The organism is Yoonia vestfoldensis DSM 16212 (assembly GCF_000382265.1).
GTDB classification, from domain to species: Bacteria; Pseudomonadota; Alphaproteobacteria; order Rhodobacterales; family Rhodobacteraceae; genus Yoonia; species Yoonia vestfoldensis.
This window is the reverse complement of record NZ_KB907974.1, coordinates 223,099-277,663: the sequence shown is the minus strand read 5'-3', so window position 1 is coordinate 277,663 and position 54,565 is coordinate 223,099. Positions and strand designations below refer to the sequence as shown.

Sequence of the window (54,565 nt, the reverse complement as noted above, 5' to 3'; positions counted from 1 at the left end):
CCCCACGGCAAGGATCAGGCCGAACATCACGATATTGGAAATCGTGATGTTCATGACCGCCAGCAGCGCGAAGCATAGGAGGAACGACGTCGGGATCGCGAAACCCACCAGCAGCGCGGACCGTGTGCCAAGCGCCGCCAGCACGACGATCATCACCAGCGCGATGGCGGTCAGGACCGACCCTTCCAGCTGGCTGACCATCGAGGCCACGTTGCGCGACTGGTCGTTCGACGTGCCGACATTGATCGCGGCCCGCAATTCGGGTGACCATGTGGCGCGTTCGGCCTCGACCGCATCGCGGACAAGGGCGGCGGTGTCGATCAGGTTGAACCCTTTGCGTTTGACCACCTGCAAGGCCACGGTATTGACCCCGTTGAACCGCGCGGTGCCGACGCGATCCTCGAACGTCAGGCGGATCGAGGCCAGATCACCCAAGGTCACGATCCGGTCGCCGTTGGTCTTGACCGGCAGGTTGTAGACATCCTGCGGGCTGTCAAAGGACGACGGGATTTTGACCGCGAATGTGCCTTGCGGCGTGTCCACTTCACCCGCGGCGATCAGCAGGTTGTTGTTGGTCACAACCCCGATCAACTCGCCCGCGGTCACGTTGTAGGTTTCCAGCCGCAGCGGGTCGATCAGCACTTCGAGCATTTCGTCGCGCTGGCCTGCAAGGCCTGCCTCGAGCACGGCGTCGATGCCTTCGATGCGGTCTTGCAGGCTTTTTGCGACGCGCAGCAGCGTGCGTTCGGGGACATCGCCTGTCAGGTTGACGATGATGATGGGGAATTCGGAAAAGTTGATCTCGGTGATGGAATACTGGTCGGCACCGGCGGGAAAGCTGGCCTCGGCGTTGTTCATGGCCGAGCGGATATCGGCGATGATCTTGGTCTTGTCCCAGCCGAATTCGAATTCGAGCGCCATGCCCGCGAACCCTTCGGCGGCGGTGGCGGTCATGGTTTTCAGGCCATCGAGATCAGAGAGTTCGGTTTCCATCGGGCGCACCAGCAGCGTTTCGCTGTCGGCGGCGGAAATGCCGGGGAAGGGGACAGAGACGAAAATCGCGGGGATTTCGATGTCAGGCTCGCCTTCCTTGGGCAGGCTGACATAGGCAGCCCCGCCCGCGATCAGCGACAGCGCGATGAAGGCCAGCACCATGCGGGCGCGCGAGGCGGCCCAATCGACGAGTCCGGTCATTCTGCCACCTCTTGATACGTTGGCACGATCGGCACGCCATCGACCACGAATTCCTGCCCCACGGTGATGATGTCCACCATATCAGGCAGCCCGGACACCCAGACACCTTCGGCTGTGTCACGCAGCAGGGTGACCGGCATGAATTGCGCGGTCATGTCAGGGGCCACGGTGCGCACGCCCAGCATGCCTTCGTCGTTGAGCGTCAGGGCGGATTGCGCGACCAGATGGGCGGACTGGCCGTCGGCTGCCACGATGATTTCGGCTGTCTGCCCGTCACTGATGATCAGATCCGGGTTGGGCACGGTCACTTCGACGCGGAAGGTGCGGGTGACGGGGTCGGCGCTGCGTGACAGGAACGTGACCTCGCCCACGACCTCTTGCCGCCCGGACAGCCGCCCGCCAGCCATGGCGCCGACCGTGACACGGCCCACATCCGCCTCGGGGACGAAACCGACCAGACGGATCGGGTCAAGCTGAATGATCGTCGCGCAAGGCGCGCCGGGCTGCATCAGTGACCCGATTTCGGCTGTATCGGTTTCCAGCAACCCTTCGAACGGGGCGGTGATGACCAGACGCGAAATCTCGCGCTCGGCGCTGGCGACGGCGGCTTGCGCCGATTCGATGCCCGCAAGCGCGGATGACACCGCCGTGCGTGCCCGCTGCACACCAGCGCTGGCCGATTCCATCGCGGCCTGCGCGCTGACGACGCGGGTTTCTGATGCGAACCCGTCCTGCGACAGCGCCCGTGCGGCGTTGAGGTTGATTTCCGCCTCGCGCACCCGCGCTTCGGCTTCGATGACGCCCGCCTCGGCCTCTGGCACGCGGCCCTGTGCCTCTGACAGGCGGGCGCGCGCCTCGGCAAGGGTGGCCTGTCGCGTGCCGGGGTCGAGCGTGCAAAGCGTATCGCCCGCGTTCACGAAACTGCCCTTGGGCAAGGGTTCAGAGACGACAAGGCCCGATGTTTCGGCCGCGACTGTCACCTCGCGCGCGGCGGCTGTCTGTCCGCGCAGCAACACCGCGCTGTCGATCGCCTGCGCCGCGGACCGCATTGCCACGACGCCCACACCCAGCGGGACCGGTGGCGGCGCATCAACCACCACAGCCGATGCTCCAACCGGCGCGTCAGACGTCGCGCCCGCGAAGGCCAGCAGCCGATCACGTTCGAAAACAACCGCGTAGAGAGAGGCGGACACGACCAAGGCCGCAAGCAGGGGAATCAATCGCATTTTTCGGCCTATCAGGGGGCAATCACGGATATCGCATCACGGTCTTATCAAGATACGCGCCATCGTCACCGCTGGATCACGTTATTAAACTAAACCACTCAGTTCAGATTATGCCGAAGCTGACCCCTGGGCAAGTGGGAAATTGGCGGTGATCTGCGGCAATCTGCGCTCTGCTCTTGTCCACGAGGCGGGCTTCACGATATGAACCCCGCAATGAGGATGCCGCATGCGGCGCGAAACGGGAGTCCGGGGTGAGCAATCCAGACAGCTTTATCGACGAAGTCACCGAGGAAATGCGCCGCGAAAAGCTGTTCGGCTACCTGCGCCGCTATGGCTGGATTGCGGTTCTGATCGTGTTGGGGATTGTCGGCGGCACGGCGTGGAATGAATACCGCCAGGCCCAGGACCGCGCGGCCGCAGAGGCGGCGGGCGATGCGCTGCTGGCGGCCCTTGCCGAAAATGACGAGGCTGCACGCGCGACTGCGATGTCGGGTGTCGCCGCAGAAGGCAACGCCGCGGTGATCGCCGCCTTGCTGACTGCATCGACGCAAGAAGAAGCGGGCGACATCGACGCCGCCGCCGCGACATTGGGTGCTGTAGCAAGCGATGCGGCGGCACCAGCGATCTACCGCGATCTGGCGGCGATCAAGGCCGCGATGCTGCCCGTCGGTGAAACGCCCGCGCGGCTTGCCGCACTGGAGGCGCTGGCCCAGCCCGGACAGCCGTTCCGGCTGCTGGCGCTGGAACAGATGGCCTATCTGACGCTGGAAACCGGCGACCAGCCGGGCGCTGTTGCGATCCTGCGCCAGATTGCCGAAGATGCCGCCGTGACCCGTGGCCTGTCAGAGCGCGTGCAGACCTTGCTGATTGCCTTGGGCGAAGATGCGACCGACGCCGCGCAAACCCAATAACCGGATTGGACCGACCATGACCTTGAGACCCTTGATCGGTGCCGCGCTTGTCCTGTCGGTTCTGGCGGCCTGTGGTGAAGAGCAGGTGATCCTGCCGGGCGAGCGTTTCGATATCCGCAACGAGGTGGCGATGGTCAACCAGACCCTGCCGATCGCGCTGCCGCAGGCACAGGTCAATGCTGACTGGACGCACCGCACGGCGAGTCCCGCGCATGCCGCCCTTGGCGCGGCCTTGCAGCCTGCGTTCGTCGCCGACATCGGCGAGGGTGACAGCCGCCGCGCGCGCATCACGGGCGAACCCGTGGTGGCGGGCGGCATTATCTACACGGTCGACGCTCGCGCCATGGTGACGGCGACATCTACGTCAGGCGCACGTCTGTGGTCCCGCAATCTGACACCTGCACGGTTCAACCCGGCAGCTGCCTCTGGCGGGGCTGTGTCGTTCGGGGGCGGACGTCTTTACGTCACGACGGGTTTTGGTGAAATTACCGCGCTGAACGCCGCGACAGGCGAGGTGATCTGGGACAAGAACCTGAACGCGCCGGTCAATGCCGCAGCGACGTTCAACGGCGATCTTGTCTATGTCGTGGCCCGCGACAGCACCGCTTGGGCACTCGATGCCGCGACCGGTCTGACGCGCTGGCAGCAGATCGGTACACCATCGCTGACGGCATTCTCGGGCAGCGCGCCTGTCGCTGTCAGCGGTGAAACCGTGGTGATCCCGTTTCCGTCGGGTGAAATTCTGGCGACCTTCCCGCAAGGTGGATTGCCGCGCTGGACCAATGTCGTGTCCGGCGATCGACTTGGTCGGGCGGTGAACCTTGTGAGCGATATCGCGGGCGCCCCCGTGATCGACGGCAACCGCGTCTATGCCGCGAGCGTTGGCGGACGCAGCGTTGCTTTCGACATCCGCGATGGCAGCCGTATCTGGACAGCCGGCGAAGGTGCCGTGGGTCCGATCTGGCCCGTGGGCGGGTCGGTGTTCATGGTCAACGACATCAGCGAACTGGTCCGGCTTGATGCTGCGAATGGCACGCCCATCTGGCGCGTGAAACTGCCCGATTTCGACGGCGAGAGCACGCGCCGGCAGCGCAGCGTGGTCGCGCATTTCGGCCCGGTGCTGGCAGGCGGGCGGTTGATCGTCGCCTCCTCGGACGGGCTGATCCGGCAGTTCGATCCCGCATCCGGCGCGCTGATCGGCACGGTGGCTTTGCCCGGCGGGGCGGCCTCGGCACCCGTCGTGGCGGGCCAGACTCTTTACGTCATCAGCAAAACAGGGCAACTGCACGCTTTCCGTTAGGCCCTGAATGGTGTAGCGGACGCATCTAGCGCGTCAGGAGCCGTAGACATGACCTTTACCCTTGCCATCGTGGGCCGCCCCAATGTGGGCAAATCCACCTTGTTTAACCGACTTGTCGGCAAGAAGTTGGCGTTGGTCGATGACCAGCCCGGCGTCACCCGCGACCTGCGCGAAGGCGAAGGGCGGCTGGCCGACCTGCGGTTCACCGTCATCGACAGCGCCGGTCTGGAAGAGGCGACCGATGACAGCCTGCAAGGCCGGATGCGCCGTTTGACCGAACGCGCGGTGGAAATGGCCGATGTCTGCCTGTTCATGATCGACGCGCGGGCAGGGGTTTTGCCCGCCGATCAGGTCTTTGCCGAAATCCTGCGCAAGAAGAACGCCAACGTCATCCTTGCCGCCAACAAGGGCGAAGGCCGCGCGGCTGATGCCACGATTCTTGAAGCCTATGCGCTGGGTCTGGGCGAGCCGATCCGCATTTCCGCCGAACATGGCGAAGGCATGGGCGAACTGATGGACGTCCTGCGCCCCATCGCCGAGCGGTTCGAGGAACGCGCCGCCCTCGACGCCCCCGAAATCGACGTCGACGTTGGCGAGGATGACGAGGATGCACCCCGCGTGCCGACCGCCGCGAAGCCTCTGCAGATCGCCGTCGTAGGTCGCCCCAACGCAGGTAAATCCACGCTCATCAACAAGATCATCGGTGAAGAACGGTTGCTGACCGGACCGGAGGCGGGGATCACCCGCGATGCCATTTCGGTGAAACAGGTCTGGGACGGCGTGCCGATGCGGATCTTCGACACCGCCGGGATGCGCCGCAAGGCGAAGATCCATGAAAAGCTGGAAAAACTGTCCGTCTCGGACGGCCTGCGCGCGGTGAAATTCGCGGAAGTCGTTGTGGTTCTGCTCGACGTGGAAATCCCGTTCGAACAGCAGGACCTGCGCATCGCCGATCTGGCCGAGCGTGAAGGCCGCGCCGTGGTGATCGCCGTCAACAAATGGGACACCGAGGACGACAAGCAGGACAAGCTGCGCGAATTGCGCGAAAGTTTCGAACGTCTGCTGCCGCAGCTGCGCGGCGCGCCTTTGGTCACGGTCTCGGCCAAGACGGGCAAGGGGCTGGATAAACTGCAACAGGCGATCATGCGCGCGCATGACGTCTGGAACCGCCGTGTCACGACCGCGCAACTGAACCGCTGGCTGACGGGGATGCTGGAACAGCACCCGCCGCCCGCGCCGGGTGGCAAGCGGATCAAGATGCGCTATGCCACGCAGGTCAAGACACGCCCGCCTGCATTCGTGGTGATGACATCGCATCCCGACCTGATGCCAGAAAGCTATAAACGCTATCTTGTCAACGGGTTGCGGGCTGACTTTGATATGCCGGGCACGCCGATCCGGCTTTACCTGCGCGATCAGGGCGACAAGAACCCCTACAAGGACAAGAAATCCTCGCAGCCGTCGCGCCTGTCAAAGCATCTCAAGAAATAGGGCGGCCCGTGGTGGTGATGGTCAGGATCGTCATCACCGCGATGCCAGCCCCCGCCAGCAAGCTGACGCCCAATTGATCGGTGCCATTGGCGATGATGATCGCGAAAAGCGCCCAGATCAGCGTCAACCCATAGCCCGGCGCGCCGCTGCGCAACTGTGTGAAGGCCGCGACGCCAAGGGCCGCGATGATGCCGACATAGGCCCATCCCAGCGCCCCCATCAGCACGCCATAGCCCGCCATCGTGCTGCCCAGCGACACGAACGCCGCCGCCGTCAGCCAGCCCGCATAGATCGAGACCGGCGCGCGCAGCCAGTAACGGTCGGCCTTGGGGGCCACCAGCACAGCGACGATCGCAGGCACCGCCATCGCAAAGATCAGCACCGTCGCCCAGATCGGGCTGGCGTTGGCGACCGCCAGCCACGGCGTACCCAGCGCAAGGCTGATCAGCAACGGCAGGCGCACGCGGTTCCACGCGGAGGCTCCGGGCCGTTTCCAGACACCGTAAATGGCGGAAACCAGCAGCCAGCCATAGATCAGCCCCCAGATCGAGAACGCATAGCCCGCAGGCTGGATCGGCGGGTCGATCTGCGGGATCGGCAGCTGATCCTCGCTGAACCCGCTGAACGGGCTGGTGAACAAGGGCGACGCAACGAAGGTCACGGTGAACAGAAGGGTCAGGTAGGCGCGGATGTGTTTCATGGCCGCAGTTTAGCAGGTCGGGATGGAATGGACAGATGTCTTGACTGCGGCGGGATCGCCTGACTTGCCGTTTTGCGATTTCCCGCGCAGATTAGGGCTGACGTAAGAAAGCAACTGATGGGTGTTTCAGGACGGCAACCTGCGATTGCACCCCATCGTCACGCGGTTGGTGGATGCGGAGACGCTAGAGAAGATGGGGGCTTCAACGCTCCAGAGATTTGAGGGAGACAGACATGGCTTGGGGAATGCATGAGCCGGGAAACTTCGGAGATTTTTTTCCTGATGGGGATTATGTTGGCATAAGAGAAACGTTGAAGCAATACTATGAAAGCTACATGCCTGATGATGAAAAGGCTGCAATGGGCATGCAGAATCGCCTATTGCTGTCCAAATTCTCTGCGAAGTACACGCGGGATCTGGGTCCAATGTCCGATATGGAATGCCCCAAAGAATTTCTGACTGAGAAGACCTATAAGTCACTAGGGTCGCTGATTATTACAACAAATAGGCTCTTGGCAGTTGATAAGTACTTCAAACAATTAATTGATGAACTTGAACCTGGAATCCACCAATTCTGGCCTATCAAAATCAGCATGCCGCGCAGCAAAGTCTACCCGGGGCAATACTACGGCCTGCGAATCGGCCAATTTCTTGATGCGTTTAACCCCGATCACAGCGACCCAAGCTGCTACACTGTCAGCGGCTATGAAAACTATCGTGGCATCGCACCTATCAAGAAAGCGATCACGGGGCTCGCGCTCTCAAAAGAAACAATTGGCGGTGCCCATCTCTGGCGCGAAAAAAAACTGACACAGCCAGACATTTTTCTCTCCGACACGCTTCAGTCGCGGGCGATGGATGCAGGCTTGCGGCTGCCCAAGCATTTCCAGATGAAGGAAGTTTGAAATGGCACAGGGGATCCAAGGACACGACATACTTCCCCTGTTTCTGAGTGACAGGATCGTCCAGGCGTTGAAGTCAGCGAAGCTCACGCGGCGATTGGGCCTGCGAAAGTGCCGCACCATCTAACGTAACTCATATCTTCTTGATCTCTGGGGGCAGCATGACGATTTTCAGTTCCACTACCAGGTTTGATATTCACCATATATTCCCCACTGAAATCTTTGACCTTCCGACTAAACAGGCGCTCGCGAGTATTTTTGCTGGTCAGGACACTAGGATTTTCCGAGAAGCGAGCAGTTAGTTGAACCAGAAAACTCTATGGCGAGTCTTGATTGTGACTTACTCGCTATAAGTGAATTGGTTTAACCTCTAAGCAATGATTTGTCCATTTACTTCTTTCGTTGAGGCAACGTTAGGCAGAGTGGGTTGGTAGAGAGAAAGGTGCAAATGCCCACTTGGATAGAACAAGCGCTATCGATTGGCAGCATTGGCCAAATCAGTCACATAAAGTTGCTGTGTCGGCTAGGGCTAGTTTTTGGGGCCCTTTCTCTTGCGGGTCCCGCAGCCGCCTATGACGGCGAAGGTGAAACACCTCCGCCGGACTACTATTGCCACAAAGAAGAACGCTATCTGACGGACGATGAGTTCCTTGAGCAGGCGTTTCAGTTTGAAGTCAGGACACGCCAGCTGCCGGACCCTTTTCGTTCAATGGGCATTGAAGGACTGCGTGCTTTGAATCCAGATTGCTGCTTCGTAGAGCGTGAAGATTATGAGCTTAATCAAGATCACCAAACCTTTTGGCGAAGACTACTCTGGCGAGAAATTGTATCGGTTGGAATTTCTTGGTCCTCAGAGGCAGATACACCTTGGCTAGAGCGGCCAAGAACATACTACCACATGAGCACCTGTGGTGTCGTTGAGAGTTATACCGGGACATTCATTGAGAGGTGACCTTAAACATGCTGTTTCAAATAGTATCCGTAGGATGGGTGCTCGCACCCATGCCTGTCCCTCACCGTAAGCCGGAAAGGACGTCATTCGGATTTTCGATCTCCATAAGATGTTATCTCAGCAGTCTTAGCGCCAAAACCACCACTGTCGGCACAAAGATAAAGCTCAGTAGCATTACAGCTGCATGAACCAATCCAATTTTCGCAATCTTTATGTGAGCTTCGCGAAGTGGATCGGATTTCTTTCTCAAATATGCAGGCAAAAGGGTAGCGAGGTTCAAGTTCAACTTTTGACCTGACTTGACCAACTCTCTATACTCGAGTTTCCTTTTATACCTCGAAAAAGAAAATATGACACTTACGACAGCTAAGATTATGCCAATTATCGCAAGTGCACCTCTCGTTTCATCAAGATTCATACCATTAAGCCATCCATTGCTAGGCGAACGTTACCGACCAATCGAAACAAAGAAAAATCAAAATAAACCATAACAAAACTTGTTCGATAATTGCCTGAGGTACCTGTATCAACAGGTCACCCATCATGCGAACAGTCGTTAATGCGTTATGTTTCTATCAGCAAACGTAGGATGGGTGCGCGCACCCACCCCATAAAATCACCCCAGCACCCCCTCCGCCGTGATCCGCGTCTTGCCGCCCAGATAGGGGTGCAGTGCTGCGGGCAGGTCGACGGAGCCGTCCTCTTGCTGGCCGTTTTCCACCACCGCGATCAGGGTGCGGCCCACGGCCAACCCCGATCCGTTCAGCGTGTGGACGAATTCGGGCTTGCCGCCGCCTGTGGGGCGGAACCGCGCATTCATGCGCCGCGCCTGATAATCGCCGCAGACAGACACCGAACTGATCTCGCGGTAGGTATTCTGGCCGGGCAGCCAGACCTCGATATCGTGGGTCTTGGTGGCACCGGCACCCATGTCGCCCGCGCAGAGCACGACGGTGCGATAGGGCAGGCCCAGCCGTTCCAGCACGGTCTGCGCACAGCGCGTCATGCGCTCGTGTTCGGCGGCACTTTGATCGGGCGTCGTGATGCTGACCATCTCGACCTTTTCGAACTGGTGCTGGCGCAGCATCCCCGATGTGTCGCGGCCCGCTGATCCGGCCTCGGACCGGAAACACAGCGTGTGGGCGACATGGCGGCGGGGCAGGGTGGATTCCTCCACCGTCTCGCCGTTGACGATATTGGTCAGCGTCACCTCGGCGGTGGGGATCAGCCACCAGCCATTGGTGGTCTGATAGCTGTCCTCGCCGAATTTGGGCAGCTGGCCGGTGCCATACATCATGTCCTCGCGGACCATGACGGGGGTGATCGTCTCGGTCAGGCCGTGTTCGTCGACATGCAGGTCGAGCATGAACTGCGCAAGTGCGCGGTGCAGGCGGGCGACAGCGCCCGAGAGCAGTACAAAGCGGCTGCCCGAGAGTTTGGCCGCAGTCTCGAAATCCATGCCGGGCTTGATGCCAGCGATCTCGTAATGCTCGACAGGGGCAAAGCTGAAATTGCGCGGCGCACCGTGGCGGCGGATTTCGACATTGTCGGCCTCGTCCTTGCCATCGGGGACGGACGGGTCGGGCAGGTTTGGCAGGGTGGCCAGCAGGTCGGTGAGCGCCTGATCTTTCGCTTTCGCCTCGTCGTTCATCGCGGCGATGCGGGCCTTGCTGTCGGCAATCAGGCCGCGCAGGCGGTCGAATTCCGCATCATCGCCACGCGCCTTGGCGGCACCCACGTCCTTGGAGGCCTTGTTCGCCTCGGCCTGTGCCGTCTCGGCAGCGAGGATAAGTTTGCGCCGCGCCTCGTCCAGCGCAAGGATATCGGCCGCGACAGGGGCCAGCCCGCGCCGGGACAAGGCCGCATCGAACGCATCGGGGGTGTCGCGGATGAGACGGATATCATGCATGGATCTGGTCCTCGGGTTGGTCGCTGGGACGCTCTATGCCGCAGAATGAGGGCGGGGGAAAGTGGGGAGCGGTGGCGAGGCGAGGGGCGAGATATCCGTTCGGAGTCCATAGCCGACCTTTGATGATGTATGCTACGAGACTGAATATGAAGAAATATGGCCGGACCTATCATCTGCCGATCTCACCCGGTGCCACCAGCGACGACAAAATCATGTCGTCGTTGGAAGCGCTGATGGTGCAAGACATTGTTGTCACTGAAAAGATGGACGGTGAGAACACGACCATTCATGCAGGCGGGACTCACGCGCGTAGCCCGGACAGTCGCTACCATCCTTCGCGAGACTGGCTCAAAGCGTTTGCGGCAGGTATTTCACCATCTCTGACAGAGGGCGAACGTATTGTCGGTGAGAACCTCTATGCTCGCCATTCGGTGGCCTATGATGCCTTGCCGTCCTATTTCCTTGGCTTTGCATGGATCGTCGGTGACGAAGTCCAGTCGTGGGATTTGACGCAGGCGCGTTTCAAGGACCTTGGCGTCCAACCTGTTCCGACGCTCTATCGAGGCCCTTACCGACCCAGTCTGTTTGACGACCTGACAGCGGCACTTGATCTGACTAGGCAAGAAGGGTTTGTCGCGCGAGACGCTAGTTCATTTGCAGAAGCCGACATGTCGATACGGATGGGAAAATATGTCAGGGAAGGGCATGTTGTATCAGAAACCCACTGGATGAAGTCTGCGCTAGTCCCAAATCGCCTCGCCCAATGATCACGAAAGCTGCGTCCCGCTTAGCTAATATCCAACGTTCAAAAGCCTCCGACATCCTTTCGTGGCCGTATGCCCGACCCAGCCGCCGGCGCGGCCGACGCGCGTCGCACCGCCCACAACATTTCCCGCAAAGCACTGGCCCCGACAGGCGTATGGATTGCATCCGCGCCCCCCTTGCCCCATATGCCACTCAACACCGGACCTGTGTTGCAAATCACCCTTGCAGCTTTTAGGTTCTGGCGACCGTCGGGCAGCTTGGCCCGCACCAACACAAGGGATGGAAAATGCGCGCTGCCGATCTGATTATGTTGCTGTTGATCTTCGGGATCATGTATTTCCTGCTGATCCGGCCTCAGCAAAAGCGGCTCAAGGAACATCAGGCGATGCTGGCCGCTTTGCGTCGGGGCGATCAGGTCGTCACGCAGGGCGGTGTCGTGGGCAAGATCGTCAAGGTCAAGGACGAGGTGGGCGAGATCGAAGTCGAGATCGCGTCCGGCGTCATCATCCGTGTCATGAAGCCGACTATCGTGTCGGTGCTCAACAAGACCGAGCCGACCAAAAGCTAACGTCGCCGAAAAGGCCGGAACATGCTGTCCATCTCCTATCCCAAGCAGATCATGATCTGGCTGACCGTCGTGGTTGGCCTGATGCTGGCGCTGCCCAACGGGTTTTATAACCGCGTCGAGACATCGAACGACGCGCGCGCGCTGATCGAGGCGGGCCAGACAAGTGCGACGCTGGAACAAGAGGCCGCCCTCTGGCCGTCGTTCCTGCCGTCCAGTCTGGTCAATCTGGGGCTGGATTTGCGCGGCGGTGCGCATCTGCTCGTCGAGGTCGCGGTGCAGGATGTGCATGCTTCCTTTCTTGAAGGGTTCTGGCCGCAGGTGCGTGACGTGCTTGCCGCCGAACGCGAGACTGTGGGTTTCGTCACCCGCGAGGAAGGGCCTGTCACCGAATTGCGCGTGCGGATTTCCGAACCGGCGGGCGCGAACCGTGCCTTTGAACTGGTGCGGGGCCTGGGCCGTCCGGTGACGTCCTTCACCGGAGCGGCGTCGTCCAATATCGACGTGCGCATCAACGGCACGCTGTTGACCGTGACGCTGAGCGAGGCGGAAATGTCCGCCATGAACGAGCGCACGATGCTGCAAACGCTTGAAATCATCCGCCGGCGGATCGACGAGGTCGGCACACGTGAACCCACGATCCAGCGCCAGGGTGCGGAACGTGTGCTTGTGCAGGTGCCCGGCGTCGGGTCTGCGCAGGAAATCAAGGACCTGCTTGGCACGACGGCGCAGCTGACCTTCAACCCGGTCATCGCGCGCACGAGCAACGCCAACGAATCCCCCGGTACCGGCAATTTCCTTGTGCCGTCGCTGGATGAGCCGGGTCTGTTCTATATTCTTGAACGCCGCCCCGTCGTGACAGGCGAGCAACTGGAGAACGCGCAGCTCGACTTTGACCAGAACAACCGCCCGGCGGTCGCGTTCCGGTTCAACACCGCGGCGGCGCGGATTTTCGGCGATTACACGCTGGCCAATGTCGGGTCGCCTTTTGCCATCGTGCTCGACAACGAAGTGATTTCCGCGCCCACGATCCAAAGCCACATTCCCGGTGGGTCCGGCATCATCACCGGCAATTTCACCGTGGAAGAGGCGACCAATCTGGCCGTCCTGCTGCGCGCGGGGGCTTTGCCTGCCGAACTGACCTTTCTTGAAGAACGCACCATCGGGCCCGAATTGGGGCAGGATTCCATCGATGCGGGCCGTCTGGCCGCGCTTGTCGGCGGTCTTTTGGTCGTGCTTTTCATGGGATTCACCTATGGTCTGTTCGGATGGTTCGCCAATCTGGCACTGGTCATCAACCTTGGACTGATCTTCGGCGCGCTGTCGCTGGTCGGGGCCACGCTGACCTTGCCCGGGATCGCGGGGATCGTCCTGACGGTGGGGATGGCGGTCGATGCCAATGTGCTGGTGTTCGAGCGTATCCGCGAAGAAATGAAAACTGCCAAAGGCCCCGCCCGCGCCATCGAGCTTGGTTATGAACGCGCCCTGTCGGCGATCACCGACAGTAACTTTACCACCTTCATGGTGGCGCTGATCCTGTTCACGCTGGGGTCGGGTCCGGTGCGCGGTTTCGCGATCACGCTGGGGCTGGGGATCATTACATCGGTCTTTACCGCCATCTTCGTCACACGATCGCTGATTTCCATCTGGTTCGCATATCGCCGACCCAAGACAATCGAGGTTTGATTACATGCGCCTGCGGCTGATCCCTGACGATACGAACATCAACTTTTTCCGCTATGCTTGGGTGACTTTCGGGGCGTCCGCGCTGCTGATGGTGATGTCGCTGGTGGTGTTCTTGGTTTATGGCCTGAACTTCGGGATCGATTTCCGGGGCGGCACGTCGATCCGCACCGAATCGACCCAGGTGGTCGATGTCGCTGCCTACCGCGAGGCGCTGACACCGCTTGCGCTGGGCGATGTCAGCATCACCGAAGTCTTTGATCCGACCTTTGCCGACGATCAGAATGTCGCCATGATCCGGATTCAGGCGCAAGAAGGCGATGAAAGCATCTCTCCGCAGACGATTGCGCAAATCCAGGACGCTTTGCGCGGTGTCGCCCCCGACATCACCTTTCCGTCGGTCGAAAGCGTCGGGCCGAAAGTGTCCGGCGAATTGATCCGCACGGCTGTTCTTGCCGTTCTTGGTGCGCTGACCGCCATCGTGATCTACATCTGGTTGCGGTTTGAATGGCAATTCGCGGTGGGGGCCGTTGCCGCGCTGATCCACGATGTCGTGCTGACGATCGGGATTTTCGCGCTGTTCCAGATACGCTTTGACCTTGCGATCATCGCGGCGCTGCTGACCATCGTCGGCTATTCGATCAACGATACCGTGGTCGTGTTCGACCGCGCGCGTGAGAACTTGCGCAAATACAAGGCCAAGCCTCTGATCGACGTGCTGAACATCTCGGCCAATGAAACGCTCAGCCGGACCATGATGACCTCGGGCACGACCCTGCTTGCTCTGATAGCGCTTCTGGTGCTGGGCGGCGACGTGATCCGGGGCTTTGTCTTTGCCATTGCCTGGGGCATCATCGTCGGGACCTATTCATCGCTTTATGTCGCCAAGAACATCGTGCTGATGCTGGGTGTCAAACGCGACTGGTCCAAGAAAGACCCCGCAGCGGGCACCAAATACGGCCATATCGACACCTGAGGTGGACAATAGATGCGCCTGAACGAGATCAGATATACCGATTCCGTCCCGATTGACGGCTATGGCCCCGGCTTTTTCCGCATCGGCGGCAAGGTGGTGATGGGGCCGGTGCTCGTGTTCCCGACAGGCGTGTCGCCTTGGGGCGGGTTCGCCGATACGGGCGCGATCATCGACCGCATGGCCGATGTCGACGTGGTTTTTGTCGGCACGGGGGCCGAGATCGCGCATCTGCCTGCGGATTTCCGCACGACCCTGGAAGAAGCGGGCATCGGCGTCGAAAGCATGGCGTCGCCTGCCGCTTGCCGGACCTACAACGTCTTGTTGTCCGAAGGGCGGCGCGTTGCGGTTGCCCTGATCCCTGTCTGAATGTTGCATGTCGCCGATTTGGGCTGTGCGCGCGGCGGTGTCGCGGTCCTGAGCGGGGTCAGTTTCGATCTGGCCGCAGGGCAGGCGCTTGTTCTGCGCGGGCCGAACGGGATCGGCAAGACGACCCTGCTGCGCACGCTGGCGGGGTTGCAACCGGCGATCACCGGCGAAGTGGAGATGCCAGAGGAGGCGGCGGCCTATGCCAGCCACGCCGACGGGATCAAAACGGCGCTGACCGTGACCGAAAACCTGGCTTTCTGGGCCGAGGTGTACGGTCTGCCGCTGGACACGGGCGTTCTGGACCGTTTCGACCTTGCCCAATTCCGCAACCGGCAGGGCGGCACGCTGTCGGCGGGGCAAAAGCGGCGGCTGGGGCTGGCGCGGTTGGCGGTGATCGGGCGCAAGATCCTGTTTTTGGATGAACCGACCGTGTCGCTCGACACCGGATCGGTTGCGATGTTCGCCCGCTGGCTGCAGGATGACCACCTGGCGCAGGGCGGGATCGCGGTGATCGCCACGCATATCGACCTTGGGCTTGATGCGCCCGTGCTGGACCTGACCCCGTTCAAATCCGCCCCCGGCACTGGCGGCGGTACGGACGAGGCGTTTTTATGATCGCGCTGCTCAAACGCGACCTGCGGCTGGCGCTGCGGGCGGGCGGCGGGTTCGGCCTTGGCCTTGCGTTTTTCCTGATCGTCGTGGTGCTGGTGCCTTTCGGCGTGGGGCCCGAGCGCGAAGTTTTGCGTCCGATTGCCCCCGGTATCCTGTGGGTTGGCGCGCTCTTGGCGGCGCTTTTGTCGCTCGACCGGATTTTCGCACTGGATTTCGAGGATGGCTCTCTGGCCTTGCTCGCGACATCGCCCTTGCCGCTGGAGGCTGCGGGGCTGGTCAAGGCCAGTGCCCATTGGATCACGACCGGCCTGCCGCTGACGCTGGCCGCACCGTTTTTCGGCTTCCTTTTGCTGATGCAACCCGAGGCTTACGGCTATTTGCTGGTGTCCTTGCTGATCGGGACGCCGGCCCTGTCGATGATCGGCACGTTTGGCGCGGCGCTGACGGTCGGCTTGCGCCGCGGCGGGCTTTTGTTGTCGTTGCTGGTGCTGCCGCTTTACGTGCCGACGCTGATCTTCGGGGCAGAGGCGGTGCGGCGCGGGGCGGCGGGGCTGGACGCAAGTGGCGCGCTGATCCTGCAGGCGGGGATCACGGCGGGCTGTTTCGCGATCCTGCCATTCGCCACTGCGGCCGTGTTACGCATCAATCTGCGGTGATCGGGGATTGAGACAGATGTTTCAGAAGGATAGATAATCGCCATGTCGATGTGGGAATATGCCAATCCAAGGCTCTTCATGAGCTGGACAAGATCCGTGCTGCCCTGGACCTTTGGTCTGGCGGGGGTCTGTCTTGTCGTGGGTCTGGTCTGGGGGTTCTTCTTCACCCCCGACGATTTCCGGCAGGGATCGACGGTCAAGATCATCTATCTGCATGTGCCATCCGCGCTGATGGCCATCAACGCCTGGATCATGATGCTGGTCGCGTCGCTGATCTGGGTCGTGCGGCGGCATCACGTCAGCGCGCTTGCCGCGCGTGCTGCGGCCCCTGTGGGCGTGGTGATGACGCTGATCGCGCTTTGGACCGGGGCGGTCTGGGGGCAGCCGATGTGGGGGACATGGTGGGCCTGGGATCCGCGCCTGACATCGTTCCTGATCCTGTTTTTGTTCTATCTCGGCTATATCGCGCTCTGGGAGGCGATCGAGGATCCCGACACGGCCGCCGACCTCACCGCGATCCTGTGCATCGTGGGGTCGATCTTTGCGATCCTGTCGCGTTATGCGGTGTTTTTCTGGAATCAGGGGCTACATCAGGGGGCGTCATTGTCGCTCGATGCGGAAAAGAACGTGGCGGATGTTTTCTATTACCCGCTGCTGGTTTGCATCGCGGGGTTCGTGCTGTTGTTCGTCGCACTTGTGCTGATGCGCACCCGCACCGAAATTCGCGCGCGCCGGATCAAGGCGCTGCAGGCAAGGGGGCAACATGCCTGATCTGGGAAGCTACGCAGCCGAGGTGACGGCGGCCTATATCGGCAGCATCGTGCTGTTGCTGGCCATCGTGGGATTAAGCTGGCGGCGGTATGCCCGCGTGCGCGCCGCCTTGGACGAGGTCGAGAAGAATGGCTAAGGTGTCGCCCCTGATGATCCTGCCGCCGGTGGTTTTTGCCGCTTTCGCGGGGTTGTTCCTTGCGGGCATCCTGCGCGACAATCCCGACGAATTGCCGTCCACCTTCGTGGGCCAGCCCGCGCCGCCCGTGCCGGTCGAGGCGGTCGATGGCACCACCCAACTGACCGACGCCGACCTGCGCAGCGGCGAGGTGACGATCGTCAATTTCTGGGCCAGCTGGTGCCCGCCCTGCCGGGCCGAGCATCCGATCCTGCTGGAGCTGGAGGAACAGGGTTACCGCGTTGCCGGAATCAACTTTCGTGATCAGCAGGCGCAGGCGTCAGAATATCTTGACCGATACGAAGACCCGTTCTTTGCCACCGGGTTCGACCTGCGCGGCAGGTCCGCGATTGATTGGGGGGTCACCGCACCGCCCGAGACCTTCATCGTGGGCGGCGACGGCACGGTGCTTTTCCGGTTCATCGGCCCGCTGATCGGGTCTGATCTGGAACAAAGGTTCCTGCCTGAACTGGCCCGCGCAACAGGCGGGTAAGATGGGTGCGCAAAATGTGCACCCTACCTGCGCCAAACCGTAGGGTGCGCATGTTGCGCACCTGTTGAAAAGCCCCGGTGTGTCCACCGGGGTTTTGTGTTCTAGGCCGCTTTGGCGAGGTTACGCAGCACGTAATGCAGCACGCCGCCGTTTTCGATATATTCGATCTCGACCGCCGTATCGATCCGGCATTTCACGGTGATTTCCTTCACCGACCCGTCCGCCATCGTGATTTTGGCGGTCATGTCCTGCAAGGGTTTCACCGCATCCAGACCTTCGATGGTCACGGTTTCCTCGCCGGTCAGGCCGAGCGTCTTGCGCGTATCGCCGCCGGTGAATTCGAACGGCACCACGCCCATGCCCACCAGGTTGGAGCGGTGGATACGTTCAAAGCTTTCGGCGATGACGGCCTTGACGCCCAACAGCGCTGTGCCTTTCGCGGCCCAGTCACGGCTGGACCCGGCACCATATTGTTCACCCGCAAAGATGACCAGCGGCGTGCCGTTTTCCTGATGCGCCATCGCCGCGTCAAAGATCGAGGTCTGCGCGCCATCGGGGCCCTTGGTGTAACCGCCTTCGACGCCGTCCAGCATCTCGTTCTTGATGCGGATATTGGCGAAGGTGCCGCGCATCATGACCTCGTGGTTGCCGCGGCGCGATCCGTAGCTGTTGAATTCGCGCACCGGCACCTGCCGCGCGATCAGATATTGACCGGCGGGGGTGGTGTCCTTGAACGAACCGGCAGGCGAAATGTGATCGGTCGTGACCATGTCACCCAGAACCGCCAGCACCTTTGCATCGACGACGTTCTGGATCGTGCCTGCGTCCTTGGACATGCCTTTGAAATAGGGCGGGTTCTGGACATAGGTGGACGAGGCTGGCCAGTCATAGGTTTCACTGTCGGTGGTTTCCACCGCCTGCCATTTTTCGTCGCCCTTGAACACGTCGGCATATTTCGAGATGAACGCCTCGCGCGTGACGGTGCGTTCGACCAGCGCGTTGATCTCGGCCGAGGTTGGCCAGATGTCGCGCAGATAGACGTCGTTGCCGTCCCTGTCCTGTCCGATCACGTCGGTGGCGATATTGACGTTCATGTCGCCGACCAGCGCATAGGCCACGACCAGCGGCGGCGATGCCAGATAGTTCGCGCGCACGTCAGGCGAAATCCGGCCTTCAAAGTTGCGGTTGCCCGACAGGACCGAGGTTGCGATCAGGTCATAGTCGTTGATCGCCTTGCTGATTGCGGGCTCCAGCGGGCCGGAATTGCCGATACAGGTCGTGCAGCCATAGCCCACAAGGTTGAACCCGATGGCGTCGAGGTCTTCCTGCAGACCCGCAGCCTCCAGATATTCGGACACGACCTGTGATCCGGGGGCGAGCGATGTTTTCACCCAAGGTTTGCGGTTCAGACCCAGCGCACGGGCCTTGCGTGCGACCAGACCTGCGCCGATCATCACGTAAGGGTTCGACGTGTTGGTGCAGGATGTGATCGAGGCGATCACGATGGACCCGTCGTGCAACTGATAGCTGCCGTCGTCGGTTTTCACATAGCCGCGGCTGTGGAAGCCTTCGTCGCCGGGAATCGTGGTTGGTTCGGGCTGGCCGCCTTCACCTTCCCAGCGCATTTCTTCTTTCACGGTCGCATCGACACCGCCGCGCACGCCTTTGACATAATCGCCGAATGCTTTGCCCGCGACATCAAGGTTGATGTGGTCCTGCGGGCGTTTCGGGCCAGAGATCGCAGGGACAACCGTGCTCATGTCGAGCGACAGGGTTTCGGTATAGACGGGGGCGTAATCCGCGCCGCGCCAGAACCCGTTTTCCTTGGCATAGGCTTCGACCAGCGCGATGCGGTCTTCGTCACGGCCGGTATTGCGCAGGTACCGCAGGGTTTCGTTGTCGATCGGGAAGAACCCGCAGGTGGCACCATATTCGGGCGCCATGTTCGCGATCGTGGCGCGGTCGGCCAGAGGCAGGTTATCAAGGCCCGATCCGTAGAATTCGACGAATTTGCCGACCACACCCAGTTTGCGCAGCATTTCCACGACTTTCAGCACCAGATCGGTGCCGGTCGTGCCTTCGGTCATTTCGCCGGTCAGCTCGAAGCCCACGACTTCGGGGATCAGCATGGACACGGGCTGGCCGAGCATCGCGGCCTCGGCCTCGATCCCGCCGACGCCCCAGCCGAGCACGGCCAGGCCGTTCACCATGGTGGTGTGGCTGTCGGTGCCGACCAGCGTGTCGGGGTAAGCCACCAGTTCGCCGTTCTGGTCGGTATCGGTCCAGACGGTTTGCGCCAGATATTCAAGGTTTACCTGATGGCAGATGCCGGTGCCCGGTGGGACGACGCGGAAGTTTTTAAACGCCTTCTGGCCCCATTTCAGGAACTGGTAGCGTTCCATGTTCCGCTCGTATTCGCGGTCCACGTTCATCTGGAAGGCGCGCGGATTGCCGAATTCGTCGATCATCACCGAATGGTCGATGACCAGATCGACAGGGTTCAGCGGGTTGATCTGCTGGGCGTCACCACCCAGCGCCTTGATCCCGTCGCGCATCGCGGCAAGGTCGACCACGGCGGGCACGCCGGTGAAATCCTGCATCAACACGCGGGCAGGGCGATAGGCGATTTCGCGGGGGTTCTTGCCGCCCATCGTGGCCCAGTCGGAAAACGCCTTGATGTCATCGACGCTGACCGAAAAGCCGCCATCCTCGAAGCGCAGCAGGTTTTCCAGCACCACCTTGAGGGCTGCGGGCAGTTTGGAGAAATCGCCAAGACCGGCCGCTTCGGCTGCGGGGATCGAATAATAGGCGACCGACTGGTCCCCGACTTTCAGCGTTTTGCGGGTTTTGGCGGTGTCTTTGCCGACGGTGACGGTCATGGCTATCCCTTTCATGGCTTATGCAAAGCAAGGCTGTTGCTGCGCTTTTGCCCCATGCGCGATTGCCGATCAAGGGGGTCAGGTGAAAAATTGTATACCATTGCACACAATCGTCAAAGATTTGTCGGAATCAGAGTGAAACATTGCGACCAAGACAGTCGCAATTGGTTGATTGGCATTTCGGCCTGATTTTGCCTAAACCGCTTGGGCAGCCTCAGTCGGGATGGAACATGCGCCTTTTACTTGCAGCAATCGGATTGGCCGGTCTTTTTCACGCCTCGCAGGTGGTTGCACAGGACAATCCGGTGGTGGTGGAACTATACACATCGCAGGGCTGTTCGTCCTGCCCGCCCGCCGACGACATCCTGCGCGAACTGGCCAAACGTGACGACGTGATCGCGCTCGCGCTGCATGTCGATTACTGGGATTATCTGGGATGGGTCGATGTGTTCGGCAAGCCTGAACACACGGCGCGCCAACAGGCCTATGCCCGCGCGGCACAAGCGACCATGATCTATACACCGCAGATGATCGTTGGCGGGATCGACCATATGGTCGGGTCGCGCCCGATGCAGGTGATGGATTCCTTGCAGGCGCATGCGAACCAGCCAAGCGTCTTTGACGTCAACCTCGTGCGGTCGGGTGACATGGTGACGATCACTGCTGATCCGGGCGCCGTTGGCGAATATGACGTGCAACTGGTGCGGTATCTCCCGCTGGAAACGGTCGATATCAGGCGTGGGGAAAACGCCGGCAACGAGATCGACTACGCCAATGTCGTGACCTCATGGATCGTTCTGGCGCAGTGGGACGGACAAATGTCGCTTGACATAACTGTCCCTGCCGAAGGGCCCGATGCTGTCGTTGCGATCATTCAGCAGGCGGGACATGGCGCGATTGTCGGGGCGGCGCGGCTGCGTTAATTCTACCGCGATTTCCACCGGCGATGCACCCAGAACCATTGCGCGGGATTGCGTGAAATCTGTTTTTCCAAGGCTTGCGTCAGCGCAACCATCATCTCGACCGGGGTGGCGGGCGTCACGGGCGCGTCCAGCACAATGTCGAATGACATGCCATCGGGCTGGCGCACCCCGAAATAGGGAATAACCAGCGCGTCGGTCCGCAGGGCGATATCCGCGATCGAGGTCGCGGTATGCGCGGGATGGCCCAGAAACGGGATCGCAGGACCATTGGCTGCCACATCGAACAGCAACGTCCCCATGCCGCCGCCGCGCAGATGGCGCACAAAACCCATCGTGCCCTGGCGGCCCTGTTCGAACACCGGTCCGCCCCAGCTGGTCATTGTCCGGGAATAATGCGCGTTGAAAAAGGCGTTTTGCATCGGCCGGTACAATCCGCCGATATCGTAGCCCAGCCGGGTCAGTACCTGACGCGGCGCTTCGTGGTTGCCGAAATGGCCTGTGGCAAAGATCACCGGGCGCTTGTCGGCGGCGGCCTGTGCAAGCGCGGTCATGCCGGGGCCGATCGGCTGGGTGCCCGACAGATGTGCGGCGAAGTCGCGTGACGAATAATTCTCGATCAGGGTCCGACCGAAGTTGTCGCAACAGGCGCGCGCAAGCCGGCGCCGCTCTGGCACAGGCATGTCGGGATAGATCAGCGCCAGATGAGTCTCGGCCCGTTTGCGGTACCCAGCAAGCGGGGCAATGCCATGCGCCAGCGCTGCCCCCATCAGGCGGACGCGGGCCGGATAGGGCAGCGCCTTGGCGCCGCCGATCAGACCGCGCAGCGCGACATCGGCGGCACGGTCGCCCATGCTGCCGGTGATCTGGGCGTCGTCTTTCACAGGACCGGCGGTGCCTTGGCCTGCGCCGTGCCGATCATGCTGTCGCGGGTGACAAGTGCCGCAAGATCCTTGGCGGACCAACCGTCTGTGCCAGCGGGGCGTTGCGGGATCACGATATAGCGCATGTCGGCGGTGCTGTCGTGGACACGGACCTGCACATCCTCGGGCAGGTGCAATCCGAATTCGGACAGGACCTTGCGGGGCTCCTTGACCGTGCGCGACCTGTAGGCACGGGATTTGTACCAATCGGGCGGCAGGCCCAGCAGGTTGCGCGGATAGCAGGAACAGAGCGTGCAGACGATGACGTTATGCACCTCTGCCGTATTCTCGACCGCGATCAGGCGCAGCGGGCCAAGGTCGAAACCCATGGCGCGGCTGGCTTCGGCGGCGTCCTCGAGCAAGGCCGCCCGAAAGTCACGGTCCGTCCAGGCGCGGGCGACAACGGCAGCCCCATTTGCGGGGCTGCGCGCATCCATCGCCGCAATCTGGGCGGTGATTTCCGCGGCTGTGGTAACGCCCTTGGCGATCAACAATTCACGCACGGCGATTTCCATCTGCTGGGCATAGGTCAGCGCATGGTCGTCATCGGGGCGGTGAGGGTGGTGATCATGGGGCATGGGGCGCCTCTGCCGGTTCGAGCCAATGGGCGTAGATTTCTGCGTCGATCGTGTCGTCGGGGCGTTCAGCGGCGCTGCCCCAGACATCCTTCATCGCAAAGCGGACCCGCAACAGCGGGATCATGCGCCCCTTGTGGCGATAGGCGAGGTCTTCGGGGTTGGGAAAGACGCCAAGGTCGCGTTCGACCCAGCCGGTCTTGCCGCGCAGATAGGCGGGGGTGCGCACATGGCCGGGGGGCATGTCGGCGCGCACGCGCAGATAGGTCCGGTCAGTCACGGCAGGCATCGCCATAGGTCGGCCCGCGGGCGGCGACCTCTGTCATCTTGCGACCGAGTTCATCGGTGGTATAGACGCCCGCCTCGATCAGGTTCTGGTTGATCGCGGCGATCCAGCGTTCGTAATAGGTCATCGTCTCGAACGCGTCAGCGCCCATGTCTTCCAGCACGCGGCGTAGCCCGTCCACGGTGAAATGGCCTTTGCCACTGCCGAGCACCATCAAGGCATCGACACGTTTTTCCCAAAGCGCGAAATCGTGCTGGTCTTGCGGGACCACGCCGGCTGGCAGGCCGCCCATGTCGTGCCAACGGCGGCCAAGGGGCAAGTCATCATCTGTCATGCTGCAAGAATTAAGCGGATCGGCCGCCGGTGTCCACGCGATAATGCGTGAGGGGTCCGGCCGATGGTCGGTGGGTCAAGCCGCGGCTTCCTCGTCCGGGTCGCGCAGCGTGATCAGCCCCGCATCGACAAGTTCGCGCACCGCGGTCGTCACCGCGGCCATCGCGGTTTCGGCATCAGCCTTCTTGATGGGGCCGCGTTCGGCGGCATCTTCACGCATCTGTGCCGCCATCCGCTGCGAGACATTGGCCAGCACGTATTCCGCCGAGGCCGCGACATCGGCGTCGCCTGCGAGCCCGGCCGCCATCGCGGTGGTCAGCACGGCGGCATCCACGGACCGGATGCAGGTCGGAATGTCCGTCGGTTTGACGCGCGGCGCGATATCCTTGAAGGTAAAGATCGCCTTGCGCACATCGCTGGCGAAGGCGGGGTCCTTTGCCCCCAATCCGGCAAGCATGTCTTCGCGCGTGTCGGTCGTCGCGGAATTGAGGATCGCGCCCAACCGCTGCACCGGTGCCTTGTCAAAGGCAGTGGCGGAACTGCGCCCATAATCCTGCGCCAGGGCGCGCCCGATCCGCCGCACGACGTCGGGGGTCACATCGCCGGTCAGTGACATCGCATAGGTGATGCGTCGGGCATTGTCGCCGGGTGTTTTCGCCAACACCTCTGCTGCTTTGGCAACGGGCAGTTTTGACAGCGCGACGGCGCAGACCTCGATACTTTCTGATTGCATGATGCGTGCGAGCACAGGGACCGGCAGGTCCACGACCAGTGGCCAATGATCGCCGTTGCGCACGCTGTCGAGTTGCGATTGGAGCCGGCTGGCAAGTGCGGGGCTGAGGTGACTGGAAAGTGCGGTGATCGCATTGTCGCGGCTGCCAGGGGCGGCCATCCCGATGGCATCGAGTTCGGCGGCGAATTCTTCGGCAACGGCGTCCATCGTCACGCGGTCAAGCCGCCGCAGCAAGGCCAGTTCGCCGGTCAGGATTTCCTGCAATGGTTCAGGCAGGTCCGCCAAAGGCATGCTGCCGCCATCGGCAATCAGCATCTGCACGACGATCGCCGCCTTGCGTCGGCGTGTCATCGCGGCGGTGCTGTGAATATCGGTCATGAATGTCATGGCCCAAGTCTAGGGCATGACGGGTAAATAAATCCCTTATCAACCCCGTCAGGAACCGGGATGCGTGACCATGATCGACATTTTCTTGAGCTGGTCCACGGTCGTTGGGTCCAGACGGGACATGTCCGCGGTAATTGCGTGCAAGGCGCTGACGCACTTTGCCAGGTCCGCGATTTCGGCGTCGGTGAATTCCGCCGATTTTCTGGCAAATCCGCAAATGCTGCGGTCGTCTTCGGACACTTCCGTGATCACGACCCCATAGGACAGGCCGAATTCCGCCGCCTTCTGCATGACGCCCGCCGGATCGCTCAGTTCGGACCAGCGTGCGGTGCCGGCATGTTCAAATCCCCAGGCAACCATCGGGTCCGACATCAGCAGACCATTGCGTGAATAGTGATCAAGCCACGCTTTCGGATAGGTCTGGAACATGAACCGTGGTGTGGTATATTGAATGTTCAGTCCGATAGCGTATCCGTCGGGCGCCAAGCCATTGAACCGCTCCAGAATACTGGTAATCTGTAACTGTGTAGCAGGCACGGGGTCACTCGCTTTATGGTTGCCATAATAGGTATTATTAAATTATCGTCTGCCGTGGACGTCTGAGCCATACTAGTGTCAACAAGTGCGCAGCACCAAGAGCTTTCTCGAAGATGAAGCTCGTGAAGGGTAGTGAATGTCAGTACTAATCGGTCCGGAGGAGATCGGGCAGCTTGCTCCATCGGGCTATTACATCGCGCTGCGGATTGGTTTTGCGTTTCCAATGGAAGAGACGAATGTCCTGCCACCTGCCTGGGTCACTCACTACACAAAACAGCGCTTTATGCTTTATGATCCGGCGATTAGATGGGCCTACAGCAATGTCGGAAGCATCCGCTGGAGCGAGATCACGTTGGACGACCCAAAGCGTGTCCTGCAGCAGGCGCAAACTTTCGGGATGCGCTATGGTCTGACGGTGTCTGTCTTCGATAGTGGCAAGGATGTGCAGCGGTCGCTGGCGTCCTTTACGAGACCGGATCGAGAATTCACGTCGATCGAGGCAAAGCTGCTGCAAGTCTATCTTGCCCGCCGCCACAGCGAAACCGCGCCACCGACCAATCTGACCAAGGCAGAGCTTCAGGCGCTGGGCATGGTCAGGGATGGCAAGCGACTCAAGGAAATCGCCTACCAGTTGAACGTCAGCGAAGGGGCGGTCAAGCAGCGGCTGAAGAATGCCAAGCTCAAGCTTGGGGCCAAGACAGGGACGCAGGCGGCAGCCCTTGCCAGCCAGTATGGCCTGATATAAAACGCTTACCTTCTTTTTTAATTTATTAATTACAATTAGAGCTTAATTTAAGATGTCATAATGACACCTTAAGCGGTCGTCGGCCTGCGACCGTCGTTTTTACATCAAGGGGAAGCACATGGAAAATATTACCTTCAATCTTTTGGATCTGCACCGTCACGGGACCGCCTTTTTCGAGTTCCTGGCGCTACGGAAACAGTTTTTTGTCGATCAGCTTGGCTGGGATGTTCCGCATGACGACCAGGTCGAGATGGATCAGTACGACAACCCCAACGCGTATTATTCGCTGGTCCTGCGGGACGGCAAGGTGGTCGGTGGCATGCGCGCCATGGCGACCACGGCGCAGTGGGGGGGACATACCTACATGCTGCGCGACGCGGTCGCCGGCAAGCTGATCGGGATCCCCGCCGACATCATTCCGCATGCCGAGGTCACGCCGAATGTCTGGGAAGCGACCCGTGTGGTGATCTCGGACGAGGTGACGACGCAGGCCGACCGCGCCGAATGCCTGTCGCTGGTGCTGGACGGGGTCGTCACGCAGGCGCGCCAGCATGGTGCGACGGAGATCATCGCGCTTTGTCCGCCGGTATTCGCGCGCACCCTGCGCCAGCTCGGCTTTCCGGCGCGGATCATCGGCGATTCCTATGTCAACGTGCATGATGCGCGCCGCTATGTCGCGATGAGTATGCCCGCGGTCATGCGCAAGTCCGCACCGACGCCGTCGGTCGCGGCCATTCCGCAGTCGGCCACCATGATGCAGCGGCATCCGGTACACGCGCCGGCGAACGTTTGACCGCCCGGGACCGGCCCGTCCTGATCTGGTGTTTCCCCTGACGTCAGCGCGCGCCGAACACGCGCGCGAAGATCGTGTCGACATGCTTCAGATGGTAGCCGAAATCGAACTTCTCCTCGATCTCGGCTGGCGTCAACGCGCGTAGCACGTCTTCGTCGGCCAGTAGCTCGGTCTTGAAATCTGCACCCTGTTCCCAGACCCGCATGGCGTTGCGCTGCACCAGTTTATAGGCATCGTCGCGGTTCACGCCCGCTTGCGTCAGCGCCAGCAGCACACGCTGCGACATCACCAGACCGCGGAACTTGTTCACGTTAGCCAGCATGTTGTCGGGGTAAATCACCAGCTTTTCGATCACACCCGCCAGACGGTGCAGCGCAAAATCCAGTGTGATCGTCGTGTCCGGCCCGATCGCGCGTTCGACGGATGAGTGGCTGATGTCGCGTTCATGCCAAAGGGCCACGTTTTCCATCGCGGGGATGACCGACATGCGCACCAGCCGCGCAAGGCCGGTCAGGTTTTCGGTCAGCACGGGGTTGCGTTTGTGCGGCATGGCGGAGCTGCCTTTCTGGCCTGCGGAAAAGAACTCCTCGGCTTCCAGCACCTCGGTGCGCTGCATGTGGCGGATCTCGATCGCGATGTTCTCGATGCTCGACGCGATGACGCCAAGGGTGGCAAAGAACATCGCGTGCCGGTCGCGGGGGATCACTTGCGTGCTGATCGGCTCTGGCGTGAGACCAAGCTGGGCGCAGACGTGTTGTTCGACCGATGGGTCGATATTGGCGAAGGTGCCGACAGCACCCGAGATGGCACCGGTTGCGATTTCCGCACGGGCATTGACCAGCCGCGCGCGGTTGCGGTCCATTTCAGCATAGAAGCGGGCGAAGGTCAGGCCCATCGTCGTCGGTTCGGCATGGATGCCGTGGCTGCGCCCGATGCGCACGGTGTCCTTGTGCTCATATGCACGGGTCTTCAGGGCCGCCAAGACGCGGTCCACACCAGCCAGCAACAGGTCGGAGGCGCGCACCAGCTGGATGTTGAATGTTGTGTCGAGCACGTCGGAGGATGTCATCCCCTGATGCACGAACCGCGCGGTGTCTTGCCCGATGATCTCCGCCAGATGCGTCAGGAAGGCGATGACGTCGTGTTTGGTGACGGCTTCGATCTCGTCGATGCGGGCCACGTCGAAGGTGGCGTCTTTTGCGTTCCAGACGGCGGCGGCGTTGTCCTTGGGGATCACGCCGATGGCGGCTTGGGCGTCGCAGGCGTGCGCCTCGATCTCGTACCAGATGCGGAACTTGGTGGCGGGGTCCCAGATGGCGGTCATTTCGGGGCGGGAATAACGTGGGATCATCGGGACACCTTTTGCGTTGATCTGGGCAGCGGATTGCCTTTGCGTCATAAGAGGGACGGGGCAAAGCCTCAAGCCAAGAACGGGAAAGATGCGGTGCTGGGACGGGATGATTTTGCAGGACTTTGGCAGGTGGTGCGCCGGATCGAGGATCGGCATAGCGGGATGCGGGGCGATTTTGTCGGCGTGGCGGAATTGGAGCCGGTGGGTGAGGCGGGGCTGATCTATGTCGAGAACGGGCAGATGCGCTTTGGGGATACGCCGCCGATGCAGGCGACGCGGCGGTACTTTTGGGACTTTGCGGACAGGCTGGTCACAGTCCGCTTCGCGGACGGGCGTAATTTTCATTCTTTTGTGCCCGAGGGGCAGGCGGCGGGGACGGATCATCCCTGCGGAGCGGATCACTACAGTGTGGTCTATGACTTCACCCGCTGGCCGCATTGGCGCGCGACTTGGGATGTGACCGGACCGCGCAAGGATTACACATCGGTCACGGACTACGTGCGGGCGGCGGGGTAAACCCCGCCCGACGCAGGCTTCGCTTGCGCCGCGTCGCGGCATCGGCAATAAAACGGGCAGGCAATCAACAACAAGGGGAGAGCGGCAAATGGCCCTCGCACTCAACAATTCGGTCATGTCAGAGGTTTTCGGCCCGAGCGAAGGCACCGCCCTGCGCGTCAAGCAGGCGCTGATGGTGGTCCTCGGCATCGTGCTGCTGGCGGTCATGGCGAAGATCAAGATGCCGGTGCCGGGCACCCCCGTCGCGATCAGCATGGGCACGTTCGCCGTCCTGACGATCGGTGCCGCCTACGGCCCGCGGATGGGCATGGCGACGATCCTCGGCTGGATGATCATCGGGATGCTGGGCTTCGACGTGTTCCAAAGCTCCTCTGCAGACCTGAACGGCGTCAGCTACATGATGGGCAGCACCGGCGGCTATCTGGTCGGCTACGTGCTGGCGACACTGGCATTGGGCTATGCGGCGCGCGCTGGCTGGGACCGGTCGGTCGTGCTGATGGCGTTGGCGATGTTCATCGGCAACGTGCTGATCTACGTCCCGGGCGTGGCGTGGCTCGGCGTGCTTTACGGCTGGGACCAGCCGCTGCTGTCGATGGGCCTGACACCGTTCCTTCTCGGCGATGCGCTGAAACTGGGTCTGGCCGCATTGCTGGTGCCGGGTCTGTGGAAGCTGATCGGCGACGCGCGGAATTAAGCGCAATGGATGCTGAGAGATGAGGGGCGCGGGCTGAAAGGTCCGCGCTTTTTTGTTGGAAAAAAATTGCGTTTGCTTTTGGGGTCCTCTTGAACCGTCGGCAGACGATCAGGGCCGCACGGTCCGGTCCTTCAACCAACTTTCCAGATCATCCTGCGACATCGTCCCCTCGACCACGGCGACGACGACATCGTCCAGCCGGTCGCTTTCCCGCAGTTGCAGAACATAGCCACACCGCTTGAATAAAAGCTCGGTCAGAAGCCAGGACGTCCTTTTGTTGCCGTCGTTGAAACCGTGACAGGAGGCGACGCCATGCAGCAATGCAGCCCCCTTGGCCCAGATCATGCGGTGATAGCCGTGATAGGGACGACCCAAGGCGCCGAGGATATTGTCGATATTGCTGATCCCGCGCAGGCCCCCGAACGCATCGAGAGAAGTTTCATGCGCCTCCAGCGCATCGGCAAAGGTCACGCGGTAATGGCGCTTACCGATTGGCCAACCGCTGCAAGGCGTCCCTGTTTCGAGCAACGCTTTCGCGGATCACAGCGGCAGATTTCGGCTTAACCTGATGGGTTGTTGCAGCGCCGCCGTCTTCACGCACCACAAAGCGGCCTGTCATGGCTGACCTGCTGACAGTCGCTGACTTTGGTTTCTTGCTTGGCATGAGATAAAGCCCCTGATCTTGCTAGACCATAATTGGCTGTCCTTTTGATTTTCGCAAGTCGCACTTGCGGTCGCGGCCGACAAAAAAGATTTTGCAAGATATCTCTCACCACCGCCCCATGCAAAAAAGGGCGCCCGTTGCGGAGCGCCCTTTCTTTTACCATCAAACCGCGATCAGCAGCTGTAGTACATCTTGAACTCGATCGGGTGCGGGGTGTGTTCGTAGGCGTAGACCTCTTCCCACTTCAGCGCCATGTAGCCTTCGAGCTGGGATTTGGTGAACACGTCACCGGCCAGCAGGAACTCGTGATCGGCTTCGAGCGATTCCAGCGCTTCACGGAGCGAACCGCAAACCGTCGGGATCGATGCCAGCTCTTCGGGCGGCAGATCGTAGAGATCCTTGTCCGAAGACGGACCCGGATCGATCTTGTTCTTGATCCCGTCAAGGCCGGCCATCAGCAAGGCGGCGAACGCCAGATAGGGGTTGGCGGCCGGATCGGGGAAGCGGGCCTCGACGCGCTTGGCCTTGGGGGATTCGGCCCATGGAATACGTACGCAGCCCGACCGGTTACGGGCGGAATAGGCGCGCAGCACGGGGGCTTCGAAGCCGGGGATCAGGCGCTTGTAGCTGTTGGTCGTCGGGTTGGTGATCGCGTTCAGCGCCTTGGCGTGTTTCAGGATACCGCCGATGAAATAAAGCGCTTCCTGCGACAGGTCGGCGTATTTGTCGCCTGCAAAGAGCGGCTTGCCGTCTTTCCAGATCGACATGTTCACATGCATGCCGGTGCCGTTGTCGCCTGCGATGGGTTTCGGCATGAAGGTCGCCGATTTGCCGTAGGCCTGGGCCACGTTGTGGATCACGTATTTGTATTTCTGGATCTCGTCGGCCTGCTTGGTCAGCGTGCCGAAAATCAGGCCCAGTTCGTGCTGGCAGGACGCCACTTCGTGGTGGTGCTTGTCGACCTTCATGCCCATCCGCTTCATCGTGGACAGCATTTCGGACCGCATTTCCTGCGCGTCGTCGATCGGGTTCACCGGGAAATAGCCGCCCTTGATGCCGGGGCGGTGGCCGGTGTTGCCCATTTCGTATTCGGTGTCGGTGTTCCATGCACCATCAAGCGCGTCGACCTGATAGGACACTTTGTTCATCGTCACGCTGAAACGCACGTCGTCGAACACGAAGAATTCGGCTTCTGGCCCGAAATAGGCCGCATCGCCAATGCCAGAGGATTTCAGATATTCTTCGGCCTTGACGGCGGTGCCGCGGGGATCGCGGTCATAGGGTTCCATCGTATCGGGTTCGACCACGTTGCAATGGATGCAGACGGTCTTTTCCGCATAGAACGGATCGACATAGGCGCTGGAGACGTCGGGCATCAGTTTCATGTCGGACTGGTCGATGGATTTCCAGCCGGCGATCGACGATCCATCGAACATGAAGCCTTCGTCGAGGAAATCTTCGTCGACGAGATCGGCAACCACGGTGACGTGCTGCAATTTGCCGCGCGGGTCGGTGAAGCGGATGTCGACGTAATCGACCTCTTCATCCTTGATGAGTTTGAGAACAGCTTTCTTGTCCATTCTAGGGCACCTTTCTGTAGTATCTCGGTTTTGCTTGGCGATCGCCCGACCGGGCGGCGGCAAGCGGTGTTAAAGAGCTTCGTCGCCGGATTCGCCAGTCCTGATACGGATGGCCTGTTCGACGGATGACACGAAAATCTTGCCATCGCCGATCTTGTCGGTCTTGGCGGCCGAGATGATCGCCTCGATCGCGCCATCGACCTGATCGTCAGGCAGCACGACTTCGATTTTCACCTTGGGAAGGAAGTCGACGACATATTCAGCACCGCGGTAAAGCTCGGTATGGCCTTTCTGGCGCCCGAAACCTTTGACCTCGACCACCGACAGGCCCTGCACGCCCATGTCCTGAAGCGCTTCCTTGACTTCGTCCAGCTTGAACGGCTTGATGATCGCCTCGATCTTTTTCATGTCACTGCGACTCCTCGATTTTCAATCATAGTGGTCAGACCATTTCTGTCGGACCGGGACAATTCGTGGCAAAGTCCGGTCAGGCGGCGGTCGCGGGAAAGAAGATGCGTTGCTTAAAAAATGTGCATGATGCATCGCAATGGTGCTGTTTGTGAATAGAAGGGGCGGAGTGATGACGCATTTGCTGACACAAGCCCAGATGGCCGCCATTGAAGCTGCGGCGATGACGGGCGGGGTCCTGACCGGGCTCGACCTGATGGCGCGGGCCGGTCGGGGGGTGGTGGACGCGATCCTTACGACCTGGCCGGACCTGACGGCAGCCGGGGGCCAGCCCCCGGACCCCCGGGATATTTCTGCTCCAAAGATGAAAGGACGGGCCGTCGTGTTGTGCGGTCCCGGCAATAATGGCGGTGACGGATATGTCGTGGCGCGTCTGCTGCACGCGGCGGGCTGGCAGGTGGATCTGCTGGCGCTGGCAGGGGCAGGCGCGCCTGACGCGCGCGCGAACGAGGCGCTGTGGCGCGCGCTCGGTCCGGTGCAACCGCTGACGGCAGAGGCGTTACAGGGGCTGGCGGAGGCCGATCTGCATGTCGATGCGCTGTTCGGGACGGGGCTGTCGCGGCCTTTGACGGGGGACGTGCGTGATATCGTGGCCTGTCTGGCGGCGATGGACCTGTCGCGGCTGGTGGCGGTCGATCTGCCGTCGGGGCTCTCTGCGGACAGTGGTCTGGCGCTGGGGCCTGTGCCGCGCGCGGCGCTGACGGTGACCTTCGACAGTCCCAAGCTGGGGCATTATCTGGCAGAAGGGCCGGACTATTGCGGGCGGTTGGTGGTGGCCGATATCGGTATTGCGCCGTTTCGCGCACCGCTTGCTGCGGATGCCGTCACGCTGGTTGACGTCCTGCGGCCGCGGGTGATCGCGCGGCTGAGCAAAGGGCAGGGGCACAAATACAGCCATGGCCATGCGCTGGTGCTGGCGGGCGGGGCGGGCCAAGGTGGCGCGGGGCGCTTGGCCGCAAGGGCCGCATTGCGGATCGGGGCGGGCGCGGTGACGCTTGGCTGTCCTGCCGATGCCGTGGACGAGAACGCGGCGCAACTCAACGCGGTGATGCTGCGACAAGTGGCGGATGCAGCGGGGCTTGCCGGGTTGGTCGCAGACAAGCGGATCGCGGCGCTATGTCTGGGGCCTGGGCTGGGCCTGGGACCGCGCGAGCGTGATCTGCTGGCGGCGGCGCTGGCCTGTGACGGGCTTGCCCTGGTGCTGGATGCCGATGCGCTGACCCTCACCGCGGGCGATGGCGACCTGTTTGACGCCTTGCACGAGAGTTGCGTGCTGACCCCGCATGACGGCGAATTCGCGCGGGTGTTTCCCGATCTGGCCGATGGGGCGTTGTCGCGCGTCGATGCCGTACGTACGGCGGCGGTGCGGGCGGGCTGTGTCGTGCTGCGCAAGGGGCCGGACACGGTGATTGCCGATCCGTCGGGGCGATGCTTTGTCCATGGCGCTGTCTATGCGCGCAGCGCGCCGTGGTTGGCGACGGCAGGGTCGGGGGATGTGCTGGCGGGGATCATCACGGGCCTTTTGGCGCGGGGATTCGCGCCGCTGGCGGCTGCGACGACGGGGGCTTTTCTGCATGCATCCTGCGCGCTGGCCTTCGGGCCGGGGCTGATCGCCGAAGACTTGCACGAGATGCTGCCGCAGGTGCTGCGCGATCTTGGCGTCTGAGCCTTTGCAGCCTGCGGAATAAAGGCCATTTTTCCTCTCGCATCCCGTCACCAGCTTTGCTAGACAGCGCCCAACGTGGGGCAGGCCTGAAAACCTGCCCCTTTTGATCATGCGGGTGTGGCGAAATTGGTAGACGCACCAGATTTAGGTTCTGGCGCCGCAAGGCGTGGGGGTTCAAGTCCCTCCACCCGCACCAAGGTAGTGAAAAAAGGACAGCACATGCAGGTCACCGAGACCCTGAACGAAGGCCTCAAGCGCGGCTATGCCATCACCGTCACCGCGGCGGAACTGGACGCGAAGGTTGAAGAAAAGCTCAAAGAAGCCCAGCCAACCATCGAGATGAAAGGCTTTCGCAAGGGCAAGGTCCCGATGGCCCTGCTGCGCAAGCAATATGGCGACCGCCTGATGGGCGAAGCGATGCAGGACAGCATCGACAGCGCCGTGCGCGACCATCTGGACGCGACCGGTGACCGCCCCGCGGGCCAGCCAGAGATGAAGATGTCGAACCCCGACTGGAAGCCGGGCGACGACGTGCAGGTCGATGTATCCTATGAAAAGCTGCCCGATATTCCGGCCGTAGATTTCGCCAAGATCACGCTGGAGCGGATGGTCGTGAAGGCTGATGAGGCCGCCGTGCAGGAAGCGCTGGACAATCTTGCCGCATCGCCGCAGGCCGTGACCTACGAGGCCAAGAAAACCCAGGCGAAAAAGGACGATCAGGTCGTTCTGGATTTTGTGGGCAAGGTCGATGGTGAAGCCTTCGAAGGCGGCACCGCCGAGGATTATCCGCTGGTGCTGGGGTCCAACTCCTTCATTCCCGGGTTTGAAGATGGCCTGCTGAAGGTCAAGGCCGGCGACGTCAAGGATGTGGAAGTCACCTTCCCGGAGGAATATCAGGCCGAACATCTTGCCGGTAAGAAGGCGGTGTTCACCTGCACCATCAAGGAAGTCCGCGCGCCCAAAGCGCCCGAGATCAACGACGAGCTGGCCAAGAAATTCGGGGCCGAGGATCTGGCCGCGCTCAAGACCCAGATCGCCGATCGTCTGGAAGCCGAGTACAGCGGCGCGTCCCGTGCGCTGGCCAAGCGTGCGCTTCTGGATGCGCTCGATGGCGAGGTCAGCTTTGACCTGCCCAAAGCCTTGGTCGAGGCCGAAGCCAACCAGATCGCGCACCAGCTGTGGCACGAGGAAAACCCCGATGTCCACGGCCATGACCACCCCGAGATCACGCCCACGGACGAGCATAAATCACTGGCAGAACGCCGCGTGAAGCTGGGCCTGTTGTTGGCAGATATCGGCCAGAAGGCCGAGGTGAAGGTCACCGATCAGGAAATGACCCAGGCGATCATGAACCAGGCGCGGCAATATCCCGGCCAGGAACGCCAGTTCTTTGAATTTGTGCAGCAGAACGCGCAGTTCCGTCAGCAGTTGCAGGCGCCGTTGTTCGAGGACAAGGTCGTCGACCATATCTTCGCGGCTGCAACCGTGACGGAAAAAGAAGTCAGCAAGGAAGACCTGCAAAAAGCGGTCGAGAAGCTGGAAGAAGAATAAGCGCCGCCCACTGCGGTGACTGACAAGGGCGCCTGCGGGCGCCCTTTTTTGTTGGCAGGTCGGCCGACACAAAGCCACCGCAAATCGGGCGCAGATTCTCCGTTATCGAATCGCAGGATCACATATATGTGAAGGCGTGCATTTGGAGGTTCACCAGCATGTTTAGACGAGTTTTATGGGCGGCGGTTCTGAGCGGCGCAAGCGGAACGGCGGCGATGGCTTGCCCTGATTTCACGATTCCGCCACAGCAATCCTATCAGGCGACAGGCCAGCAGCTTTATGCGCCCGCGCAATTCAATGTTGTGGCGGGCGGCCAACATGCGTTGGGCGATTGCCCGCAGATCAGGCCGGGCTCTGATGTCGGATCGGGGTTCTTTCCCGCATCGCCGGATTTCTCGTTCCAGCTGTCGGGTATGCAGCCTTACCGGCTGGTGGTCAGCGTGGTCAGCAAATGCGATGCGGCCCTGTTGATCAACACCGCGTCGGCCAACTGGTATTATGATGACGACGACAACGGCAATCTTGATCCGCTGATCACCCTGACGCAGCCTGCGGACGGCCGGATCGATATCTGGATCGGCACCTATGACGGTGCTTACTGCGATGCGACGCTGAAGTTGGAAACATTCGACCGCTGAACGGGCAGGGCGCAGGACAACAAAAAGGGCCGCTGGCATATGCCGCGGCCCTTTTCAATTCCGTGTCGCCGGGGCTTAGCCGCGGTCGTCGTCGCCGAATTCGTCGGCAGCGCCGCCGATGTCGTCGAACAATTCCTGGATCTCGAAGTCGGCAGCTGCCTCTTCTTCGGCGGCCAGTTCGGCGATGGATTTACCGGCTTCCTGAAGCTCTGCCTCTTCAGCGGAACGGGCGACGTTCAGCGTGATCTTGGCATCGACTTCGGGGTGCAGGTTGACCAGCACGTCATGCAGGCCCAGGTCCTTGATTGCGCCGGTCAGCACGATCTGCCCTTTGTTCACCGAGAACCCGGCCATTGTGGCCGCTTCAGCCGCATCGCGCGGCGTGACCGACCCGTAAAGCGCACCACCGTCCGACGCGGACCGGATGATGACGAAACGCTGGCCGTCCAGCTTTTCGGCCAGAGCTTGCGCTTCTTTCTTGGTTTCGAGGTTGCGGGCTTCCATCTGGGCCTTTTCAGCCTCGAAACGCGCCATATTGGCGGCGTTCACGCGCAGGGCCTTGCCCTGTGGCAGCAGATAGTTGCGGGCATAGCCGTCCTTGACAGACACGACTTCGCCCATCTGACCCAGCTTTGCCACGCGTTCGAGAAGAATGATATCCATGATATGTCCTTACTTTACAGCGTATGGCAGCAGGGCAAGGAACCGGGCACGCTTGATCGCACGGGCGAGGGCGCGCTGGTTCTTGGCACCGACAGCGGTGATGCGGGCGGGTACGATCTTGCCGCGCTCGGAGATATAGCGCTGCAGGGTGCGTGTGTCCTTGTAGTCGATCTTTGGCGCGTCATCGCCTTCGAACGGATCGGACTTGCGGCGGCGGAAGAATGGTTTGGTTGCCATGATTGCTATCCTTTACTGATCAACGACGTTCGCGGCGTTCGCCACGGTCAGGGCGGTCGCCCCGGTCACCGCGTTCTTCGCGCTTTTGCATCTGCACGGATGGGCCGTCTTCGTGGGCGTCGACCTTGATGGTCAGCACACGCATGACGTCATCATGCAGGCGCATCAAGCGTTCCATTTCCTGGATCGCCGGTGCGGGCGCATCGGTACGCAGCAGGGCATAATGGCCCTTGCGGTTCTTGTTGATCTTGTAGGCCATCGTCTTGACGCCCCAATATTCGTTTTCCAGCAACTTGCCGCCGTTGTCGGCAAGAACGGTTCCGAAATGTTCGATCAGGGCTTCGGCTTGCGTGTTGGACAAGTCCTGACGCGCAATCATCACATGCTCATACAGTGGCATGCATACTCCAGTTCTTTTCTCGGCGCATTTCAAAGGACGGGGCAGTGACCTTCTGCACCCCATCCACGAGAGTCTGCGCGGTTCATAATAATCGCAGAAGGATGCGGCCTTATACGCAGGCTGGCCCGCGATGCAAGCCTTGGCGGCCTGTTTTGCAACGATCCGTGGGGGAAACGCATAATTTCGCGGGCGGGCCTTGCTGTTGCCCATTTCTCGTCGTCTTTTAGCGCTAACGACGCAGCGCAAACAGGAACGACGACCGATGGCTGACCGCAAGATCACGGGCTTTTTCAAGCCGAAACCGCCTTTCAGCGTCGAAGATGCCTATTGGGGCTATATCATCCGTAGCGACAAAGGCGAATCCCTGGGATTCGTGATGCTGCAATCGGCCTCTTTTTTGCTGGGCGTCGGGTTTCTGATTGCGGCAGTGGGCATCATCGCGCTGTCGCCGCTGGTTTTTGGCGCGGAACTGTCGCCGTTCCGCGTGGCGGCGGCGGTGCTGTTCGGGGCGGCTGCGGCGTATTTGTTGTGGTTCGCCAGTCGCGGCACCCAGACAGAGGTACATATCGACACTAGCGCCCGCGAAATCCGCGAAGTGATCCGCAACCGCGCCGGGCGGCCTACGACGGTCGGCACGCATGACTTTGCCGCGATGACCGCTGCCTTCATGCAGGACGATGACGAAAGCGACGGCGCGATGCTGGTGGTGCAGGATCACGACACTGGGCTGTCCATCTGCCTTGCCAAGGGGCCTCATGCGCAGCTTGGCGCATTGCAGGACCGTGTCGCGCGCGATGTGCTGGGCGATCCGCAGGCGCGACTGGCCTGAGGTTCATGCCGTCGAACAGGTCGTGTTCGGATTTGCGGAATTGAGGATCGGGGGGCGAACCGGCTTATAGGACGCATCTTGAACCATTGGAGTGTCCCATGAAAAACGTCCTTGCCACCGCAGCCTTTGCTGCGCTTCTTGCCGCCCCCGCCATCGCCGAAAACTATGTCCTCGACGCAAGTCACAGCCAGATCGTATTCAACTACGACCATCTCGGGTTCTCGACCACCTATGGCATGTTCTCGGGCTTTGAAGGCGAGATCGTGTTCGATCAGGAAGACCCCGCCGCATCCTCGGTCAACGTGTCTTTCCCGGTGCGCACCATGCTGACCGGATGGGAAGGCCGTTTCGAGCATTTCATGAGCGCCGATTTCTTTGACGCCGCCGATGACGAGATGGTCACTTTCACCTCGACCAGCATCGAAGTGACCGGCGAGACCACGGCCCTGATCACTGGCGATCTGACGCTGAACGGCGTTACCAAGGCCGTCGTGCTGGACACCACGCTGAACCAGGCGGGCACGCACCCGATGGAGAACAAGCCTTGGGCCGGTTTTGACGCGACCACCACGCTGCTGCGCTCGGACTTCAACGTCGGCGCCTTTGCACCTTTCGTCAGCGACGAAGTGCAGGTGATGATCTCGATCGAGGCGATGCAGGCTGAGTAAGCTCTGCCTAATGCGATAGATAAAGCCGCGCCGGAGCAATCCGGTGCGGCTTTTTTGTTGGGGTATTCCTTGATTTGGTTTCCGTTCAGACGAATTCCTGCGCGCCGACCGCCCACCCGAAGATCAACGGCATTCCCGTCGGCAATCGACACGTCACAGCCTGATCGGGCTGCGCTTCAAGACCAAACACAGCCACAAAGTCTTGAAAGTCAGCGAACCACCGATGCACGGGAGAGAATGATTGTACGATCATGGCGGCCTGATCGGTCTTGAACCGCTTTGCCTCAATAACCGCTGCTGCTGTCCTGTGAAAAAGCTGGTAGCGCAGGTCATGGGGTGGGGGCGAGCTCAGGCCCAGCAAGGCGCAAATGAACTGCATCCGCTGAATTTTGCCTGCACTGGCATTGGCCATCCATTCCCCGACTGTCGGACCAAAGGGTTCATTGACCTTTGCCTCAACTGCCATTGCGACCGTTTCGTAATTAATTCTCGCCAAGGCAAACACATCGCACTGGGATTCGCGTCTGCCTCCAGGCAAGGCAACTTTGTGCTCTGGGATCGCCAGCAATAGCTCTGGGGACCCGCCTAGCAGATTTGCGATCTCTTCAGGCAGGCCGTCTGCTGCTTCCCATGAAAGCGCCGCTGCCATCGCAGAGTATCCGCGCTTCCACTGCCTTTCAGGTTCGGCTAGGAACCGCTGCCAATCTTGCGCGCCAGTTGTCGGGACAAGTATCTTTGCGATGGTGTCGTCCTCCCGCTTATGCACCGCAGGTTGGCAATACTATGAGGCATCATTGTGGCTCGCCTGTAGTGCACCTATCATGACCGTTTGCGGGTGCTACCGTCTCATTCATCGGGCGTTTTGGCGAAGTCCAAGTCTAAAGTTGCTGAAAACCCCGCCCTACCGTGTCGCGGTCACCGCCAGTGTGACATCCACCGCAAAGCCGAGGCTGCTTTCATCGGCCATCGACGCGCCGACCCCGAAATCGCGCCGGTCCAGCGTCAGGGCGCCTGACATCCTGGCGGTATCGTCTTCGAGCGTCAGATCGAAGGGGAAGCTGACCGGCACGGTGGCGCCTTTGATCGTCAGGGTGCCGTCGGCGGTGTAGCTGCCTGCGTCAGCGAGAATCACACCCGTGAAGGTCGCGGTGGGGTGGGTCGCGCTGTCAAAGAAATCCGCCCCCATCGCCTGCGATGTCACCGATCCCAGTGTCAGCGAGGTAATGGAAATGGTCGTTGTGACCGTGCCCGCCTCGCCTGTCGCGTCGGGGTCGAAACTGATCGCGGCGGTCCAGTCTGCAAAGCTGCCGGCAACAGGGCTGCCGAGTTGGGTGACACTGATGCCGATCTGCCCTTCTGTGACGGTCCATTCGGAGGCGACGGCGGCCAGGGCTTCGGTCGGGACGATTTCATGCGCGCGGAACAGGCCCGCCGCCGCGGCACCACCCGTGGCCAGTGCAAAGACGATCACGGCCCCAAAAGGCGCGGCAAGGCTGCCTTTGTGCGGGGGTGTTGCAGGGGCGTCGGCCTTGCCGAACCACATCCGGCGCAGGGTGGCGTCCTTGTCGATGACATGATGCTTCAGCGCGCCTGCGATATGCAGCAGGATCGAGGCGATCATAATCTTGCTGAACAGCCAGTGCAGGGCCGCAGCGGTTTCCGCGACAGTTTCGGACACCGGCACAAAAGGCAGGCCTTGCCCGATCGGCAGCCAGATTGGCGCGAAACCGCTGGTCGCGGCGTGATGCACCCAGCCCGTCAGCGGTACGGCGACAAGGCTGATGTAGAGCGTCCAGTGAACGACTGCGGCAACCGTCGACAGCGCCTTTTTGTGGGCATTGAGTTCGCCGGGCTTGGGCTGGGTCAGCGCCCAGAGAATCCGCGCCAGTGCGACGGCAAAGACGATCACGCCCAGCGTTTTATGCACCGAGAAAAGCTGTGCCTTCAGCGCGAGTTCCGCATCGGTCTCATAGGGCAGCCAGTTCGCGATCACGCCCAGAGGCGCGATGACGATGATCAGCAGGGCGGTCAGCCAGTGAAAGGTCTTGGTGACGGTGCCATAGCTTTGGGCGGTGTTCGATGCGGACATTTGGACCCCTTTCTGCAATGGATCGCAGATAGCATCGCCCCCGCGCCCCGCATAGGCGCTGCAGTGCAGAGACAATGTGCAAATCTGCGCGTCCGCCACTTTGCTTGCCGTGTCCGGTTGCGCAGGGTAAACCCGCCAGAACCGACACCAGACAGGAGCAAGGCCAGATGCGGGCATTCGTTTTTCCCGGCCAAGGGGCGCAGACAATCGGGATGGGGCAGGCTTTGGCCGCAGCCTATCCGGCGGCAAAGGCCGTGTTCGACGAGGTCGATGACGCCTTGGGCGAAAAACTGTCCGCGCTGATCTGGGAGGGCGACATCGACACGCTGACCCTGACGCAGAACGCGCAACCTGCGCTGATGGCCACGTCGCTGGCCGCGATCCGCGCGCTGGAGGCCGAAGGCGTGGACGTCACGGCGGCCAGTTTCGTGGCGGGTCACAGCCTTGGCGAATACTCCGCGCTGGCCGCGGCGCGTGCCTTGAGCGTCGCCGATACCGCGCGGCTGTTGCGGATCCGTGGCCGCGCCATGCAAGAGGCCGTGCCGGTAGGGCTGGGGGCTATGGCGGCGCTCTTGGGGCTGGATTTCGACCAAGCCCGCGCGGTGGCCGAGGAGGCAGCCCAAGGCGAGGTCTGCGAGGCCGCCAATGACAATGATCCGGGGCAGGTGGTCGTGTCGGGCCACAAGGCTGCCGTGGAACGCGCGCTTGATATCGCCAAGGCCAAGGGTGCCAAACGCGCGATCCTGCTGCCGGTCAGCGCACCCTTTCATTGCAGCCTGATGGCCCCTGCGGCGGACGTGATGGCCGAGGCGCTTGATGCTGTCACGATCAACCCGCCTGTCGTGGGGCTGGTCGCCAATGTGCTGGCCGATGTGGTCAGCGACCCTGCCGAGATTCGCAAATTGCTGGTCGCACAGGTTACCGGATCGGTGCGCTGGCGCGAAAGTGTGGCCTTCATGGCGGCACAGGGTGTGACGGATGTCTACGAGATCGGGGCAGGCAAGGCGCTGTCCGGTATGGTCAAGCGGATCAACCGCGATCTGGCGGCCACGGCTGTCGGCTCGCCCGAAGATGTGGTGGCCATGGCTGCCGCGTTGCATGAATAAAGGAAAGCAGATGTTTGATTTGAATGGAAAAAATGCGCTGATTACAGGTGCGTCCGGTGGTATTGGTGGGGCTATCGCGAAGGCGCTGTACGATGCGGGCGCGACCGTCGCCCTGTCCGGCACGCGGGTCGAACCGCTGGAGGCGCTTGCCGCGTTCTTGGGCGATCGCGCGCATGTGCTGCCCTGCAACCTGTCGGATGCCGAAGCCGTCAACGCGCTGCCCAAACAGGCGGCCGAGCTGATGGGGTCCGTCGATATTCTGGTGAACAACGCGGGCATCACGCGCGACAACCTGTTCATGCGGATGTCGGATGACGAATGGTCCTCGGTGCTGGAGGTGAACCTCACATCCACCATGCGCCTGTGCAAAGGTGTCATCCGTGGGATGATGAAGGCGCGCTGGGGGCGGATCGTGAATATCTCCTCGGTGGTGGGGGCCACCGGTAACCCGGGGCAGGCGAATTATGCAGCCTCCAAGGCGGGGATGGTCGGCATGTCGAAATCCATCGCCTATGAGGTCGCAAGCCGTGGGATCACCGTCAATTGCGTGGCACCCGGGTTCATCACCACCGCCATGACCGACAAGCTGACGGACGACCAGAAATCCGCGATCCTGACACAGGTGCCCGCAGGCCGCATGGGTGAGGCCGAAGAGATCGCTGCGGCGGTTTTGTATCTGGCCAGTAATGAGGCCGCCTATGTCACCGGCAGCACCTTGCATGTGAACGGCGGGATGGCCATGCTGTAGAGCGGGCTTGGCGGGGAATCCGTTTGCCAAGGCGGAATTCTCTGCTATTAGCCTCGCAGCTTGAATATGCGGTGAACTCCCGCTTTGCTACATCCCGCAAGGGAATCTGAAAACGGGCGCTTGCCCAGAAAGACATGAGGAATTGACATGAGCGATGTCGCAGACCGCGTACGCAAGATCGTTGTAGAGCATCTTGGTGTTGAAGAAGACAAAGTGACGGAGACTGCGTCCTTCATCGATGATCTGGGTGCCGACAGCCTTGACACCGTCGAATTGGTCATGGCTTTCGAAGAGGAATTCGGGATCGAGATCCCCGATGATGCCGCCGAAACCATCCAGACCTTTGGCGACGCCGTGAAATTCATTTCCAGCGCGCAATAAGTTTCAACCCTGCGGGGTTGCGGGCGGCGTCCTTCGGGGCGCCGTTTTGCTTTGGCGTGCGGGTTTGCGCCAAAGCGCCGAACCCCGCCCTTGCCCCATGCGGGCGGGCTGGGGTATCAAGTCGAAAACACACCAAGAGGTGAGGGCATCAAATGCGTCGTGTCGTTGTAACTGGGCTGGGGCTGGTGACGCCGCTGGCTGACGGGGTTGAAAAAACGTGGGAACGCCTGCTGGCCGGACAATCCGGCGCGGGCAAGATCACGGGGTTCGATCCCAGTCGCCTGACCACCCAATATGCCTGCGAAGTGCCTTTGGGCGATGGCACCGACGGGACGTTTAACGCCGATGCCTATATGGAGCCCAAGGAACAGCGCAAGGTTGACACCTTTATCCTGTTCGGCATGGCCGCCGCCCAGCAGGCAATCGAGGATTCAGGCTGGCAGCCGACCGAGCGTGCGGATCAGGAACGCACCGGCGTCATGATCGGGTCGGGGATCGGGGGGCTGAATTCCATCGCCGATACGGCCGTGATGATGGCCGAAAAAGGCCCGCGCCGCGTGTCGCCTTTCTTTGTGCCGGGCGCGCTGATCAACCTGATTTCGGGGCAGGTGTCGATCCGTTACGGGTTCCGTGGCCCGAACCACGCGCCTGTGACCGCCTGTTCGACGGGCGCGCATGCCATTGGCGATGCCTCGCGCCTGATCATGTTCGGGGATGCCGATGTGATGATCGCAGGCGGGGCCGAGGCCGCGATCTGTGAACTGGGCATCGCCGGTTTCAACGCCTGCAAGGCGCTGTCGACCGCCCATAACGATGATCCGACCAAGGCCAGCCGCCCATGGGACCGCGACCGTGACGGCTTCGTCATGGGCGAGGGTGCGGGCATCGTTGTGCTGGAAGAATATGAACACGCCAAGGCGCGCGGTGCCAAGATCTATGCCGAGGTGCTGGGCTACGGCCTGTCGGGCGACGCGCACCACATCACAGCCCCGCCACCCGACCACGAAGGCGCTGAACGCGCGATGCGGGCTGCCTGCCGCAATGCAGGCATCGACCCTGCGCAGATTGATTATGTCAACGCGCATGGCACATCGACCATGGCCGACACGATCGAACTGGGCGCTGTTGAGCGCCTTGTCGGGCCGGAGGCTGCGGCGAAACTGACCATGTCGTCGACCAAATCGGCGACGGGGCATCTTTTGGGCGCTGCGGGCGCGATCGAGGCTGTGTTTTCCATCCTCGCCATCCGCGATCAGGTGGCACCGCCGACGATCAACCTTGACAACCCCGATGTCGAGACCGTCGTGGACCTGTGCGCCAATGCCAAGCGCGAACGCCGGATCGACATTGCCCTGTCCAATTCCTTTGGTTTCGGGGGCACGAATGCCAGCGTGATCTTTGGGAAAATCGCCTGATGTGGCGGCATATCGCGGCGAATTTCCTGACCTTCTTCACGGTCGCCCTGTTCCTGTTGGCGGGGGCCATCGGCTGGGGGACGAAACAATACCGTGATCCCGGTCCCCTCGCGCAGGCGATCTGTTTTCAGGTGCCAAGCGGCGCGTCGATGTCTTCGGTCACCGATGGGCTGGTCGCGCAAGGGGCTGTGAGCAACGGCACGATCCTGCGCATCGGTGCGGATTACAGCGACAAGTCGGGCCTGTTGAAGGCCGGCAGCTTTCTGGTGCCAGAGGCCGCGTCGATGGAACAGATCATGGAGATCGTGACGCGCGGCGGTGCTAACACCTGCGGCACCGAGGTCATCTACCGGATTGGTGTGAACCAGGTGCAGGGCGTGGTGCGCGAGCTTGAACCCGCGACCAACCGTTTTGCGGAACGCGCAAGCTTTGATCCCCTGACAGAACAAGCCCCCCCCGCCTATGCAGAGGTGCGCGCGCAGGGCGACACGCGCTACCGCGTCGTTCTGGCCGAAGGCGTCACCAGCTGGCAAGTGCTGAACGCGATGCGCGGGATCAGCGCGCTCGAGGCAGATGTGACCGAAACTCCGCCCGAAGGATCGCTTGCGCCCGCCAGCTACGAATTCACCCCCGGCACGCCTGTGTCCACGATCCTTGCGCAGATGACGGCCCGGCAGAATGACATCATCGCCAATGCATGGGCCAATCGTCAGGACGGACTGCCGCTCGAGACCCCCGAAGAGATGCTGGTTCTTGCCAGCATCATCGAAAAGGAAACCAGCGAAATCGACGAACGCCGGCAGGTGTCGAGCGTCTTCGTCAACCGCTTGCGGCAGGGGATGCGGTTACAGACCGACCCCACCGTGATCTACGGCGTGACGCGCGGCGAAGGCGTGCTGGGCCGTGGCATCCGGCAAAGCGAATTGCGCGACGACAATCCGTGGAACACCTATGTGATCACCGGACTGCCCCCGACGCCCATCGCGAACCCCGGCCTTGCCAGTATCGAGGCGGCGGTGAACCCCGACGAGACGGATTATATCTTTTTCGTGGCCAATGGAACAGGCGGACATACATTCACGACCAATCTGGATGATCACAACAGGGCGGTCGCGGTCTGGCGGCGGATAGAGGCGGAACGCGAAGCCAACCAATGATGCGCTGAACAGATGAAGAAACGGACAAAGGGTCGCCCGCTGGTCGGGTGGCCCTTTGTTGTATTTCGGGCCTGCTTGCGCTAGGGTCGCAGCGCTAGATGGTGTGATGTGGCTGTCACCCACTCGACCTGCGGAAGGCTCCCAACAGGTCACCTTATCATGACTGAACTGCACGACCCCGACCCCACCCCGTTGGCTGCGGCACAGGCGCGCGTCAGCGAAATCAGCACCCTTTTCGCCCGCATCCGCGCCTTGCTGGATTACAGCCTGCGGATCACGGACGACCTCAGCGTCGATACCCCCCGCAATATCATCACCCGTATGGATCAACTGATCGCGGCGCATCTTAAGGTGCTCACCGCCGAGGAGGCTTTCAATGCTGCCCAAAACGCAAACCCCGGCGACATCGCCGACCTCGACAGCATCCGGGACGAGCTTGGGCGCAGGCTTGATCGCCTCCGCGCCAGCCTTGGCGCAGATGGCGTTTCTGAACAGCCTCAGTGAGGCCGAACTGCTGGCGCTGCCCTATCTGTTTTCGTTCTGGGCGATGCCGCATCAACTGCCGCCGCCCGGTGATTGGCGGACATGGGTGATCCTGGGGGGACGCGGCGCGGGCAAGACCCGCGCGGGTGCCGAATGGGTGCGCAGCATGGTGGCGGGGGCAGCGCGCCGGATCGCGCTGATCGGCGAGACCTTTGATCAGGCACGCGAGGTGATGGTGTTCGGCGACAGCGGGATCATGGCGGTCTGTCCACCGGATGCGCGGCCCAAATGGATCGCCAGCCGGCACATGCTGGTCTGGCCCAACGGCGCGCAGGCGACGCTGTTCTCCGCGCATGAACCCGAGGCCTTGCGCGGCCCGCAGTTCGATGCCGCCTGGGTGGATGAATTGGCCAAATGGCGCAAGGCGGCGGCGACATGGGACATGTTGCAATTCGGGCTGCGGCTGGGGGATCAGCCGCGCGTCTGCGTGACGACCACGCCGCGCCGTCAGGCGCTGCTGCGCAAATTGCTCGACCGGCCCAGTACGGTCGTCACGCATGCCCCCACCAGCGCCAATCGTACGAACCTCGCCGACAGCTTTCTGGCGGAAATGGCAGCGGAATATGCAGGCACGGCGCTGGGGCGGCAAGAGCTGGAAGGCGTGATGCTGGACGGTGTGGATGGCGCGCTGTGGGAGATGCGAAGGCTGGCCGCTTGTCAGGTGGCCGCAGCACCACCGCTGACGCGGGTCATCGTCGCGGTCGATCCGCCCACGACGGCCCATGCCGGATCGGATGCCTGCGGGATCATCGTCGCGGGCGTGGTGATGGACGGCCCCGTGCAGGACTGGCGCGCCTATGTGCTCGAGGATGCGAGTGTCCAAGGTGCCAGCCCCGACGCCTGGGCACGCGCCGCCATTGCCGCCGTGGCACGCCACGGCGCCGACAGGCTGGTCGCCGAGGTCAACCAAGGCGGCGACATGGTCGCCGCCGTGATCCGCCAGATCGACCCGCTGGTCCCGTTCCGTGCCGTCCATGCCAGCCGCGGCAAGGTGGCCCGCGCCGAACCTGTTGCGGCGTTATACGAACAAGGGCGGGTACGGCACCTGCGCGGCCTTGGCGATCTGGAGGACCAGATGTGCCAGATGACGCAGGCGGGCTATCAGGGCAAAGGCTCGCCTGACCGTGTCGATGCGCTGGTCTGGGCGATCCACGACCTGATGATCGGACCCGCGCAAAGCTGGCGCAACCCCCAGATCCGCGGGCTTTGACCGTCGCAGCCCTGCGGGCTGCTCGGGCGCGCCGCGCGGGAGTATTGTTGGAAATAAGAAGCCGGGGCCTGAAGATCGGGCGCCGGCTTTTTCTTTCGGCTTCTTTTTCTCCAAATACTCCCGCGCGGAGCGCTCCTGTCGGTGCCACCGTTCCAGGTGTTGCGCACTGGCGCGTACGGTGCCGTAACCGCATCCTCAGGCGCTTTGGCTACATTCCTCTCAACGCCGCAAGATATCGCTTCGAGGAGAAGACATGTTTGATTTCCTGAACCGCAAGCCGACCCCCGCGCCTGAAAGCAAAGCCTCGGCCACGGGGCGCGTTGTGGCGCTTCAGGGGGCGGGTCGTGTCGCCTGGTCGCCGCGCGATGTGGTGTCGCTGACGCGGACGGGCTTTCTGGGCAACCCGATCGGGTTCCGCGCCGTGCGCCTGATCGCGGAAGCGGCCGCCGCGATCCCGCTGGTCGTGCAGGATGACGAGCACCGCTATGACCGCCACCCGGTGCAGGCGCTGCTGGCGCGGCCCAATGCGGCGCAAGGCCGTGCGGAACTGCTGGAGGCCTTGTTCGGGCAGCTGCTGTTGACCGGCAATGGCTATCTGGAGGCCGTGGCGGTGGATAGCTTGCCTGCCGAAATCCATGTGCTGCGGTCTGACCGCATGGCGGTGATCCCCGGCCCTGACGGCTGGCCGATGGCCTATGAATACAACGTCGATGGCCGCAAGCACCGTTTTCCCGTCTCCGAAGATCACAACCCGATCTGCCATGTGAAAAGCTTTCATCCCCAGGACGACCATTACGGGTTTTCCGCGCTTCAGGCCTGCGCCGCCGCTATCGATGTGCATAACGCGGCCTCGCGCTGGTCGAAAGCGCTGCTTGACAATGCGGCACGGCCGTCGGGCGCGATCGTCTATCGTGGCGCGGACGGGCAATCCGCGCTGACCACCGACCAATATGACCGGCTGGTCAGCGAGATGGAAAGCCAGCATCAGGGCGCGCGCAATGCCGGGCGACCGATGCTGCTCGAAGGCGGCCTCGATTGGAAACCGATGGGGTTTTCGCCGTCCGACATGGAATTCCAGAAAACCAAGGAAGCCGCCGCGCGCGAGATCGCCATCGCCTTTGGCGTGCCGCCGATGTTGCTCGGCATTCCCGGCGATGCGACCTATGCCAATTACCAAGAGGCAAACCGCGCTTTCTACCGCCTGACCGTGCTGCCTTTGGCGACCCGTGTCGCCTCCGTCATCGCGGACTGGCTGTCGGATTTTTCGGGCGCGCGGATCGAGATCCGCCCCGACATCGACCAGATCGCCGCGCTGTCGCATGAGCGCGACAGTCTATGGGCGCGGGTGGGGGCTGCAACGTTCCTGACGGATGCGGAAAAACGCAGTCTGCTCGGGCTGCCCGCGCAGGAGGTCGGCCAGCATGGATGACAAGATCGTCGCCCTGCGCGGCCAGCCGCGCCCGCCGCCACCGCCGCCCGCGTCGGATTTCTGGTTCGCCCATGTCGATCTGCGACTGGGACGGATCGAATTCATCATCGCACGGCTCGAATGGCATATCTGGATCGTGGTCTGCGGCTGCGCGGGTCTTCTGGTCTTCGAGATCGTCAAGGCACTCAGCGGAGGGACATCATGACCTTGGAACATAAATTCTGCACAGGGCCGCAGGCCGTGACCGTCACCGACGGGCAGGTCATCAGCGGCTATGCCTCTTTGTTCGGGAAATCCGATCAGGGCGGCGATATCGTCGATGCCGGTGCCTACCGGATCAGCCTCGCCAAGGGGCGGCGGATCAAGATGCTTTGGCAGCACGACCCGTCGCAGCCCATCGGCGTCTGGGACGAGGTGGTCGAGGATGCACGCGGCCTCTGGGTCAAGGGCCGTCTGTTGACCGATATCGCCCGCGCACGAGAGGCGGCCAGCCTGATCGCGGCAGGCGCCATCGACGGGCTGTCGATCGGCTATCGCACCGTGCGCGCCCACAAGGATGAGGCAGGCGGCCGCCGCCTGTCGGAACTCGATCTGTGGGAAGTGTCGCTGGTCACCTTCCCGATGCTGCCCGATGCGCGTGTCGCCGCCAAGGCGGAGGCCCGCGGCGCAGGCGACCTGCACCGCCTTGCGCGCGCGTTTGAGGAGGCGCGCCGCCTGCTGCACCCGCTTTAACCACGGCCCCGAAGGAACACCCCATGACCAACCCCGTCCCCAAGGCCCGGATCGCAGATGATCTGTCCGCGCCTGACCTGACCGAAGCCATCGCCGGATTTCTGGCAGATTTCACCATTTTTACCAACGGCCTGCAGGCCAAACTTCAAAAACAGGATGACCGCATGAACAAGCTGGATCGCAAGACGATGATGACCGCCCGCAGCGCGCTGGCGACAGGTGCAGCACCCGAGGCACCGCATCAGAAAGCCTTTGCCGCCTATCTGCGGTCGGGCGATGATGACGCCCTGCGCGGGCTGGAGATGGACGGCAAGGCGATGTCATCCGTGATGGCCGCCGATGGTGGCTATCTGGTGGACCCGCAAACCGCCGATACGATCAAGGGGACCTTGTCCTCGACCGCATCCTTGCGGGCGGTGGCTACTGTCGTGACTGTAGATGCTACGTCCTATGACGTGCTGGTCGATCACACGGAGATGGGTGCGGGCTGGGCGACCGAGACCGGCAGCATGGCCGAAACCACCACGCCGCAGATCGACCGGATCAGCATTCCACTGCACGAACTGTCGGCCTTGCCCAAAGCGTCGCAGCGTCTGCTCGATGACAGTGCCTTTGACATCGAAGGTTGGCTGGCTGGCCGGATCGCGGATAAATTCGCCCGCTCCGAGGCGGGGGCATTCATCAACGGGGACGGTCTGGACAAGCCCAAGGGGATGCTGACCTATCCTCAGGTCGACAACGAGATCTGGGAATGGGGCAACCTTGGCTTTGTGACGACAGGCGTCGCGGGCGGCATCCAGTCGGGCGATCCGATTGTTGACCTCGTCTACGCGCTGGGGGCGGTCTATCGCGCCAATGGTACGTTTGTCATGAACTCCAAGACCGCAGGCACCATCCGCAAGCTGAAAGACAACGATGGCCGGTTCTTGTGGTCCGACGGTCTGGCTGCGGGCGAGCCTGCACGGCTGATGGGCTATCCGGTGCTGGTGGCGGAAGACATGCCCGACATCGCGGCGGGGGCGACCGCCATCGCCTTTGGTGATTTCGGCGCGGGCTATACCGTGGCCGAACGCCCCGACCTGCGCGTGCTGCGCGATCCGTTCTCGGCCAAGCCGCATGTGCTGTTCTACGCCACCAAGCGCGTGGGGGGTGCTGTCAGCGATTTCGCCGCGATCAAGCTTCTGAAATTCGCGGTCAGCTGATCCTGACCCGATAGGGCGCGCGCGGACCCTCGCGCGTTGCCCGGCCCCCGGATGCGGGCCTGTCCGGCCATGTCTAGCAGCCCCCCCTTCCGTCCGAGCATGGCCGGGCGGGTCTGTATCCGGGACAGCTGTGCCAAATGAATTTCGGAGCAAATCCATGATGTTAGTCGAAGAAAACCCGGTATCCGATGCGGTCTTGCCGGTGGCGCAGCTGAAAGAACATCTGCGCCTTGCCACGGGCTTTGCCGATGATGCCGATCAGGACGGGCTGTTGTTGCGCCACCTGCGCGCCGCCATGGCCGCGATCGAGGCACGGACCGCCAAAATCCTGATCGAGCGTGATTTCACGTGGACGCTACACGGCTGGCGCGATCCTGTGCGGCAGGTGCTTCCCGTGTCGCCGGTCAATGCCATCGTGCATGTGACCCAAGTGGCGCAGGACGGGGTCGAAACGGTGACCGACCCCGCCGGATGGTATCTGGTCGCGAACGGGCCGCGTCCTGCGCTGGTGGCCAAGGGGGGTCTTTTGCCCGGCGTTCCGCCGCATGGGTCGGTGCGGATCGGGCTGATGGCGGGGTTCGGGCCGGAATGGTCGGACCTGCCAGCCGATCTGGCACAGGCGAGCCTGATGCTGGCCGCGCATCATTTCGATTGCCGCCATGACATGGGCGCGGGGCACAGCACGGTGCCTGCGGCGATCATGGCGCTGCTCAATCCGTACCGCGTGGTGCGGCTGGGGGGGCGGGCATGAGCATCCCCCAGATGACCCGCGCGCTGGTGCTGGAACACCGCGTGCAGACCCCCGATGGTGCAGGCGGTTTCACCAGCGACTGGCAGCCTTTGGGCCGCGTCTGGGCCGCGATCAAACCCGGCACAGGACGCGAGACGGCGGCATTGTCCGCAAGCCTGAGCCGCGTGCCTTATCAGATCATCCTGCGTGCCGCCCCAGTGGGTGCACCGTCACGCCCGCAGCCGGGGCAACGGTTCCGCCAGGGGGCGCGGCTTTTTGCAATCGCTGCCGTGACCGAGGCCGACGAGAAGGGCCTTTACCTGACCTGCACCGCAACCGAGGAGGTGGCCACATGACTTATGCTGTCGCTGCCGCGCTGCAAACGGCGGTCTATACACGGCTCGCAGCCGACCCCGCGCTTGCCGCCCTTGTCGGGGCTGCGATCTATGACGCGGTGCCTGCGGGCACCCTGCCGCCGCTTTATGTCGTCATCGGCAACGAGGATGTGCGCGATGCCTCTGACAAGACCGGCAGTGGTGCCGATCACGCGCTGGCCATCAACGTGCTGAGCGAGGCGGCGGGTTTCGCCGGTGCCAAGGCCGCTGCTGGCGCAGTCTGCGATGCATTGTTGGACGCGCCGATGACGCTCACGCGCGGTACGCTCGTCAGCCTCAATTTCACCAAGGCCAAGGCTGCGCGCACGACCACCGGCAACATGCGGCAGATCACCCTGATTTTTCGCGCCCGCGTGGCCGACGACATCTAACCCCCGATAAAGGAGAGCCCCAATGGTGGCCCAGAACGGAAAAGACCTGCTGATCAAGATCGATATGACCGGCGACAGCCAGTTCGAAACGCTGGCGGGCCTGCGCGCGACGCGGATCAGCCTGAATGCCGAAACGGTGGATGTGACCAGCCTCGACAGCACAGGCGGCTGGCGCGAATTGCTGGGCGGGGCGGGGGTGAAAACTGCCGCGATCTCCGGCTCGGGCGTGTTCAAGGATGATGCGACGGACGAACGTGCGCGCCAGATCTTTTTCGGCGGGTTGATGCCCGATTTTCAGGTCATCATCCCCGGTTTCGGCACGCTGCAAGGCGCGTTCCAAATCACCGGCATCGACTATGCGGGCAGCCATAATGGCGAGGCGACCTACGAAGTCTCGCTCGCCTCCGCCGGGGCTTTGCAATTCGTGGCGCTGATCTGATGGCCAATCCTTTCGCGGGCGAGGTCGCGGTGACCATCGGTGACACCGTGATCGACGCCAAGCTGACGCTGGGCGCGCTGGCGGAGCTGGAATCGACCCTGCAAACGGGGTCGCTGGTCGATCTGGTGGCACGCTTCGAAGGCGGCGTCTTTTCCAGCCGCGACGTGATGGCCGTGATCGTGGCTGGCCTGCGCGGTGGGGGCTGGCGCGGTCAGGCGGCTGATTTGCTGGCAGTGGATTTCCCCGGCGGGCCTTTGGGGGCTGCAAAACTGGCTGCGACCCTGCTTGCGCGGGCGTTCGCGGTGCCGGAATGACAAACCTCGATTGGGCAGGGCTGATGCGCGCGGGGCTTTGCAGCTTGCGCCTGCCGCCTGCCACCTTCTGGGCGCTGACGCCGGCGGAACTGCAACTGATGCTGGGCGCGCAGGCGGGGCCTGCCCCCATGACGCGCGCGGGCCTTGATGCGCTGGCGCGCGCCTTTCCCGATGATCCGAAAGGGGATGATGATGAGCGACATTGACCGGCTTGACGCCTTTGACAGCGATATTTCCGCGCTGGAACGCAGCCTTGGCGATGTGTCCGCCGTGACAGCCGCCTTTGAGGCGCAATTGCGCGGCACGCAGACAGCGCTGACCGATACGACCCGCGATCTGGGCAATCTCGAACGGGGGTTTTCGAACGGATTGCGCCGCGCGCTGGATGGGCTGGTGCTGGATGGCAAAAGCCTGTCGGATGTGTTCGCAGGACTGGGTCGGTCGATGTCGGACACCGTCTATAACGCCGCGCTGAAACCCGTGACGGACCATTTCGGGGGGATGTTGGCGGGCGGGCTGAACAGCCTCGTGTCGGGCCTGATGCCCTTTGCGGATGGCGCGCCGTTTTCGCAAGGCCGCGTGATGCCGTTCGCCAAAGGCGGTGTCGTATCCAGCCCCACGTCGTTTCCGATGCGCGGCGGCACCGGCTTGATGGGCGAGGCGGGGCCAGAGGCGATCATGCCGCTGGCGCGCGGTGCCGACGGGCGGCTGGGTGTGCGCGGTGGCGGGGGTGCCGTCAGCGTCACGATGCATATCACCACGCCCGACGTGCAGGGATTCCAGCGCAGCCAGTCACAGATCGCGTCCCAGATGGCGCGCGCCATGCAGCGCAGCCAGCGCAACAGTTAGGAGCAGCCGGATGTTTCACGAGATCAGATTTCCCGCCAACCTGTCGTTTGGCGCCACCGGCGGGCCGGAACGGCGGACCGAGGTGGTGACGCTTGCCAATGGTTACGAGGAACGCAACACGCCTTGGGCGCATGCGCGCAGGCGTTATGATGCGGGGCTGGGGCTGAGCGCGCTGGATGATCTGGCGACGCTGATTGCGTTCTTCGAGGCGCGCCAGGGCCAGTTGATCGGCTTTCGCTGGAAGGATTGGTCGGATTTCAAATCCTGCCTGCCGTCGCAGGATACCGCAGGGCCGGACCAATTGATCGGCATCGGTGATGAGGTGACGCGCGATTTCCAGCTGTCCAAGACCTATCGGTCGGGCGAGACGACCTATATCCGCCCCATCACCAAACCCGTCGCAGGCTCGATCCGTGTCAGCCGTGGCGGTGATGCGATGGTGGCGGGGGTGGATTACACCGTGGATACGGTGACGGGCATCGTCAGCTTTACCGACGCGCCCGATATCGGGGCGGAAATCAGGGCAGGCTTCGAATTCGACGTGCCGGTGCGTTTTGCCACCGATACGATCCGCACGTCCATGTCGCGCTTTCAGGCCGGTGAAGCCCCCGACGTGCCGGTGATCGAGGTGCGGATATGACGACGCTTGCCGCACATCTGGCGGGAGGGGCGACGCAGACCTGCCATTGCTGGGCCGTCATGCGCGCCGATGGCATGACGCTGGGGTTCACCGACCACGACCTGCCGCTGACGTTTGAGGGCATTCGCTTTG

At 61.9% G+C, this 54,565-nt stretch carries 65 protein-coding genes and 1 tRNA gene (2 of these 66 running past the window's edge); 46 read left to right on the top strand and 20 right to left on the bottom strand.

Translation table 11 applies throughout. The annotated features are described in order from the left end of the window. Positions 1-1,194: the start of an efflux RND transporter permease subunit gene (locus H147_RS0103225; RefSeq protein WP_019953902.1), read on the bottom strand. 2,487 nt of this gene lie to the left of the window's left edge; the window shows 1,194 of its 3,681 coding nt (coding positions 1-1,194); it begins with the start codon at positions 1,192-1,194; its stop codon lies off the left edge, out of view. Further along, positions 1,191-2,420, bottom strand: a complete 1,230-nt coding sequence (locus H147_RS0103220) for an efflux RND transporter periplasmic adaptor subunit (protein ID WP_019953901.1) — start codon at positions 2,418-2,420, stop codon at positions 1,191-1,193. The genes H147_RS0103225 and H147_RS0103220 overlap by 4 nt, the downstream gene beginning before the upstream one ends. A gap of 251 nt (positions 2,421-2,671) precedes the next feature. Here H147_RS0103220 and H147_RS0103215 point away from each other — a divergent pair, with 251 nt between their 5' ends. Genes H147_RS0103215 through der form a run of 3 tightly spaced genes read left to right on the top strand, consistent with a single transcriptional unit; the run spans position 2,672 to position 6,122 of the window. After that, entirely contained in the window at positions 2,672-3,331 is a 660-nt protein-coding gene (locus tag H147_RS0103215; protein ID WP_019953900.1) for a tetratricopeptide repeat protein, read from the top strand. Between the two features lie 16 nt (positions 3,332-3,347). Further along, positions 3,348-4,631, top strand: a complete 1,284-nt coding sequence (locus tag H147_RS0103210; RefSeq protein ID WP_026352211.1) for a PQQ-like beta-propeller repeat protein — start codon at positions 3,348-3,350, stop codon at positions 4,629-4,631. Between the two features lie 48 nt (positions 4,632-4,679). Continuing rightward, positions 4,680-6,122, top strand: coding sequence for a ribosome biogenesis GTPase Der (gene der, locus H147_RS0103205; protein WP_019953898.1), 1,443 nt, complete (start codon positions 4,680-4,682; stop codon positions 6,120-6,122). On the opposite strand, the gene H147_RS0103200 is transcribed toward der, so the two are convergent. Next, positions 6,112-6,822, bottom strand: coding sequence for a TspO-related membrane protein (locus H147_RS0103200; RefSeq protein ID WP_019953897.1), 711 nt, complete (start codon positions 6,820-6,822; stop codon positions 6,112-6,114). The two genes, der and H147_RS0103200, sit on opposite strands and share 11 nt — an antisense overlap. Before the next feature lie 233 nt (positions 6,823-7,055). Here H147_RS0103200 and H147_RS0103195 point away from each other — a divergent pair, with 233 nt between their 5' ends. Continuing rightward, complete coding sequence (locus tag H147_RS0103195; protein ID WP_162561620.1) at positions 7,056-7,727, top strand: imm11 family protein; 672 nt, start codon at positions 7,056-7,058, stop codon at positions 7,725-7,727. A 445-nt stretch (positions 7,728-8,172) separates the two neighbouring features. Further along, the gene (locus H147_RS20905; RefSeq protein WP_162561619.1) at positions 8,173-8,676 is read left to right on the top strand and encodes a hypothetical protein; all 504 of its coding nucleotides are present in this window, start codon (positions 8,173-8,175) and stop codon (positions 8,674-8,676) included. A gap of 616 nt (positions 8,677-9,292) precedes the next feature. On the opposite strand, the gene serS is transcribed toward H147_RS20905, so the two are convergent. Beyond that, positions 9,293-10,585 carry a serine--tRNA ligase gene (gene serS, locus H147_RS0103170; protein ID WP_019953891.1) on the bottom strand — a complete coding sequence of 431 codons (1,293 nt, stop codon included), beginning with the start codon at positions 10,583-10,585 and terminating at the stop codon, positions 9,293-9,295. A 146-nt stretch (positions 10,586-10,731) separates the two neighbouring features. Between serS and H147_RS0103165 the strand changes: the two genes are divergently transcribed. The 10 genes from H147_RS0103165 to H147_RS0103120 all read left to right on the top strand — a co-directional run bounded on the left by H147_RS0103165 (position 10,732) and on the right by H147_RS0103120 (position 17,647). Continuing rightward, positions 10,732-11,352 (top strand): RNA ligase family protein, encoded by a 621-nt coding sequence (locus tag H147_RS0103165; protein WP_026352209.1) that lies wholly within the window; start codon positions 10,732-10,734, stop codon positions 11,350-11,352. Positions 11,353-11,636: 284 nt separating this feature from the next. Beyond that, a complete protein-coding gene (gene yajC, locus H147_RS0103160) occupies positions 11,637-11,918 on the top strand; it encodes a preprotein translocase subunit YajC (RefSeq protein WP_019953889.1) in 282 nt (93 codons plus the stop codon). A gap of 21 nt (positions 11,919-11,939) precedes the next feature. Continuing rightward, complete coding sequence (secD, locus tag H147_RS0103155; RefSeq protein WP_019953888.1) at positions 11,940-13,601, top strand: protein translocase subunit SecD; 1,662 nt, start codon at positions 11,940-11,942, stop codon at positions 13,599-13,601. 4 nt (positions 13,602-13,605) lie between these two features. Further along, complete coding sequence (gene secF, locus H147_RS0103150; RefSeq protein WP_019953887.1) at positions 13,606-14,574, top strand: protein translocase subunit SecF; 969 nt, start codon at positions 13,606-13,608, stop codon at positions 14,572-14,574. A gap of 12 nt (positions 14,575-14,586) precedes the next feature. Continuing rightward, positions 14,587-14,940, top strand: a complete 354-nt coding sequence (locus tag H147_RS0103145) for an Mth938-like domain-containing protein (RefSeq protein WP_019953886.1) — start codon at positions 14,587-14,589, stop codon at positions 14,938-14,940. Continuing rightward, positions 14,941-15,555, top strand: coding sequence for a heme ABC exporter ATP-binding protein CcmA (gene ccmA / locus H147_RS0103140; protein ID WP_019953885.1), 615 nt, complete (start codon positions 14,941-14,943; stop codon positions 15,553-15,555). Beyond that, complete coding sequence (ccmB, locus tag H147_RS0103135) at positions 15,552-16,208, top strand: heme exporter protein CcmB (RefSeq protein WP_019953884.1); 657 nt, start codon at positions 15,552-15,554, stop codon at positions 16,206-16,208. The genes ccmA and ccmB overlap by 4 nt, the downstream gene beginning before the upstream one ends. 42 nt (positions 16,209-16,250) lie before the next feature. Beyond that, entirely contained in the window at positions 16,251-16,979 is a 729-nt protein-coding gene (locus H147_RS0103130; protein ID WP_051108177.1) for a heme ABC transporter permease, read from the top strand. Next, a complete protein-coding gene (gene ccmD / locus H147_RS0103125) occupies positions 16,972-17,115 on the top strand; it encodes a heme exporter protein CcmD (RefSeq protein ID WP_019953882.1) in 144 nt (47 codons plus the stop codon). Before H147_RS0103130 ends, ccmD begins: the two co-directional genes overlap by 8 nt. Then, positions 17,108-17,647: a DsbE family thiol:disulfide interchange protein gene (locus tag H147_RS0103120; protein ID WP_019953881.1), complete on the top strand. Its 540-nt coding sequence runs from the start codon at positions 17,108-17,110 to the stop codon at positions 17,645-17,647. Before ccmD ends, H147_RS0103120 begins: the two co-directional genes overlap by 8 nt. Positions 17,648-17,748: 101 nt before the next feature. Here H147_RS0103120 and acnA read toward each other — a convergent pair whose 3' ends face one another. Then, positions 17,749-20,526, bottom strand: coding sequence for an aconitate hydratase AcnA (gene acnA, locus H147_RS0103115; protein WP_019953880.1), 2,778 nt, complete (start codon positions 20,524-20,526; stop codon positions 17,749-17,751). Positions 20,527-20,756: 230 nt separating this feature from the next. Here acnA and H147_RS0103110 point away from each other — a divergent pair, with 230 nt between their 5' ends. Beyond that, positions 20,757-21,449 carry a DUF1223 domain-containing protein gene (locus tag H147_RS0103110; RefSeq protein WP_019953879.1) on the top strand — a complete coding sequence of 231 codons (693 nt, stop codon included), beginning with the start codon at positions 20,757-20,759 and terminating at the stop codon, positions 21,447-21,449. Positions 21,450-21,451: 2 nt separating this feature from the next. Here H147_RS0103110 and H147_RS0103105 read toward each other — a convergent pair whose 3' ends face one another. The 6 genes from H147_RS0103105 to H147_RS19265 form a co-directional block, all read right to left on the bottom strand. Beyond that, positions 21,452-22,330 (bottom strand): lysophospholipid acyltransferase family protein, encoded by an 879-nt coding sequence (locus H147_RS0103105; RefSeq protein ID WP_019953878.1) that lies wholly within the window; start codon positions 22,328-22,330, stop codon positions 21,452-21,454. After that, positions 22,327-22,947, bottom strand: a complete 621-nt coding sequence (nthA, locus tag H147_RS0103100; protein WP_019953877.1) for a nitrile hydratase subunit alpha — start codon at positions 22,945-22,947, stop codon at positions 22,327-22,329. The genes H147_RS0103105 and nthA overlap by 4 nt, the downstream gene beginning before the upstream one ends. After that, on the bottom strand, positions 22,937-23,239 hold the full coding sequence (locus H147_RS21490) for an SH3-like domain-containing protein (protein WP_019953876.1): 303 nt from the start codon (positions 23,237-23,239) through the stop codon (positions 22,937-22,939). Before H147_RS21490 ends, nthA begins: the two co-directional genes overlap by 11 nt. After that, a complete protein-coding gene (locus tag H147_RS21485; RefSeq protein ID WP_026352206.1) occupies positions 23,217-23,564 on the bottom strand; it encodes an SH3-like domain-containing protein in 348 nt (115 codons plus the stop codon). Before H147_RS21485 ends, H147_RS21490 begins: the two co-directional genes overlap by 23 nt. Before the next feature lie 75 nt (positions 23,565-23,639). Further along, positions 23,640-24,674, bottom strand: coding sequence for a FliG C-terminal domain-containing protein (locus H147_RS0103085; protein ID WP_245541093.1), 1,035 nt, complete (start codon positions 24,672-24,674; stop codon positions 23,640-23,642). A 57-nt stretch (positions 24,675-24,731) separates the two neighbouring features. Continuing rightward, the gene (locus H147_RS19265) at positions 24,732-25,220 is read right to left on the bottom strand and encodes an autoinducer binding domain-containing protein (protein WP_026352205.1); all 489 of its coding nucleotides are present in this window, start codon (positions 25,218-25,220) and stop codon (positions 24,732-24,734) included. 136 nt (positions 25,221-25,356) lie between these two features. On the opposite strand from H147_RS19265, the gene H147_RS0103075 reads away from it, so the two are divergent. Further along, positions 25,357-25,965 carry a helix-turn-helix transcriptional regulator gene (locus tag H147_RS0103075; RefSeq protein WP_026352204.1) on the top strand — a complete coding sequence of 203 codons (609 nt, stop codon included), beginning with the start codon at positions 25,357-25,359 and terminating at the stop codon, positions 25,963-25,965. A gap of 118 nt (positions 25,966-26,083) precedes the next feature. Continuing rightward, positions 26,084-26,758 carry an acyl-homoserine-lactone synthase gene (locus tag H147_RS0103070; protein WP_019953871.1) on the top strand — a complete coding sequence of 225 codons (675 nt, stop codon included), beginning with the start codon at positions 26,084-26,086 and terminating at the stop codon, positions 26,756-26,758. A gap of 43 nt (positions 26,759-26,801) precedes the next feature. Here the strand turns inward: H147_RS0103070 and purB are convergent, their stop codons facing one another. Then, entirely contained in the window at positions 26,802-28,109 is a 1,308-nt protein-coding gene (gene purB, locus H147_RS0103065) for an adenylosuccinate lyase (RefSeq protein WP_026352203.1), read from the bottom strand. Positions 28,110-28,202: 93 nt separating this feature from the next. Here purB and H147_RS0103060 point away from each other — a divergent pair, with 93 nt between their 5' ends. Next, complete coding sequence (locus H147_RS0103060; protein ID WP_019953869.1) at positions 28,203-28,625, top strand: DUF6314 family protein; 423 nt, start codon at positions 28,203-28,205, stop codon at positions 28,623-28,625. An 88-nt stretch (positions 28,626-28,713) separates the two neighbouring features. Next, a complete protein-coding gene (locus tag H147_RS0103055; protein ID WP_026352202.1) occupies positions 28,714-29,319 on the top strand; it encodes a biotin transporter BioY in 606 nt (201 codons plus the stop codon). Positions 29,320-29,427: 108 nt separating this feature from the next. On the opposite strand, the gene H147_RS0103050 is transcribed toward H147_RS0103055, so the two are convergent. The 3 genes from H147_RS0103050 to H147_RS0103040 all read right to left on the bottom strand — a co-directional run bounded on the left by H147_RS0103050 (position 29,428) and on the right by H147_RS0103040 (position 31,971). Continuing rightward, entirely contained in the window at positions 29,428-29,790 is a 363-nt protein-coding gene (locus H147_RS0103050) for a type II toxin-antitoxin system death-on-curing family toxin (protein WP_019953867.1), read from the bottom strand. A 366-nt stretch (positions 29,791-30,156) separates the two neighbouring features. Continuing rightward, a complete protein-coding gene (gene glnA / locus H147_RS0103045) occupies positions 30,157-31,563 on the bottom strand; it encodes a type I glutamate--ammonia ligase (protein WP_019953866.1) in 1,407 nt (468 codons plus the stop codon). 69 nt (positions 31,564-31,632) lie between these two features. After that, entirely contained in the window at positions 31,633-31,971 is a 339-nt protein-coding gene (locus H147_RS0103040) for a P-II family nitrogen regulator (RefSeq protein WP_007205114.1), read from the bottom strand. A 172-nt stretch (positions 31,972-32,143) separates the two neighbouring features. On the opposite strand from H147_RS0103040, the gene H147_RS0103035 reads away from it, so the two are divergent. The 4 genes from H147_RS0103035 (at position 32,144) to H147_RS0103020 (ending at position 35,886) form a co-directional block, all read left to right on the top strand. After that, positions 32,144-33,697 (top strand): bifunctional ADP-dependent NAD(P)H-hydrate dehydratase/NAD(P)H-hydrate epimerase, encoded by a 1,554-nt coding sequence (locus tag H147_RS0103035; protein WP_019953865.1) that lies wholly within the window; start codon positions 32,144-32,146, stop codon positions 33,695-33,697. 111 nt (positions 33,698-33,808) lie between these two features. Next, a tRNA-Leu gene (locus H147_RS0103030) sits at positions 33,809-33,893 on the top strand. Between the two features lie 23 nt (positions 33,894-33,916). After that, positions 33,917-35,248 (top strand): trigger factor, encoded by a 1,332-nt coding sequence (gene tig / locus H147_RS0103025; protein ID WP_019953864.1) that lies wholly within the window; start codon positions 33,917-33,919, stop codon positions 35,246-35,248. 158 nt (positions 35,249-35,406) lie between these two features. Then, the gene (locus H147_RS0103020) at positions 35,407-35,886 is read left to right on the top strand and encodes a hypothetical protein (RefSeq protein WP_043699288.1); all 480 of its coding nucleotides are present in this window, start codon (positions 35,407-35,409) and stop codon (positions 35,884-35,886) included. A gap of 75 nt (positions 35,887-35,961) precedes the next feature. Here H147_RS0103020 and rplI read toward each other — a convergent pair whose 3' ends face one another. Genes rplI through rpsF form a run of 3 tightly spaced genes read right to left on the bottom strand, consistent with a single transcriptional unit; the run spans position 35,962 to position 37,186 of the window. Next, on the bottom strand, positions 35,962-36,549 hold the full coding sequence (rplI, locus tag H147_RS0103015; RefSeq protein WP_019953862.1) for a 50S ribosomal protein L9: 588 nt from the start codon (positions 36,547-36,549) through the stop codon (positions 35,962-35,964). Positions 36,550-36,558: 9 nt separating this feature from the next. Beyond that, entirely contained in the window at positions 36,559-36,786 is a 228-nt protein-coding gene (gene rpsR / locus H147_RS0103010; protein WP_019953861.1) for a 30S ribosomal protein S18, read from the bottom strand. A gap of 19 nt (positions 36,787-36,805) precedes the next feature. Further along, positions 36,806-37,186, bottom strand: coding sequence for a 30S ribosomal protein S6 (gene rpsF, locus H147_RS0103005; protein ID WP_019953860.1), 381 nt, complete (start codon positions 37,184-37,186; stop codon positions 36,806-36,808). Positions 37,187-37,448: 262 nt separating this feature from the next. On the opposite strand from rpsF, the gene H147_RS0103000 reads away from it, so the two are divergent. Both H147_RS0103000 and H147_RS0102995 read left to right on the top strand, forming a co-directional pair. After that, the gene (locus H147_RS0103000; RefSeq protein WP_019953859.1) at positions 37,449-38,015 is read left to right on the top strand and encodes a hypothetical protein; all 567 of its coding nucleotides are present in this window, start codon (positions 37,449-37,451) and stop codon (positions 38,013-38,015) included. A gap of 98 nt (positions 38,016-38,113) precedes the next feature. Beyond that, entirely contained in the window at positions 38,114-38,683 is a 570-nt protein-coding gene (locus H147_RS0102995; protein ID WP_019953858.1) for a YceI family protein, read from the top strand. A gap of 85 nt (positions 38,684-38,768) precedes the next feature. On the opposite strand, the gene H147_RS0102990 is transcribed toward H147_RS0102995, so the two are convergent. Both H147_RS0102990 and H147_RS0102985 read right to left on the bottom strand, forming a co-directional pair. Then, entirely contained in the window at positions 38,769-39,449 is a 681-nt protein-coding gene (locus H147_RS0102990) for a DUF6946 family protein (protein ID WP_019953857.1), read from the bottom strand. 135 nt (positions 39,450-39,584) lie between these two features. Beyond that, positions 39,585-40,772, bottom strand: coding sequence for a cytochrome b/b6 domain-containing protein (locus H147_RS0102985; protein WP_026352200.1), 1,188 nt, complete (start codon positions 40,770-40,772; stop codon positions 39,585-39,587). Between the two features lie 167 nt (positions 40,773-40,939). Between H147_RS0102985 and fabD the strand changes: the two genes are divergently transcribed. The 20 genes from fabD to H147_RS0102885 all read left to right on the top strand — a co-directional run. Then, positions 40,940-41,878: an ACP S-malonyltransferase gene (gene fabD, locus H147_RS0102980; protein WP_026352199.1), complete on the top strand. Its 939-nt coding sequence runs from the start codon at positions 40,940-40,942 to the stop codon at positions 41,876-41,878. A gap of 10 nt (positions 41,879-41,888) precedes the next feature. Then, entirely contained in the window at positions 41,889-42,626 is a 738-nt protein-coding gene (gene fabG, locus H147_RS0102975; RefSeq protein WP_019953854.1) for a 3-oxoacyl-[acyl-carrier-protein] reductase, read from the top strand. 147 nt (positions 42,627-42,773) lie between these two features. Next, positions 42,774-43,007, top strand: a complete 234-nt coding sequence (locus H147_RS0102970; protein ID WP_007205102.1) for an acyl carrier protein — start codon at positions 42,774-42,776, stop codon at positions 43,005-43,007. 152 nt (positions 43,008-43,159) lie between these two features. Further along, positions 43,160-44,422 (top strand): beta-ketoacyl-ACP synthase II, encoded by a 1,263-nt coding sequence (fabF, locus tag H147_RS0102965; protein ID WP_026352198.1) that lies wholly within the window; start codon positions 43,160-43,162, stop codon positions 44,420-44,422. Further along, positions 44,422-45,579: an endolytic transglycosylase MltG gene (gene mltG / locus H147_RS0102960; RefSeq protein ID WP_019953852.1), complete on the top strand. Its 1,158-nt coding sequence runs from the start codon at positions 44,422-44,424 to the stop codon at positions 45,577-45,579. Before fabF ends, mltG begins: the two co-directional genes overlap by 1 nt. 159 nt (positions 45,580-45,738) lie before the next feature. Continuing rightward, positions 45,739-46,083 (top strand): hypothetical protein, encoded by a 345-nt coding sequence (locus H147_RS0102955; protein ID WP_019953851.1) that lies wholly within the window; start codon positions 45,739-45,741, stop codon positions 46,081-46,083. Continuing rightward, positions 46,058-47,332 carry a DNA-packaging protein gene (locus H147_RS0102950; RefSeq protein WP_019953850.1) on the top strand — a complete coding sequence of 425 codons (1,275 nt, stop codon included), beginning with the start codon at positions 46,058-46,060 and terminating at the stop codon, positions 47,330-47,332. Before H147_RS0102955 ends, H147_RS0102950 begins: the two co-directional genes overlap by 26 nt. Positions 47,333-47,585: 253 nt before the next feature. Then, entirely contained in the window at positions 47,586-48,761 is a 1,176-nt protein-coding gene (locus H147_RS0102945) for a phage portal protein (RefSeq protein ID WP_019953849.1), read from the top strand. Further along, a complete protein-coding gene (locus H147_RS0102940) occupies positions 48,754-48,966 on the top strand; it encodes a hypothetical protein (protein WP_019953848.1) in 213 nt (70 codons plus the stop codon). The genes H147_RS0102945 and H147_RS0102940 overlap by 8 nt, the downstream gene beginning before the upstream one ends. Then, positions 48,963-49,493, top strand: coding sequence for an HK97 family phage prohead protease (locus H147_RS0102935; protein ID WP_019953847.1), 531 nt, complete (start codon positions 48,963-48,965; stop codon positions 49,491-49,493). The genes H147_RS0102940 and H147_RS0102935 overlap by 4 nt, the downstream gene beginning before the upstream one ends. A gap of 23 nt (positions 49,494-49,516) precedes the next feature. Then, a complete protein-coding gene (locus tag H147_RS0102930) occupies positions 49,517-50,695 on the top strand; it encodes a phage major capsid protein (protein ID WP_019953846.1) in 1,179 nt (392 codons plus the stop codon). A gap of 157 nt (positions 50,696-50,852) precedes the next feature. Further along, complete coding sequence (locus H147_RS0102925; protein ID WP_019953845.1) at positions 50,853-51,446, top strand: head-tail connector protein; 594 nt, start codon at positions 50,853-50,855, stop codon at positions 51,444-51,446. After that, positions 51,443-51,781, top strand: a complete 339-nt coding sequence (locus H147_RS0102920; RefSeq protein WP_019953844.1) for a phage head closure protein — start codon at positions 51,443-51,445, stop codon at positions 51,779-51,781. The genes H147_RS0102925 and H147_RS0102920 overlap by 4 nt, the downstream gene beginning before the upstream one ends. Continuing rightward, positions 51,778-52,191, top strand: coding sequence for a DUF3168 domain-containing protein (locus H147_RS0102915; RefSeq protein ID WP_019953843.1), 414 nt, complete (start codon positions 51,778-51,780; stop codon positions 52,189-52,191). Before H147_RS0102920 ends, H147_RS0102915 begins: the two co-directional genes overlap by 4 nt. Before the next feature lie 22 nt (positions 52,192-52,213). After that, positions 52,214-52,630 carry a phage major tail protein, TP901-1 family gene (locus H147_RS0102910; RefSeq protein WP_019953842.1) on the top strand — a complete coding sequence of 139 codons (417 nt, stop codon included), beginning with the start codon at positions 52,214-52,216 and terminating at the stop codon, positions 52,628-52,630. Beyond that, entirely contained in the window at positions 52,630-52,944 is a 315-nt protein-coding gene (locus tag H147_RS0102905; RefSeq protein ID WP_019953841.1) for a gene transfer agent family protein, read from the top strand. The genes H147_RS0102910 and H147_RS0102905 overlap by 1 nt, the downstream gene beginning before the upstream one ends. Next, positions 52,941-53,150 (top strand): rcc01693 family protein, encoded by a 210-nt coding sequence (locus H147_RS0102900; protein WP_019953840.1) that lies wholly within the window; start codon positions 52,941-52,943, stop codon positions 53,148-53,150. The genes H147_RS0102905 and H147_RS0102900 overlap by 4 nt, the downstream gene beginning before the upstream one ends. Then, entirely contained in the window at positions 53,137-53,793 is a 657-nt protein-coding gene (locus H147_RS0102895; protein ID WP_019953839.1) for an RcGTA-type gene transfer agent tail tape measure protein, read from the top strand. Before H147_RS0102900 ends, H147_RS0102895 begins: the two co-directional genes overlap by 14 nt. Positions 53,794-53,803: 10 nt before the next feature. Beyond that, entirely contained in the window at positions 53,804-54,433 is a 630-nt protein-coding gene (locus H147_RS0102890) for a DUF2460 domain-containing protein (protein WP_019953838.1), read from the top strand. Further along, positions 54,430-54,565: the start of a phage/gene transfer agent baseplate hub protein gene (locus tag H147_RS0102885; RefSeq protein WP_019953837.1), read on the top strand. Its footprint extends 746 nt past the window's final position; only the first 136 of its 882 coding nucleotides appear in the window; its start codon is at positions 54,430-54,432; its stop codon lies off the right edge, out of view. The genes H147_RS0102890 and H147_RS0102885 overlap by 4 nt, the downstream gene beginning before the upstream one ends.

Bases quoted from the DNA above. Each gene is read 5' to 3' on its own strand.
- H147_RS0103220 (WP_019953901.1), bottom strand. From the start codon at position 2,420: ATGCGATTGATTCCCCTGCTTGCGGCCTTGGTCGTGTCCGCCTCTCTC.
- H147_RS0103210 (WP_026352211.1), top strand. From the start codon at position 3,348: ATGACCTTGAGACCCTTGATCGGTGCCGCGCTTGTCCTGTCGGTTCTG.
- der (WP_019953898.1), top strand. From the start codon at position 4,680: ATGACCTTTACCCTTGCCATCGTGGGCCGCCCCAATGTGGGCAAATCC.
- H147_RS0103200 (WP_019953897.1), bottom strand. From the start codon at position 6,822: ATGAAACACATCCGCGCCTACCTGACCCTTCTGTTCACCGTGACCTTC.
- H147_RS0103195 (WP_162561620.1), top strand. From the start codon at position 7,056: ATGGCTTGGGGAATGCATGAGCCGGGAAACTTCGGAGATTTTTTTCCT.
- H147_RS20905 (WP_162561619.1), top strand. From the start codon at position 8,173: ATGCCCACTTGGATAGAACAAGCGCTATCGATTGGCAGCATTGGCCAA.
- serS (WP_019953891.1), bottom strand. From the start codon at position 10,585: ATGCATGATATCCGTCTCATCCGCGACACCCCCGATGCGTTCGATGCG.
- H147_RS0103165 (WP_026352209.1), top strand. From the start codon at position 10,732: ATGAAGAAATATGGCCGGACCTATCATCTGCCGATCTCACCCGGTGCC.
- yajC (WP_019953889.1), top strand. From the start codon at position 11,637: ATGCGCGCTGCCGATCTGATTATGTTGCTGTTGATCTTCGGGATCATG.
- secD (WP_019953888.1), top strand. From the start codon at position 11,940: ATGCTGTCCATCTCCTATCCCAAGCAGATCATGATCTGGCTGACCGTC.
- secF (WP_019953887.1), top strand. From the start codon at position 13,606: ATGCGCCTGCGGCTGATCCCTGACGATACGAACATCAACTTTTTCCGC.
- H147_RS0103145 (WP_019953886.1), top strand. From the start codon at position 14,587: ATGCGCCTGAACGAGATCAGATATACCGATTCCGTCCCGATTGACGGC.
- ccmA (WP_019953885.1), top strand. From the start codon at position 14,941: ATGTTGCATGTCGCCGATTTGGGCTGTGCGCGCGGCGGTGTCGCGGTC.
- ccmB (WP_019953884.1), top strand. From the start codon at position 15,552: ATGATCGCGCTGCTCAAACGCGACCTGCGGCTGGCGCTGCGGGCGGGC.
- H147_RS0103130 (WP_051108177.1), top strand. From the start codon at position 16,251: ATGTCGATGTGGGAATATGCCAATCCAAGGCTCTTCATGAGCTGGACA.
- ccmD (WP_019953882.1), top strand. From the start codon at position 16,972: ATGCCTGATCTGGGAAGCTACGCAGCCGAGGTGACGGCGGCCTATATC.
- H147_RS0103120 (WP_019953881.1), top strand. From the start codon at position 17,108: ATGGCTAAGGTGTCGCCCCTGATGATCCTGCCGCCGGTGGTTTTTGCC.
- acnA (WP_019953880.1), bottom strand. From the start codon at position 20,526: ATGACCGTCACCGTCGGCAAAGACACCGCCAAAACCCGCAAAACGCTG.
- H147_RS0103110 (WP_019953879.1), top strand. From the start codon at position 20,757: ATGCGCCTTTTACTTGCAGCAATCGGATTGGCCGGTCTTTTTCACGCC.
- nthA (WP_019953877.1), bottom strand. From the start codon at position 22,947: ATGCCCCATGATCACCACCCTCACCGCCCCGATGACGACCATGCGCTG.
- H147_RS21490 (WP_019953876.1), bottom strand. From the start codon at position 23,239: ATGGCGATGCCTGCCGTGACTGACCGGACCTATCTGCGCGTGCGCGCC.
- H147_RS21485 (WP_026352206.1), bottom strand. From the start codon at position 23,564: ATGACAGATGATGACTTGCCCCTTGGCCGCCGTTGGCACGACATGGGC.
- H147_RS0103085 (WP_245541093.1), bottom strand. From the start codon at position 24,674: ATGACCGATATTCACAGCACCGCCGCGATGACACGCCGACGCAAGGCG.
- H147_RS0103075 (WP_026352204.1), top strand. From the start codon at position 25,357: ATGTCAGTACTAATCGGTCCGGAGGAGATCGGGCAGCTTGCTCCATCG.
- H147_RS0103070 (WP_019953871.1), top strand. From the start codon at position 26,084: ATGGAAAATATTACCTTCAATCTTTTGGATCTGCACCGTCACGGGACC.
- purB (WP_026352203.1), bottom strand. From the start codon at position 28,109: ATGATCCCACGTTATTCCCGCCCCGAAATGACCGCCATCTGGGACCCC.
- H147_RS0103055 (WP_026352202.1), top strand. From the start codon at position 28,714: ATGGCCCTCGCACTCAACAATTCGGTCATGTCAGAGGTTTTCGGCCCG.
- glnA (WP_019953866.1), bottom strand. From the start codon at position 31,563: ATGGACAAGAAAGCTGTTCTCAAACTCATCAAGGATGAAGAGGTCGAT.
- H147_RS0103040 (WP_007205114.1), bottom strand. From the start codon at position 31,971: ATGAAAAAGATCGAGGCGATCATCAAGCCGTTCAAGCTGGACGAAGTC.
- H147_RS0103035 (WP_019953865.1), top strand. From the start codon at position 32,144: ATGACGCATTTGCTGACACAAGCCCAGATGGCCGCCATTGAAGCTGCG.
- tig (WP_019953864.1), top strand. From the start codon at position 33,917: ATGCAGGTCACCGAGACCCTGAACGAAGGCCTCAAGCGCGGCTATGCC.
- H147_RS0103020 (WP_043699288.1), top strand. From the start codon at position 35,407: ATGTTTAGACGAGTTTTATGGGCGGCGGTTCTGAGCGGCGCAAGCGGA.
- rplI (WP_019953862.1), bottom strand. From the start codon at position 36,549: ATGGATATCATTCTTCTCGAACGCGTGGCAAAGCTGGGTCAGATGGGC.
- rpsR (WP_019953861.1), bottom strand. From the start codon at position 36,786: ATGGCAACCAAACCATTCTTCCGCCGCCGCAAGTCCGATCCGTTCGAA.
- rpsF (WP_019953860.1), bottom strand. From the start codon at position 37,186: ATGCCACTGTATGAGCATGTGATGATTGCGCGTCAGGACTTGTCCAAC.
- H147_RS0103000 (WP_019953859.1), top strand. From the start codon at position 37,449: ATGGCTGACCGCAAGATCACGGGCTTTTTCAAGCCGAAACCGCCTTTC.
- H147_RS0102995 (WP_019953858.1), top strand. From the start codon at position 38,114: ATGAAAAACGTCCTTGCCACCGCAGCCTTTGCTGCGCTTCTTGCCGCC.
- H147_RS0102985 (WP_026352200.1), bottom strand. From the start codon at position 40,772: ATGTCCGCATCGAACACCGCCCAAAGCTATGGCACCGTCACCAAGACC.
- fabD (WP_026352199.1), top strand. From the start codon at position 40,940: ATGCGGGCATTCGTTTTTCCCGGCCAAGGGGCGCAGACAATCGGGATG.
- fabG (WP_019953854.1), top strand. From the start codon at position 41,889: ATGTTTGATTTGAATGGAAAAAATGCGCTGATTACAGGTGCGTCCGGT.
- H147_RS0102970 (WP_007205102.1), top strand. From the start codon at position 42,774: ATGAGCGATGTCGCAGACCGCGTACGCAAGATCGTTGTAGAGCATCTT.
- fabF (WP_026352198.1), top strand. From the start codon at position 43,160: ATGCGTCGTGTCGTTGTAACTGGGCTGGGGCTGGTGACGCCGCTGGCT.
- mltG (WP_019953852.1), top strand. From the start codon at position 44,422: ATGTGGCGGCATATCGCGGCGAATTTCCTGACCTTCTTCACGGTCGCC.
- H147_RS0102955 (WP_019953851.1), top strand. From the start codon at position 45,739: ATGACTGAACTGCACGACCCCGACCCCACCCCGTTGGCTGCGGCACAG.
- H147_RS0102950 (WP_019953850.1), top strand. From the start codon at position 46,058: ATGGCGTTTCTGAACAGCCTCAGTGAGGCCGAACTGCTGGCGCTGCCC.
- H147_RS0102945 (WP_019953849.1), top strand. From the start codon at position 47,586: ATGTTTGATTTCCTGAACCGCAAGCCGACCCCCGCGCCTGAAAGCAAA.
- H147_RS0102940 (WP_019953848.1), top strand. From the start codon at position 48,754: ATGGATGACAAGATCGTCGCCCTGCGCGGCCAGCCGCGCCCGCCGCCA.
- H147_RS0102935 (WP_019953847.1), top strand. From the start codon at position 48,963: ATGACCTTGGAACATAAATTCTGCACAGGGCCGCAGGCCGTGACCGTC.
- H147_RS0102930 (WP_019953846.1), top strand. From the start codon at position 49,517: ATGACCAACCCCGTCCCCAAGGCCCGGATCGCAGATGATCTGTCCGCG.
- H147_RS0102925 (WP_019953845.1), top strand. From the start codon at position 50,853: ATGATGTTAGTCGAAGAAAACCCGGTATCCGATGCGGTCTTGCCGGTG.
- H147_RS0102920 (WP_019953844.1), top strand. From the start codon at position 51,443: ATGAGCATCCCCCAGATGACCCGCGCGCTGGTGCTGGAACACCGCGTG.
- H147_RS0102915 (WP_019953843.1), top strand. From the start codon at position 51,778: ATGACTTATGCTGTCGCTGCCGCGCTGCAAACGGCGGTCTATACACGG.
- H147_RS0102910 (WP_019953842.1), top strand. From the start codon at position 52,214: ATGGTGGCCCAGAACGGAAAAGACCTGCTGATCAAGATCGATATGACC.
- H147_RS0102905 (WP_019953841.1), top strand. From the start codon at position 52,630: ATGGCCAATCCTTTCGCGGGCGAGGTCGCGGTGACCATCGGTGACACC.
- H147_RS0102900 (WP_019953840.1), top strand. From the start codon at position 52,941: ATGACAAACCTCGATTGGGCAGGGCTGATGCGCGCGGGGCTTTGCAGC.
- H147_RS0102895 (WP_019953839.1), top strand. From the start codon at position 53,137: ATGAGCGACATTGACCGGCTTGACGCCTTTGACAGCGATATTTCCGCG.
- H147_RS0102890 (WP_019953838.1), top strand. From the start codon at position 53,804: ATGTTTCACGAGATCAGATTTCCCGCCAACCTGTCGTTTGGCGCCACC.